This window comes from Sporosarcina pasadenensis (assembly GCF_047228845.1).
In the GTDB taxonomy this organism is placed as follows: Bacteria; Bacillota; Bacilli; order Bacillales_A; family Planococcaceae; genus Sporosarcina.
Window position 1 is genome coordinate 57,672 of record NZ_JBFEGM010000008.1, and the last position, 57,671, is coordinate 115,342.

The following is a 57,671-nucleotide window of genomic DNA, read 5'->3' on the forward strand; positions in this document are numbered from 1 at the left end:
TCTGATGTTTACAATTATGAAAATCGTAAAGAGTCATTTGAATTTGTCGACAAGGATCTATCTGTGTATGAAGCTGAAGATTATTTCAAGCGGGCGATTTCAAGAGGTGTACGTTTGGAAGCATTGCTCATTACAGATAACGGTCATGCTGATGGAGAATTAATTGGGATCATTAGACCTTTTGATGTGTTGAAAATAAAATGATGACACGGGAAATTATGAAGTATCAACACCACCCATCGACAAAAAAGTCGATCAAGGGTCGGTGTTTTTTTGTGGGAGGGAAGTTACAAGCGCTTCATGGAGTATGCCAGTAACTTGATTCAAAAGAAATGTTTGTTACTATTTAGTAGTAAGAAAAGTGATCATGTTTAAAATTGATTATAAAAAGAGGTCTAACAAAGGGTGGAAGCCAAATAGAACCAGCAACGACTTGCTGCAGGGTGGGGGGATGATTTCATGGATCAGAAAAAATGGAGAGAACAGTTGAGAAACAATAAAGAGTTATTTATTGGTGAAGCGACTGCTTACCGTTCAGCCGTTTTAATTCCACTTGTCGAGGTGGAAGGGGAATGGTGTGTGCTGTTCGAGGTCCGTTCGTCCACAATGAGGAGCCAGCCTGGAGATATTTGCTTTCCTGGTGGCCGAATAGATCCTACCGATGAATCGCCTCTTTTCGCGGCTTTACGGGAAACGCATGAAGAGCTTGGGGTGAGACCTGATACTGTAGACGTGCTAGGCCAGTTAAGTCCGTATATTGCGTCACCGTCATTTGTTGTCTATCCGTTTGCTGGAATCGTGGACTATAAGGAAATCATTCGGTCTTATAATAAAAATGAGGTTGAAGAAGTGTTCACCGTGCCGCTTCAATATCTTCTTGGGCACGAACCGTATATGCATCCAGTTATGGTGAATCTCTCGCCTGATTCGAGTTTTCCTTACGACAAAATCCGGAATGGTGTGAACTATAAATGGAGGGGGCGTACGATGGAAGAATGGTTCTTCGAGTACGGACCTTACACGATTTGGGGACTGACGGCGAGGATTTTGAAGCATTTTATTGATCTTGTCCGGAAGGAATAGCAATTTCAGGTGCCTGTGCAAGACACTATTCAGCCAATTCACTACAATTGCATAAATATAAAATGAGAAGCCGGGAAAACCAGCTTCTCATTTATAATTATTCAAATTGGTTGAATTAACATGAATGTTTCTTACACAGGCACCGACAAAATTCTGACAATATTATTTCGGTGCTAATAGGTTAATGGTCGTGATGATGATCGGTGCGCTGAAGACGACGTCCATCAGAAATGCGCCGACGATCGGAACGACGAGGAACGCGGTGCGTGAAGGACCGAACTTATTCACAGTCGCGCCCATATTGGCCATTGCGTTTGGTGTGGCACCGAGTCCGTGGCCAAGGAAACCGGCAATCATGACCGCTGCATCATAATCCTTGCCGAGCGCGCGGAACATGATAAACACGGCAAATCCGACAATGAAGACCACTTGAACGAGGACAATGCCGACGAGTGGAAGCGCGAGTCCCGCGAGTTCCCATAGTTTGATGCTCATGAGTGCCATGGACAGGAAGATGGCGAGAGACACGTCTCCGATCAGATTGATTTCCTTCATGTTGATAGCTCCCGGCAAGAAACGATCCATGATGTTGCGGATGAGCACCGCGAAGAACATCGCGCCTATGTAGCCAGGCAAGACGAAGCCGGTTGCGTTGGTGAACAGGTCGCCGAGGATTGTACCGCCTGCCATCGATAACGTGATCAGAGTCACTTGAATCATGAACGAATGTTGGCCGATCGGCTTTTCATCCTCATCTACAAACTCTTTCACGACGCCTTCTTTCGGCTTCAGATTATACTTGCCAATCAAATGACGAGCAATCGGACCGCCGGACAGGCTTCCGCAAATCAATCCGAGTGTTGCTGCTGCCATACCTATCGTCACGGCGGATGCGACGCCAAGACCTTCGATCGTCGTACCGTATGCAGCCGCTCCTCCGTGCCCGCCGCTCATCGTTACAGCGCCGCTCATGACGCCAAGCAGCGGATCGATATTGAACACTTTCGCAAGGGAGACGCCAATGAAGTTCTGCATGAAAACGGTTACGCCGCACAGCAGCAAATAGATGATTAAGAGCTTGCCGCCAAGCTTGATCAGTTTGAAACTTGCACCGAGTCCAACTGTCGTGAAAAAGGCGACCATGAACAAGGATTGCAAAGATGTATCTAATGAAACTTCCACAATGCCGGACGATTTCAAGATGAGTGCGATTATCGCGAACAGCAGACCGCCGATGACCGGTGCGGGAATGAGGAATCGGTCCAGGATGCCGATCCGGTTGACAAGCGCAGTGCCGAGCAAGTACAGTGCTGCCGCTAGAAACAATGTTGATATCTGGTTAAGTTCAATCATGCAATATCACCTTTCCTTTACGTCGAGAGGACGAGACCTCTCCATTATACTGGCCACAGTATCTTGGTTTTGTACAACCCCAATGGGCCTTATCTGTGTACGATACCCGTTTCGGAAATAAACACGCATGGCCTATCGTTAAAATGTAACAAATCCATAGGCAACTTGGAACAGTATAGTAATATAAAGTTATCTTAGCAATAGTCTTGAAAAATAGATAAATTGAGCAAGTGCTGCACGACCATGTAGTTGCACATTGAATAAATGAACAGAGAACGTCTTTTATTAATTTTTAAATCTTTTTGAAACTTTTCCTGAAATCTCTCGTCTGTACGTTATCAAAAATAGAATTATAGAAGACAGGAAGGATAGGGAAAAATGAAGAAAAAACTATTTACGGTATTTTTCGCACTGGTGCTGACGTTCAGTTTACCGCTGACCGGCACCGCGGAAGGCAAACAGCCATTCTCTGACGTACCATCGGAAAAGCATTTTGCAGAAGCAGTGAATGAACTCGCTGAGCGCAATATCATCGGCGGGTACCCGGACGGCACATTCAAGCCAGGCAACCCGATTACGCGAGGTCAGGCAGCGGCCATCATCGTAAAGTTGATCGGGTTAGATACAGAGAAAGTGAAGGATCCGGGTTTTAAGGATGTGACGCCTGCAAACGGCTATTACAAGGCGATTGCTGCGCTGGCGGAGAAGGAAATCATCGGTGGCTACGCGGACGGCCGTTACGGTCCGAATGATCCAATCACGCGGGGGCAGATGGCGTCGATTCTCGTGAAAGCATTCGATTTGCCGCGCTATGACATCCCGGAATACGAAAGTCCGTTCAAGGATGTGAAACCGTTCGTTTCGCACACGCCGAACATTTTGATTATCCATCGTCTCGGTATCACGGCGGGAACGTCTCCGACAACCTTCAGCCCGAATGCCTCCATTACGAGGGGACAGGCGGCCAAACTGATGAGGGCAACCGAAGAAGCGAAACCGCAGATGAAGACACTCCAGGGAAGCGACTTCGGCTGGAAAAAGATCGAGTGGTTCAACGACAGTGAAAAAAATCCGGGCGTCTTCAAGGCGGCATTGGCGAGGGGCAGGGACACGCCAGCAGGCTACACGGGCGACCGCCTGCAACTCGTCCCGCTGAAGGAAGGTACCGGAACGCTCAGCTTTGGTGAGGGGAGTGTCTATTTTCCGAATGAAGTGAAACACAAAAAATATTATGTGCATGTCAAGAAAACGGATGGCGCATGGGAGTTGACGCTGGAAGAGACGGACGAACTGTTCCCGACAGCCGCTGCGCTTGAAATGACGCTCGAGCAGACGAAGCAGGTGGAACGGGTCGCACTTTCCACGATGGAGGGGGAGAAGCTGACGGATGACGCAACGTTCAACTACTGTAAACCAGGCGTGCGCGACAATATTTGTATCAATATTGACAAACCGGGCTTATACATTGCCACAGTCCGCTACAAGGACGGCGAGGAAAATCGATACGGCATAGAGGCACAGCAAAATACAGCCCACTTCTATTACGAAATCCGTACGTTGCAGGAAAGAACGACGCACTCGGTTGATTTGAGTAATGATGAGTACTACTCCGTAAAGCCCGGGCACAAAATCGGTGCGTTTAACATCCCGGAAGGTTCCGAACAGATCGCTGTTGTTACGAGGGAGAAAGGCACCAATATTTTCCGTGCGGAAGCAAAGAAAGCCGGCACATTTGAAGTGATATTCCCAGATGACCGCGTTCACGTCTACCCTGACAGCGCTGTCTATTTTGAAGGCGTCAAAATCGAAGTTCGGCAGCTGGGAACCATTTTACACGTAACGGTATGGCCCTATCTTAATGATTACTGGATGTGACGAGGAATATCGATCATTTCCGGCGTGTTATCGTTCATTTCCCAGAAGTTATCAATCAATTCACGGGAGATATCGTTCATTTCCCAAGAGTTATCGATCATTTCCCGAGTTATATGGTCATTTTGTGACTTTCGACCTACCGAAAACACACCTTATTTGATAGAAAAAACGTGCTGGTAAAATGAAATATTGAAGTTCCAACACCACCTTTTGGTTTCGATCAAGAGGAGGTGTTTTTTCTTTGTACCAGAAGTACTGTTATAAAACAGCTATTATACTACTTTCATTACAGAACAGAGAAGCCTGAAAAGGAAATAAGCTAGCGGAATGGTTAAATATAATTAAAAAATTAATAATGTCTGAATAGCCTTGCACCTCATTTGTGAGTCCTGTATAGTGGTGAAATCAAAAGAGTCAAACAATCATGTTGTTATATAGCAAACTCGTTTGGGTGTCGAACCCTACTTAAAATAACAATTTCAAAATGGGAGGAATCGTACAATGCTAGAAAAAATGTTCACTAGGTTGGATGAAGTTTATCCTGAGCTAGTAGAGTTCAGAAGGGACCTTCATATGTATCCGGAGCTCTCACACACAGAAGTCAACACACCAAGGAAGATTGCGGAGTTTTTAGAGTCTCTCGGAATCGATGTGAAGACAGGTGTTGGGGGCCGCGGTGTCGTTGGGACATTAAAAGGAGACAAGCCTGGAAAGACGGTGGCGCTACGAGCAGATTTTGATGCGCTTCCAATCCAAGAAGAGAATGATCTTGACTATAAATCTCGAATTCCAGGTGTCATGCATGCTTGCGGCCATGATTTACATACCGCTGCCTTACTTGGCGTTGCTAAAGTACTGAGTGAACACAAAGACAAACTTGCTGGTTCGGTCGTCTTTATTCATCAGTTTGCCGAGGAAGTGATCCCCGGGGGAGCAAAGCCAATGATTGAAGACGGCTGTCTAGATGGGGTGGATGTCGTATATGGTGCACACGTCAGTTCAATGGATCCGCTCGGTGTTATTGGTCTTAGAGAAGGAGAAGCAATGGCGGCAGGGGACACGTTTGAAATTGAAATTTACGGCAAAGGTGGCCATGCAGCTACGCCTCACTTGACCGTTGATCCGCTTATTACAGGGGCACAGGTTCTCTTAAACATACAACAGATCGTCAGTCGACAAGTAAATCCTATCAAACCAGCTGTCGTAACAGTGGCAACATTTGAAGGCGGTGACAGTTTTAACGTCATCCCGGATTCGGCAAGGATCAGAGGAACTGTCCGCACGTTTGATGATGACGTTCGTGACAAGATTGAAGCATCCCTTGAAAAGATTGTCGTGTCAACCTGTGAAGCTGTTGGTGCAAAAGCCGATTTTAGATATGTTCGTGGTTATCCTGCTGTCATCAATGACCCGTTTGAAACAAACCGCGTTGAAAGAGTTGCGCGAGACCTGTTTGATCATGAATTAATTAAACATATACCAGCTCAAATGGGGATGGAAGACTTCGCTTACTATTTAAAGGAAGTGCCCGGAACGTTTTTTTGGGTGGGCGGTGCGCTGGAAAACGATGTCTATCCACATCACCATCCTAAGTTTAATGTTGACGAAAGAGCAATGATCTCGATCGGAAGGCTTTTCATCGCATCAGTATTTAGTTATCTGTCGGAATAAAATTTTGGTCGCATCGTAGTCGAAAATAATTAGAAAACCTTGGAAGGAGAATTGTAAATGCCGGAAAATGTAATAAGTTTTGCTAACGGTACTGTCGTGTGGATTGTTGCTTTTTTCGTTATGGGTGTCGTCATTTTTCAAGCACTAAAGTTTATGAGCATTGCTAAACAAGCCGCTCCTGATGCAGGATTAACACCTGCAGAAGTGTCAAGAGCGATCAGGACAGGCTTTATTAGCTCACTAGGACCTTCATTCGGGATTGCGATTGTTATCGTTTCATTAATAGCACTCCTTGGTCCGCCTATCACAATGATGCGAATCGGAATTATCGGCTCTGCCGCAACAGAAACAGCGGCAGCTCATATTGGCGCAAAAGCTTTCGGCGTTGAGCTAGGGGGCGCTGGATTTAATGAAAAAGCGTTTGCGACAGTCGTTTGGACGATGTGTTTAGGTGGAATGGGCTGGCTTCTCGTCACGTTCCTTTTCACAAAATCTCTTGGAAAAGCAGAGAAGGCAATCCGTAGGAAAAACCCTAAAGCGGTTGCAAGTATTTCCTTGGCAGCCATGCTTGGCGCATTCGGATATTTAGCAAGCGAACAAATGCTCAAAGGGTTGGGCTTTTTCTTCGCAGGAATCGCTTCACTCGGAATCATGATTGTTTGTATGACAATTGCCGACAAAAAAAATATAAGTTGGCTACGGGAATGGTCACTTGGGATTTCAATGGTTTGTGGAATGATTGTCGGAACGATGGTCGTTGCTCTTACTTAAAATTTTTATAGTTAAGGAGGAATGAAAATGAGCATGAGTCAAGAGGTTGTACGAGCAGCTTCCAAAGCAAAAACTGAGTCTGCTAGTAGTTCAATGACGAGGTTTCATGAACAGTCCCACTTCTGGGGTCGCTTAACGATTTTATTAGTAATGATCGCTTCAGTAGGATTGCCGATGTACTTGTCGTTCGTACTTGGTGCCCATCCGGGATGGGGGGCGATTTTTGCCGGACTGCTAGGTTATGCAGCGTTTATTGGAGTGTTATGGATTGTTGAACCTGTAACGTACTTCCCGATTCTCGGGGTCGGCGGAACGTATATCGCCTTTTTGTCCGGAAATATTGCGAATCTATGCGTCCCTTGTTCATCGGCTGCCCAAAAAGCTGTCGGAGCAGAACTTGGAACGCAAAAAGCTGAAATAGCTGGGGTACTCGGTATTGCCCTCGCTTCTTTAACGAATACGATTATCATTATTTTAACTGTTTTGGGCGGAACATTTATCGTCAACCTAATCCCTGAATCGATCCAAGCGTCATTTGTATTCGTCCTTCCTGCTATTTTTGGTGCAGTGTTAGGTCAATTTGCCTTTAGCAAGCCTAAATACGGTGTCATGGCGGTACTCATCGGTATAGGGGTATTCTTCTCACCAATCCCGTCATTAATAAAAATTGCTTCTTGTGTTGCGATTTCAATCGCTATCATTTATAACGTGGAAAAAGCGAAAGATAGGAAAGCGAACGCTTAATAGGGGGAAATGATACGTGGTAAACAGGAGTCTAGAAAAATTAACAATCAACCAAAAACGGTTGCAAGAATATATTGATCAGCTCGCTGAAATCGGCAAGTTTGGTGAAACTGGCGTATGCCGATTGGCTTTGTCAAAGGAATATAAAGATGGAGTCGAACTTGTGAAGCGGTGGATGGAAGAAGCCGGCTTACAAACGAGAGTCGATAACTTCGGGAATTTAGTTGGACGACTGGAAGGGAAAAATCCAGATGCACCTATTTTGATGCTAGGCTCACACATTGACTCCCAGCCATCCGGTGGACGATTCGACGGTCCGATCGGTGTGCTGGGCGGATTAGAAGTTGTCCAAACGATGCAAGAACAAAATATTCAGCCTGAAATGCCAATTGAAATTATGGCGTTTTGCGATGAAGAAGGCTTCCGGTTTAACAAAGGGTTATTCGGATCGAGGGGGATTACCGGCCAATTAGAGAAAGGTGAACTTGACCGTCCGGATAAAGACGGGATAACAAGGCGGGAAGCGTTACTTGAATTTGGGGCTAACCCTGACGAGCTCCCTGCTTCCGAATATCCAAAAGGTTCGATTGATACGTATCTTGAATTGCATATTGAACAAGGTCCTGTTATAGAGGAAGCAAATGCTCCTGTAGGAATTGTTACAGGGATTTCCGGGCCACTCTGGCTAACCGTAGAACTGACTGGGTCTGCTGGCCATGCCGGTACCGTTCCAATGAAGTTGCGAAAAGACGCATTAGTTGGTGCTGCTGAAATCATTTCTGGATTGAAGGACATCGTAACACAAGATCAAGATGCTCCGACTGTCGGCACAGTTGGGAACTTGACAATCTATCCAAACGCAAGAGCAATTGTTCCAGAAAGGGTTATCTTTACGATCGACTTACGAGATATTAACTTGGACAGACGCAATCGATATGAAGCACAACTACGTGATTTGATTGAAAAAACCGCCCAAGAAAATGGTCTGCAGTTTACGATTTACGAAGATACGAATATCTCTCCAGAGCCATGCAGTGAGGGAGTTTTAGACGTCATGCGTGAAGAGAGTAAGGCGATGGGGCTGGGAATCGTTCCGGAACTAACGAGCGGGGCGTTCCACGATGCACTCTCCATGGCGCAGGATTGTAAAATTGCAATGATTTTCGTGCGATCTAAAGACGGCATCAGTCATGACCCGGCGGAATTTTCGACCTACGAAGATATTGCTGCCGGGACTGAGTTATTGTATAGAACAGCTGTCAAAATAGCGACTGCATAGAAGAGGATATTGTAAACTGGCACATTATTTCGGCTACCTGTTTTTAGATTGACTCAGGGGAAAGTACGAAGTAGTGTGCTTTTTTGATCAGTTTTATTCAGATTTGATAATTTCATCAATCATATTTGTAACCGTTGATAGTAATGAGGAGGAGAACCCCATGACTATTCACAAATGAAAAGTGTCCTAAATGCGGATTGGAAAGCACAGGTTTTAATATTATTAGTTGAAATTTTTTTGCTGATTAGTAGTATAAGAGAGGGTATATCTAATAATGTTTAGAGGAGATTGGATATGAAACGATTACTAGTATTAACAGGGGCAATGTTGTTAAGTTTGAGCCTTATGGCTGCTTGCAATTCGGATTCAGGTAAACAAGGGGACGAAGACTCTATCGAAAAAAGTAATGATAATCAAAAAAACAATCCTATTGATGCTGAACAATCTAGTGGAGGTTTCAAAGACCAGACCGACCTTAAGATTGGAGATTCGGGAGAAACAGAGAGCACAATTGGAAAATACAAAATTACAGTCAATTCGGTGAAAAAAGTCGATGAAATCGATGGGAAAACCCCTAGTCTTGACTATTATTTTATTGCTGAAATGACTGTAGAAAATATTGGCGATGAACCATATGATGTCTTGGATATCATAGATAATTTAAACTTTACGAAGAGCCTGGATTCAGGTGGATCAGGAGATTTCTCAAAATTACATGAAAGCGTAAATCATTTTGAAGGAACAATAAATCCAGGTGAAAGTGTAACTGGAGAAGCTGCTTTTCAAGGACAAGATTCTGAAGTTTATTATATTAAAACGATAGATGGATTAATCGCTTCCGGAGCTGTTAAAAACCAAACGATTTGGTCTTTTGGTATTAGAGAAACGGAGTAATAATTTTGGTATAATCACCTGTTCGTAAACTTAATCTTCTCGTGCTTGTTATTGAGAGAGAATTTATTGGAAGTTCATGAAAGCTCTTCTCAATTAGTCCCATGGTAATTTCGCATTTTCAAAAGAGGGTATACATATCAATCTGCTTGAACTCAGAGAGAACATTCGAGTCTTCAATTATGGACAGCCAATCATGAGTCTTTGAATGGCTGTCCATTGTACCTCTCGCGTTATTCATACTTCCCCTTCAACGGGACAAACCATCCATTCCAAACTGGATGACGGCAGCACAGGTTGGGGAGAACAGGCTCCTTATGACCGGATTATGGTGACGGCCGCCGCTACCCAAGTGCCACGCGAGCTCATTAGAGAATTAAGTTAACGGTACTATAATCCGATTAATGGTATAGGGCTGACAGTATGGGTGGAAAAGCTAAGTGGAAGGGGGATGTCTAACCTCACATATTGTTTTGGTTTATTAAAAAAAGGAACGCATATATGAGTGCAATGCGATCCTCAGTTATTTGTTCTATTCACTACGTCTCCTTATTCTAAGTTTGCTTTTTCCATCCAATCCTTTCCTTCCAACTGTCTAGTTACAATCATACTTGCGACTGTGTCTCCGGTTGCGTTCACCATTGTTGCAGGCGGGTCAACAACGACACCGATTGCTGAAATCATCGGCAATGCCTGAATCGGCAGCCCGTAAAGTGTAACAATGACCATTTCACCGATAAATCCGCCGCCAGGAATTCCGCTCATCACTATACCTGACAGTAAGGAAACCGCAATTGCTGTTACGAAAGTGCCCACTCCTGTGAAATCCATATTGAACACGCCGAAGACGAACGCGATTTTGAGAATGGCAGAAAGACAAGATCCATCCATATGAATGGTCGCGCCAAGCGGCAAAACGGTTTCGCGTATATCCTTTGGTACTCCGATTTGTTTCGCTGCTTGTAAGTTGATAGGGAGGGTTGCAAAACTACTTCCGGTGCCAAGCGCAGTTGCCGCTGGGGCAAGGATGTTTTTCCAAAAACGGGCAACTCCTTTTTTCCCGCCGGCAATGAATGCGTAAAGTGTGAATCCAACAAGAAAGTATAGAAATGCAACAGGGTAATAAAGGATAAAAGCTTGCGCATAATCACCAATCAGTTCTCCGCCAAAAGCGCCGATAAGCGCTGCGAAATAGGCGCCCAAGCCGATCGGAGCATAGTACATCACGAGTTGAATCACTTTCATGAAGATTTCGGAGCCGCTTTCTAAAAAGCGGGCGAATGGCTTTCCAACTTCGCCAGTCAACCCAGTCGCGATTCCTAGTAATACCGAGAATACAATTAAAGCAAGCATATGTTTACGTGAAAATAAATTTACGAAGTCCGGTACTGTGAAGGTGTTTACGAGTTGATCGGACAGCGACAGCATCTCCGTGTCTTCTATGACCTCCATAGGAATATTCACCCCGGATCCGACCGGGAAAATAAGAACGGCTACTAACATCGTGAGGGATGCAATAATTCCTGTAATGATAAATACCGATAACATGGAGCCCATGATCTTTCCAAGACGCTTCATACTATCCATATTCGCGACAGCTGATGAAATCGAAAAGAACACAAGTGGAACAACAATCATGAACAGTAAATTTAAGAATAAATCCCCAAACGGTTTAATGACGCTGGCCTTTTCTCCAAATATGAGCCCAATAATGGATCCGATAATAATGGAAGCTAGAAGAATAAGTGGAAAACGATACGCTTTCAATTTCGCCATGCAATTGACCCCCCTTAAAAATAAGTTGATTAATATAGAATCTCTGTATCTGTGAAGCTCAGCGATTCCAGTGGAAAACTCCTTGAATCGTAGTCTCCGCTGGTCCGGTCATCCAAACATGATCATCGTCCGCCCATTTAATGCATAAATCTCCACCACTTAAATGGACGGTGACATCTATCCCTTTCTCGATAAAGCCGTTTAAAACCGCGGCGACTACAGCTGCGCTTGCTCCCGTTCCGCAAGCTTCTGTTACACCGGAACCTCGTTCCCATACTCGATAGTTCATTTCTTTTCGAGAGATTATTTCAACAAACCCCACATTCACTCGATCTGGAAAACGCGGATCTTCAGTAACGATAGCCCCCAACTCATGTAGAGGAGCTTCCTCAATCGAATCTACAAAAAACACCGCATTTGGATTGCCCAAAAATAACGCGGTCACTTGCAATGAATGTGACGCAACCTGAAACTCCTCTGCAATCACTCGGTTATCGTCGGGACCTAGCATAGGGATGTTGCCCCGATTTAATAAGGGAGGGCCCAGGTCAACTGTCACTTCGTCTATACACTCTCTGTCGCCATAGACTTCGACTGTGACAATTGCCGCCTTTGTTTCAATTTGAAAGACGGTGCTGGAAACAAGATGATTTTCGTAAGCATATTTTGCAGTGCACCGTAATCCGTTGCCACAACTTTGTCCTTCCGATCCATCTTTATTGAAAATCCGCATACCAACATCAGCCACGTCACTCGGGTGTATTACAATGAGACCATCTGACCCTATGCCTGTATTGACATTTGAGATGTCAATCGCTAGTTGCTGGAATGTTGAAGCATCAAATTCACATGTATTCGTATCGATATAAATATAACTATTTCCAATTCCATGCATCTTCGTAAAAGGTATTTTCATAGGCTGAACCTCACTTCCGATAAAGCTTTATAGAGCAAAAAAATCCTCATTGAATAGGGTAGGGTTTGCATACAATGACGGGGATCCGCCCGTATGAATAAACAAAACGTTGTCTTCTTTCTTGAATGCTCCCTTGCGAATCAAGTCGATAAGTCCCGCCATCACTTTTCCTGTGTAAACGGAATCGAGTAGGATGCCTTCCGTTCTCGCTACCATTTGTACCGCTTCAATCATCCCTTGTGTCGGAATGGTGTAGCCTTCGCCAACATAGCTGTCGTAGCAATGAACACGATCAGCGAAGTGAAAGTCTGCTAAGTTTAGGTAACCAGCTGTTTGCTGCACCAAATCCGTGATTAAGGGAATTTGTGCTTCGTTTGGTCTGGAAACATTGATGCCATGCACCTTAATGGGTGCGCTACTTGCATTAAAACCGACAATTAACCCTGCCTGTGTTCCGCCACTACCACTTGCAACGACTACATCGTCAATAACAAGCCCAGTTTCAAAAGTTTGTTGGAGGATCTCTTGGGCGCATGCCACATATCCGGCCGATCCCAATTCATTAGACCCACCCAAAGGAATTAAATAAGGTTTCCTGCCCGCCATGACTAATTCCTCGCCCAATGTGTGCATGTCCGCGATTATATCTGAACCATACGGCACAACCTTAATAGATTCCGCGCCTAATAATTTAAATGGCAGGTTATTTCCGTTTGCATCCGGATTATAAGGAGTAGCAACACCTTCCTCCAAAACTAGCTGGCATTTTAAACCTTCCTTTATGGCAGCGGCTAACGTGAGTCGGCAATGGTTTGATTGGAGAGCGCCACAAGTGACGATCGTGTCGGCCCCTTTGTGAATCGCATCTGCAATTAAGAATTCCAATTTTCTCGTCTTATTTCCGCCACCGGCAAGTCCAAGTAAATCGTCCCGTTTTACAAAGATTGAAGGGCCATTCAATAGCTCGGTTAGATGAGTTAACTTTTCTATTGGTGTTTTTGCGTGCGTATAACTTCTTCTAGGGTACTTTGCAAGTAACAATTGGGCATCTCCACCTTCGAAATTACTTGTGAAACTAGTGAACTAAATTTTCATCTCCTTTTAATTTAGTTACATCAAAGTATTGACTAGGTGCACTTTTCTGTCAACGGAGGATGTATAAGTTCCGACATTTTTCTACATGTGTTTGACGTGGTGAAGTACCCTACCCACCAATTTAAAAATCATGGCCGTAGTCCAGTATATTTAAGGAATTATTTAATATGCTTGTCTTGTTGCAATGGGGTCGGCTTTGCTGATTATTTAGTGGAAATGTAGAAAGAACTGAGGGCGAGGCATCGTATGATGGACGGTGGGCTTGCTAGGTGGATGATTGATGTCGGTGGAAGGATGGGGGCGTCGGTTTATTGTGAAGAGACAGGGGTGTCGCTGTCGGACTGGGAGTTGAAGCGGCAAGTCGTGGATTTTCCGTATTTTGTGGGGGAGATTTAGCGAGAGCTGATTTAGATATTTGTTGTGCGGAATGTTCATATTAATCTAACTATGGTAAAATAAAACAATCATTAACTAAAGTGAGGTAGCAGATATTATGAAAGAAAATGAAATACCATTCTTTTCCCATAAACAAATAGCAGCAACTTGTTTTAATCAAGTGTGGGATTTCCTTGAGAAGGAAAGCATTACTCCCGATGAACAAGAACGAATGATTCACCTTTGTCATAGTTCTTTCTGGCATTGGACACAAGCAGAAGAATGTACTGAAAAGAATCTCTCTATCGGATATTGGCAGCTTTCACGTGTATATGCAGTGGCAGATCAAGGAGAAAATGCCTTGAATTATGCCAAACGCTGTATTTCTGTGAGTGTAGAGGCAGGTCTTGCTCCGTTTTATATTGGATACGGATATGAGGCTGCGGCAAGAGCTTGCATCGTTTTGGGGCAATTCGATGAAAGCCGGAGATATAAAGATGCGGCCTTTGAATGTGCAGAGAAAATGACTGATGCAGAAAGTAAAAAGCTGTTAGTGAGTGATTTAGAAAGTTTGAAGTAATGTTTGAAAGAGGGGGGAGAAGACAAAATAAGGAGAGGATGTACTATTGCTTATGGAGAAAATGAGTAATAAACAACGAATTACATATTTTGTTATCTCTGCTTTCTTGCTGCTGTTAAGTGTTGGGTATATTGTTTACAACTATTTTCATGGCTACCCTCTTGGAATATGGGTGTTCAACGCGATAATTGCGTTGATTTGCATGCCGATGCTGCTATTTAAAAAGTAACAGGTTTCATAGAGACGTAACCAGGGGCAACATGGGACGTCTTTTTATTTATTCTATATTTCTTTGAAACTTTTCCTGGATTCTCTCGTCTGTACGTTGCTAACAAAATAGATACATATGAAACAGAGAGGGTAGAAACAATTGAAGAAAAAACTACTTACAGCATTTGGTGCACTGGTGCTCGCAATCAGTATACCTTTAACCGGCAACGCAGAAAGCAAACAGCAATTCTCTGACGTAGCGGCAACACAATATTTTGCAGAGGCGGTGAATGAACTTGCTGATCGCAATATCATCGGAGGGTACCCGGACGGCACATTCAAGCCGGGCAATCCGATCACGCGAGGCCAGGCAGCCGCAATCATTGCGAAATTAACAGAAATGGATCTCACGAACGTCAAAAACCCGAATTTCAAGGATGTCTCGGAAGCGAACGGATACTACAAAGCAATTGCCGCACTGGCCGAGGCGAAAATTATCAATGGCTACGGGGACGGCCGATATGGTCCGAATGATCCGATTAAACGCGGACAGCTCGCCTCGATACTCGTTAAAGCGTTCGATCTGCCGCGCTATAGTTTCTCCTACGTCAACAATCCGTTCAAGGACGTCGTCTCGTACGAGTCGCACAGTACCAACGTTCTTATTCTCTATCGACTTGGAATTGCGGGCGGAACATCCTCCGACCGTTTCAGCATCAACGCGCCTGTGACGAGAGGCCAGGCGGCGAGTATGATGGTAGCAACGGAAAATAAGAAACCGGCGATGGTATCGCTCGAAGCGAAGGAATTAGGGATGGATGGGCTCTCCAACATTATGTGGAAAACGGGTCAGGACATATATGAACCGATTGTTGTGCACGGTATAGCGGGCTATTCAACAGACAGGTTGCAGCTTGTTCCGCTGAAGGAAGGAACAGCTATGCTTAACTTGAGCGGGCATATGGGGAAACCACCTATTACGCAGGATAGATATGTCTTTAAGAAGTTTTACGTGCATGTCGAAAAAGTGAACGGTGAATTGAAGCTTACTTTGGAAGAAACAGATGACTATTTGCCGACAGAAGCGAGGCTTGAAGTGTCTGCCGGTGAAAAGGTCGAGAGCATCAGTCTTTCCACAGTAGATGGGACGATGATAAATGGAAATGCAGCGTTCGAGAAATGCGAGTCTCCACAATTCGTCTGCTTGGATATTGATGAACCGGGCAACTATATTGCTAAGGTGCGTTTCGTAGGAGGCGAAGAAGCTCGCTACGCCATCAAAGCGAAAGAACCGGAACATGCTCGCTTCCACTATGACATCAAGACATTGAGGGAGCAGACGTCCTTCGTATTCGATATGAAAACACTGTTCCATCACAACGATTACTATGACGAGGAAGCCGCAGAAAACATTGGGAAGCATACAATTGTAACGAAAAATGCTGATGAGATTGCAGAGATTACAAGAGATCCCGGGACCAATGTCTTCCGTGTCACTGCGAAGAAACTTGGGACGGTCGAAGTGGAATTTGAGAAAAAAGTTTATTGGATGAATGGACAGACTGGGGACGCAGTATCAGGCATGACAAGCGGCATGAAGATTACCGTGCAGGAAATGAATGGGCTTATCAATATTTCTGCATCACAAATCTTTAAAATTAATCCGGATATGTAAACGAATAAACAATGCTAGTTGAAGTGTGAAGGGAGCCAATCGTGTTGAATTGGCTCCCTAGGGCACTGATAAGGGCATGATTAACGAGATTACTTTTAATCTATTTAACCTTACTAAAAAAATTCCTCCTAAAGCAATTCGGATGACGTCATGAGACTCATTGATTTGTAGTTATTGTAAAAGATATGGTAGAATACTATTATAAAAGTCTTGGTTTCAACTATTGAATGTTTATCCGAGAAATAGAGACTAAACTAAATGCCAAGAAGGAGTTACAGAATAAATTTAATAAAAAATAATAGATCCAAAAGTAACAGATTCACTTGTAGACGTTCAGGCAACCAATTAACGTATTGGGGTATGTAATATTTTAACACCATGACAAATCAGCTTATTAGTTATCTATGGATAACTAGATAGGATAGGAGAAAATAATGAATAATTTATTCTTTTTATTGTTAACTATATCTTTTTTAGCATTAATAATCGGTTTCATTAAACCAAATGTAGTATTGAGGTGGGGCCCAGCAGAAAAAAGAAAAAGGAAGAACGTGGCTGTATATTTCGGGATTTCAACAATCTTATTCTTCGTGCTTTTTGGAATAACATCCCCTCCTGCAAGTGAGAGCGCTAATAAGAGCGAACTAATAGAGCCAGAGAAAGAAGAAGCAGAAGAGGAAGCGAAGGCAGAAGCAGAAGCTAAGGAAAAAGAAGAAGAGCAAGCCAAGATAGAGGAAGAAGCCAAGAAGAAGGAAGAGGCAAAGGCTAAGGCAGATGCTGAAGCAAAGAAGAAGGAAGAAGAGCAAGCCAAAATAGAAGCAGAAGCCAAGAAGAAGGAAGAAGAAAAAGCTAAGGCAGATGCTGAAGCAAAGAAGAGAGAAGAGCAAGCCAAAATAGAAGCAGAAGCTAAGAAAAAGGAAGAAGAGAAAGCTAAGGCAGAAGCCGCACAAACGATTGCACAACGGCAAGCTTTGCAAATGGCTGAAAACTACCTGAACTACACTGCGTTTTCAAAAAGTGGCTTAATAGACCAGTTAATCTATGAAGGTTTTAGTAAAGCTGATGCAACCTATGCAGCAGAAAAAATCAATGTAGATTGGAATGAACAAGCCGTAAAAATGGCTCAAAACTATCTTGATTACACTTCATTTTCAAAAAGCGGCTTGATAGACCAGTTAAAATATGAAGGTTTCAGTCATGAGGTTGCTACCAATGCTGTTAACGTTGTTTATAAATAAGCCTGTTTCGATAACTATCTTCATAGAATCTATGTTTCAATAAAAAACGCTCATTATGGGCGTTTTTTTATTTATGCTTATCCAACCTGTGATCATACTATCTTACACTGCACATCATCATTAACTATAAGACGTATTCACAAACAACATGGCTACCTAGCTAGTTATTCATACTTCCCCTTCAACGGAACAAACCTCACTTCCTCCAACACAGCCGTTTGAATATCTCCGTCTTCATCTTTTTCCAAAAGCAAGAGTTCCTGTAGAAGGGGAGTCCCTACTGGGATGATCATTTTTCCTCCGGTCGCTAGTTGGTCCATGAGCTCGCACGGCACTTGCGCAGCGGCGGCCGTGACCATAACCCGGTCATAAGGAGCGTGTTCTTCCCACCCGGTGCTGCCGTCATCCAGTTTGAAATGGATGTTAGAGAAGCCTGCTTTTTTCAACCTTTCTTTTGCTCGTTCATGCAAGGCGGCAATTCGTTCAATTGTATAAACGGAATCGGAGAAGGCGGCGAGGAGGGCGGTCTGGTAGCCGGATCCCGTTCCGATTTCCAGCACTTTTGAGTTGGGCTGCAAATCGAGTGCCAATGTCATTTCGAGAACGAGGGAAGGCTGGGAAATGGTTTGTTCATGCCCGATCGGGATGGCCTCGTCCATATATGCGAATTCTTTCAGTTCATCCATGAAAAAGCTGCGATCAAGTTTTTGAAAATACGTAATGATGTCTAGGTTTTGATTGGCCATTGTTCATACCCCTTTATTAGAATTGCTTACACTGCATACTAACCATTTCCTGTATCGTGTATTTGTAAACAACCTAAGCTCTTCTACAGAGTGCAATAAGTTTGTCGGAAAATGAGGGCTTTTTTTATAATTGGGAAGGATATCATTCTTTTCTGTCGAAGTAGTAAATATGAATAAGAATGGAGTGAGATCTATGACGCTCGTATACAAACAAATAATTGTCGCAATAGATGGATCTGATGAGTCGCAATGGGCTTTCAAAAAGGCGGCGTCAATTGCCGACCGTAACGATGCCACATTGAATTTAGTTACCATCGTCGATACACGATCGTATTCTTCTGTTGAGGCTTATGACCGTTCCATCGCGGAAAGCGCCTATAAATCTGCAGAGGAAATGCTGAACAAATACAAAGCGGAAGCCGTGCAAGCTGGTGTGCAAAACGTCAATGTACTTGTCGAATATGGCTCACCAAAAGCATTGATTGCAAAAGAGCTCCCGAACAGGCTGAGTGCAGATCTAATTGTTTGTGGTGCGACGGGTCTGAATAAAGTCGAACGTTTCGTCATGGGGAGCGTCTCTGAAAACATTGTACGCTCTGCAAAATGTGATGTGCTCGTCATCCGAAGGCCTGAAAACTAAGTTTGGGGACTAAGCAAACTTAATTAAGAAATATGCCATCTATTCTACGATGTGATCAGTGAAACAATCAGTTCCTTACGTGCGCATAATAAAATAGAGGAAAACTGGAAGGAACGGATTGAAGCAGATTTTCGTATGCGTGAGTGATTGAAACAGGTTACGACAGAAAACTCCATTCCCCGGGAAATACCGACATTTTCAGTCGTATGTATTTGTCGAGTAGAACCTTTCCGTGTAGGAATTTTTATATCTAAATCAAAAAAAGATTCCCGCCTCATTAAAGTAGAGTGGGGAATCTTTTTTAGGTTAATTACCTGCCATAGCTTCGGTTAGCGTATCTTCATAGTCCTCATCATCATAGACAATGTTATAAATTTTCCAAGAACCGTCTTCTGTCTTCTTTAAATATGCAGTTCCTGAAACATCAATTGTCATTTCAAACTTCATACCTTGTTCACTAATGGAAACATGAATCTTTAGATTGTCAATCTTAACTTCCGCAAGACGTTTATTTAAGGAGACAATTTTGCTTGTATGCTCTCCCACTTGTTCCATCTTAATGGAGCCGATCGAATATTCGGGGTCGTCTAGTAGGCTCTGGCTATCAAGTGAATAAGCAAGCTGGTAACCCATTGTCGTTTCGCGATAAAGAGCTTCCAACGCTTCGCTATTTTGTTCATCAGAGGATAGTGACAACTCTTCTGAGACGTTACGATTTACAGTTTGAATTACTGAAAGTTCGTCTTCAGCTGTTCCGGATTCTAAATGTAATGCACGGTCGATCATTAATACCGCATGGGAACGTTTAGCGAAATTATTCGGTTTGAACTCGTTTCCATAACCATTTACGATGCCTACACCTGCTGTTTTTACAACTGCTTCATAAGCATAGTTTTTTTCAGTAACATCTTTAAAAGTTTTTCCTGTTTTTGAAAAGTCCACCGTCCCATTAAATGCACGATATATCATAGCAGCCATTTGAGCACGAGTAATCTTATCGTTTGGTTTAAACGTTCCATCTTCTTTTCCAGTAATAATTCCCCTGCTACTAGCAATTTGGACAAAGTTATAATACCAAGCTGAAGATTTAACGTCAGGGAACGTTTTGTTGATGTCACCACTTGTTAAATTCATAGCATTAACTAATATTTTTGTAAATTGTGCACGGGTAATACTATTTTCCGGTTTTAATAGGATGGACGTATATTCATATTCTTCTCCATCTTCTTCATAAACTTCTGTTTCTTCATATCCATCTATGATATCTGCATACAAGAACCGTTCTAATTGTTCGTATGCACCATGCCCGTAATCTACATCAGATATGTAATATTGATCGATGGTTTTTTCTGCTGCAAAAGTATGTGGTACAGAAAAACTAAAAGTAACAAGTAAAACTAATAAAATACGAACCGCCTTCAAAGGCTTGACCCCATTCCTTAATAAATTTCTAACACGTGAATATTTTATTCTATCTAATCTTAAAAGAATACATGAATTATATGGGAATAACGTTAAAAGAACGCGGAAAATCTAAAATAGAGTCAAACTTTGCCTAATCAAGTAAATTGATAAGGCTGTTGTGCAACTGAATATTGTTAGGGTGGTTGGTTGTCTATCTTCTTTCCGTTAAGGGAAGGAGGTGATAATCATGGAAACATTTCTTGAACTTCTCCGAGAAATTCTGAAGGGGATGGTGCGTGCAGTAAGTGCATATCTCTTTCGGATACACGTGCTAGAAAACAAGAAAACCACCCTCGGCCGTCGCAAGCTAAAGGGTGGTTCTCGCGAAAAATAACATACTATGACAACCACCACCCTGACGGTAGAGGTTGCGAGGAGAAGCAGCTTGCACTTCTCCTTTTTATTATATTCTTATTATACATAAAATAAACCACAATATGAAGTCAAATGGTCATCAAACGATGTAATACAAAAGAAAAGAGATGAAAAGTCACATGCCGACTTTAATTAGCTATCTAGGATGCTGTTTTGACGGTGGTTTCCCAAAGTTAGGAGAAGTATAAGATGAAATTATTAACGGATATTTTATTTTTATTACTCTTAGGCTATCTCTGTTTCCGGTTCATTCGGTTATTCATTAATCTGAAACAACTTGCTGTTTTCCCTATATCAGAGGAAGACTTGAAAGCGATTCGAACACAGCCGCAAAAAGTGGTCAATTGGCCGGTCATTTCCCATCAAAAATCCGGTCTTTTTGTAATGGGGCTGACTCTTCTCTCTTTACTTATCCTACTCGTTTTTAAGTTTCTTGATAGTACGATTCAAATTACTTATTATATCATCCCTCTCTTTGCTTTGTTCAATTTCAATCAAGCTTGGAACCTGTTTGCGATTGTGGAAGATGGGGTGTTATGCGGTGGTCGGTTTTTGCCATGGAAGAGCATTCGGTCATATCAATTCGAGCAGATTGATACAAACCACCGCTTTTATGGCTATTCCCCCGAAGTGAATAGCGGATATGAGCTGGAGATGAAGACGCAGTATTCTACTGTCAGCTGCATTGTTACGTCGGAAGCGGTTAAAGAGAAGCTAACTGGTATTTTGGATGCTCGTTTATCGTGACCAAATCATTATTTTTATACCTGAGCTGCCCCCTTTAAGGGAACCTGCTATTACAGGCCGCCTAATGTTTAGGTGGTCTTTTTATCCATGGATATTGTTACAGCAGTAATTATATTAATGTTTTATTTTTAGATTACTAGGGAAGAACATAGATGTAACGATAATACAAGAGGAGGAATTACTAATGGCTAAAAATGATGAAAACAAACGTAATCGATCAGATGAAGGTAAAATGACAGTTGAAGAGGCAGGACGTAAAGGCGGAGAAGCTACTTCTGAAAAGCATGGCAGAGAGTTTTACGAAGAAATCGGTAAAAAAGGCGGAGAAGCTACTGCTGAAACGCATGGCAGAGAGTTCTATGAAGAGATCGGCAAAAAAGGTGGAGAGGCTACCGCTGAAAACCACGATAGGGACTTTTACGAAGAAATCGGTCGAAAAGGCGGAGAAGCTACCTCTGAAAATCATGACAGGGATTTCTACGAAGAAATTGGTAAAAAGGGTGGAGAAGCCCGCGCAAGACAACGTGATGACGATGATAATGACAATGACGGAAAGATGAGCAAGGAAGAGGCGGGTCGAAAAGGCGGAGAGGCTCGCGCAAAGCAACGTGATGACAATGATGATGATGATGACAACGACGGCAAAATGAGCAAGGAAGAGGCAGGCCGAAAAGGCGGAGAAGCCCGCGCTAGGAAACAAGATAAGTAAAAAAAATTCCGGTGACATAGTTTCAAACCTATAGACTTGTGGAACCTCGTATAGTGGTTGTTATCAATAGCAGCCTATACGAGGTTTTCTTGTGTGTGGAGCGGAGCTGAAATTATATCGATCATTTCCTGCGGGTTATCGGTCATTTTCCGGAAGTTATCGATCAATTCAAGAAGGATATCGTTCATTTCCCAATAGATATCGATCATTTCCCAAGTTATATTGTCATTTTGTGACTTTAGGGCTAAATTATATTGACTTTGCAGAATTCACTTTTCGATATTAATAAATCTCTTGAGCGAAAATTTGGTTATATTATAGTCGATCCACTTTTTCATCTCTCTTTCGACCGCCCTGTTTTGCCATTCAAACCAAATCTCTACACATTCACTACAATGACTTTCTACTCCAATGTTATTATGTAGATCTCTGTGGGTAAAAATAGTGATCTTGCGACAGATATAGCAAAATACTTTTTTGTCTTCATAATATCTATTGACCACGAGTATCAACTCCTCATGTTTTTTTACTCATTATTTCCAATTCAAATGAAATTAATTCAAAAAAGTAATGGTCTTGTCCGCTTTGTAGCTTGTTTCCTTTGGAATTCGTAAATCTTTCTAAAAAACTTTGAAACTTTTTCTGAAAACCTCCGTCTGTACGGTGCTTGATTGACAGTGGAGGTAAAGGTATGAGGAAGATTTCAAATAAAATGCCGGTCGTAGTGGGCTTAATTGTATTGATCATAAGTGTTGGTGCGATATGGGTTTTGATTAAAACAGAAGGAAGAGTGTTTGCGCAAGACACGGATCGGTTTGTTATGAAGAAGGAATTTGAGCGGGTGCTGACATTGGATGAACGTCAGCCGATATATATGAAGGGGGCGGCGTTGACTCGGATTGGCGAGTTGCAGGCGGATCAGCCTGTTGCTGTCACAGGCGAGGATGAGGTGTATTATGAGCTTCGCCTCGGAAATATGTCTGTCTTTGTCCGTAAGGGGGAGGGGACGGTCGAAAGAAAGAAGCTTACGACAGTTGTGCAGACGGAGCGGTTCGCAGCTGTTCATGCATTGCAAAAGACCGCGGTTTACGAAGGAGCGGATTTAGAGAGCAGTGTTATTATGGAGATGGAAGAAGGCTATCGCTATCCGGTCGTGCGGGAGGAAGGGGATTGGTTTATCCTTACAATCGGGGAGCGGCCGGGGTATATTCATAAGCAGTCCGTTGCGTTGGACGAGGGGCTGCCGGTGCTTGTCTACCACCATGTTTTGCCGCGCCAGAAGATGACGACGATGAATAGTACGATTTCGTTGGAATCGTTCGAGCAGCAGATGGGATACTTGGCGGATCATCATTTCGAGACATTAACGGCGCATCAGCTTTATGATTATTTGGAAGGGCGGCTTGTTGTACCGGGCAAAGCGGTACTCATTACGTTCGACGACGGGTTATTATCGACGAAGGAATATGCCTATCCGATTTTAAAGCAATACGGTTTCAGTGCGCTTCAGCACATTATTTCTTCACGCACAGATCGGGCACAGGGAGCGCAGTTGTTTGATGCGGAAGGCCCGCTGCAGTTTTTTACCGCTGCGGATGTAAGTGAGCTTGCGGATGTGTTCCAGTTCGAAGCCCATACATATGAATTGCATTCACTGAATGAGGATTTGGGTGCAGGGGTTGCGTTAGAGAGTTCAAAAGAAGAGATCCTTTTGGATTTGCGCCGGAATATCGAGCAAGTGCCGGCGGCCGTTTCAATCGCGTATCCGTATGGCCATTATAATGATCATTTCATAGCGGCGGCGAAAGAGGCAGGGTTGTTGATCGGCTTTACGACGAACGAAGGATATGCAAATCGAAAGGCATCTAATTATGAAGTATGCCGATACGGCATGACAGAGAAAAGAACATTTGAGCAATTTGTTGCGTATGTGGAGGGGGACATGACGTGGCCTTAGAAGAGGGTGAGGGTTCGTAAATGAGTAGTATTGATCAAGTAATCGATGAGCATTCGCGTTATTTAGTTCGCATCGCTTATCTGTATGTGAAGAATTGGTCGACTGCCGAGGATATTGTGCAAGAAGTATTTGTGACGTATTTTCAAAAGAGTGACCAGTTTCGTAATGAGGCATCATTAAAGACCTATTTAACGAAAATTACTGCGAATCGTGCAAAAGATTATTTGCGCTCGTGGAAGCATAAAAAAGATGTGCTGTTCGATACAATTTTCGCTTCGGAACAAGGTGTTGACGAAGTCGTGTTGGAGCAGGAACGGCTCGCCTCGCTTGAAAAGAATCTTTTCAAGCTTCCGTTGAAATATCGGGAGCCGTTAATTTTATTTTATTACGATGAGCAACCAATCGCAGAAATCGCAAACTATCTGGAGCTGAATGAAAATACCGTGAAAACACGGCTGCGAAGGGCAAGGCAGCAGCTGAAGGAGTTTTTTGATGAAGAGGAGGTGGAGAGCAATTGAGCGATTTCAAACGAAAGCTCGATGAAATGATGGGTGATACATCGCAACGGGAAAGGCGGATCAAGCAGCGGGTGCATGAACGCTTATACAAACCGGCTCGAAAGTTTTCTTGGCAAGTGGTGTTTGTGTCGGCAGCGCTTCCGGTAGTGGCAATGGTTTTATTTCTCGCAATTGACCCTACGAATTATTTTTCTGCAAATAAGGGGCCGGGTGATCCGTATGATCCGCTCGATGATTTGGCGAAAATCTCGGCACTTCAGAAGACGAAGCAACTGTCTGACGTAGATTATGAGGAATTCGCGGCGTTACCGTATTTTGATGAAGTCGACGGTCTGCATTATGTCGATAAGGAAAGGTTTTCGTTGAATGGGAAAACGGACTCTTTCCATACGGTCATTGAACGCCAGGAGAAATTATTCGATGAAGTTGTGTATGAGGCAGGCGACATTGTTCGGACGATGACAAATACGACAAGCCATTTGCCGACTTATAACGATGCCTATTACGAGGTCGTTGCGGTCCCGGGCGATCGTGTCGTGCTGAAAAACGGAGAGTTGAAGATTAACGGCAAACCGTTGCAATCGGAACTTATGGATCGTTATGAAGATAAGGGAGTTTCGATTGTAGGTGGGTACGATACGCTGTTGAATGCGCGGGAGTATTTATTATTGAACCACTTCCCTGCAAGTAAAACGGTGCAAGGGGCAACGATTACGCCTGTGCATAAAATTTACGGCCAAGTTGTAGGCGTCGCGACGGAAGAGCATACCGAATCGATGTACATCGATTATTTAACGGGTCAGCTTACCGGTGATTATACGCCGGAGCAATATTTTGATTTGTATTTGTACGACGATCTGTTAGGGTTCGGCAATTTGCCGGAAACACCGCTGTTCGCACAACTGAGCCGGTTAGGTGAGCTCTTTTTAGAGGCATCTTACCGTACATCGGCTACTGTTTCTGAGGATGAAGTAGAAATCCGCTACCAATATGGGAGAGAAGGGGTAGCGGAGCAAGTGTTTCATATGAAACGTGATCCAGGCTCGGATCTTTGGGTGATCGCAGAATAGTGCAGGAAGGGGGATGGGACCCCCGACACAATTTTGGAAACCAAGTTGGCAGCTGTCCAGAAGTAATAGCCGTCAACCAACCGCTTAATATAGAGGACGCGCTAACCTGGTTTTCATGCACTTATTGTTTAAGACGGTGCCCTTTATACGGTGCCTGTGCAAGACACAATTCAGACTATGCACTACAATTGCATAAATAAGAGAGAGAATCCAGTAATATAAAGGTTCTCTCGTATTTTTATTACTTAAGGTGAATTGTCATAAATGTGCCATGCACAGGCACCGACACAATTCGCAATTCACTAAAACTGGTAACTGGAATAGAAAGGAAGATTGCAAGTGAGAAAGAAACTTCTTATGATACTTGGCGCACTGTTACTCGCATGCAGCCTGCCTTTATCTGGCACGTTCGCAGCAGGTACGGAGCGATTTTCAGACGTACCAGCATCAAAGCATTTCGCAGAAGCGGTAAATGAGCTGGCGGAAAGGAAGATTATCGGAGGCTACCCGGATGGTACATTCAAACCGGGTAATTCCATCACGAGAGGACAGGCAGCTGCAATCATCGCTAAGATGACTAATTTGGACACGACGAACGTGAAAAATCCGGGGTTCAAAGATGTCTCAACAGCGAACGGCTACTATAAAGCGATCGCAGCGATGGCGCAAAAAGGCATCATCAACGGTTATGGAGATGGCCGTTACGGTCCGAACGATCCGATTACGCGGGGGCAGATGGCGTCGATACTCGTCAAAGCGTTTGGCTTGCCGCTCTATAATTTCTCATCGCATACAAACCCTTTCCAAGACGTTAAGAGAGGGACCGGTCATGATCCGGGCATTATGAGCATCTATAGACTAGGTATCACAACAGGAACGAGTTCTGATAGGTTCAGCCCGAATGTCTCCATTACAAGAGGGCAAGCTGCTAAAATGTTGAAAGCAACGGAAGAAGCGAAGTCGCAAATTGTAACGGTCCGCGCAAGCGACTATCAATGGGAACAGTTTAAGATGTTTGATTCCAATCATAATGAGTCTGCTCTGTTCAATGCGGTTGAAGGGAGCGATAAATCATATCGTGGTCCTACGGATAAAATCCACTTAGTTCCGCTTAAAGAAGGAACGGGTAAATTCCAAGTTGCTTTGGTCTATTCAGGGAATCCGGATAAGAAATATTATCGGAAATTTTATGTTCACATCAAAGAAGTGGACGGCAAATTGAAATTGACGCTGGAAAGGACAGAAGATATTTTACCTACACCTGCCGGACTCGATGTGAGGGGTAAAGGCCAAGTGCAAAACATTTCCCTTTCCACGATGGACGGAAAGAAGCTATATGACAACATGGATTTCAGGAAATGTCTCTCTTTTAGTCCTTCCGATTGCCGCGATACAGATCAGACGGATAATGAAGGAAAGTATACTAATGTCAGAATTATGATCGATAAGCCGGGTCAATATATTGCCACTGTCCGTTTTGAGGACGGAGAAGAAGTGCGGTACGGGATTGAGGCGGTAAGTTTAACTCCGCATTTTTCTTATAGTTTGAGGATTTTGGAGGAAAGGCCGACTGCCTCAGTGGACCTTGGAGCAGCATACGACATCGGTCGGCATGTATTGCCAAAAGAGGCCGAACAGATTGCAACAATCACGAGGGACCCGGGAACGAACTTGTTCCATGCCGTAGGAAAAGATAGAGGCTCCTTCTCTATTAAACTGCCGGACCATAACAAGACTGATTTAATTGACATTGGTGTAAGGGTTGAAAAACTGGGCTCAATTATTCACGTATCTATTTATGAAAATATCGACATGCATTTTTAATTGGATATGGTAGGTATTAAATACGTTAAGTAGCTTAATAGAAAGAGGTGTACGATTTGAAAAAGCTTTTAACTTTATTGCTGACACTATTGCTTTTGTTTTCATTGACACCTACGGCCAACGCAGAGACAGAATATCCGCCATACAACGACCCGATTCCATTCAAGGATATGCAGAAGGGGAATGGTGCATCTTGGGACGTCATGTTCCTGTATAAAAAGGGGATTATCGGCGGCTATCCGGATGGAACATTCCGGCCGAATGAACCAATTACCCGTGCACAAGCCTCCTCCATGCTCCTAAAGGCGCTAGAAATTCCACTGCGGGAAAATCCGACTGTCACTTTCAAGGACGTGTCGAAGCAGTCGGCGCATTATCAGACGCTTGCGACCATTAATGAAAAGGGAATCCTACGCGGCGAAAACGGCTACATGCGGCCGGCGGAACAGACGACACGTGCCCAAATGGCAGCGATTCTGCGCCGGGCATTCGACCTCCCGTTGGAGCAGAAGCCGATGTTCAGAGATGTTTCGCCTGCTCACTGGGCATTCGGGGATATTAATAGCGCAGCACTGAATCGGATTGCCGGCGGTTACCGGGACGGTACGTTCAAACCAGGAAATCCAGTGACACGTGCCCAATTCTCCTCGTTCCTTGCACGTGCGATCGATGACAAGATGAAGTTGCCAGGCCCCGTTTCTTTCGTCAGCCAGAAGGGGGTTGTCGTGGAAGAGGACGGGTTCCAGTACACAATCAAAGGCGAAAAGCTTGTGAAAATTAATAAGAAGACGAAAGAGGAAACTGTACTGCTGACAGAAGGAGATTTTCCTGGGCAAGATGGATTGTTCGATGTCCATTTGGAAACAGGTTTTCCGATCATCCTTCAGAATAGCACGATTTACGTCCCCTATTGGGCTGCTGTATCACAAGCGACCGATATGCCTTATCGGTATGGCGTATTCCGGACGAATGCACAAGGCGGAAACAATGGTGCTAACTATTGGGACCTCAATGAGTGGGATGAAAGCCACACAGAGAGCATGCGAAATTTCAGCGTCTATGGATTTGACTACTATTACACTGTCGAGAAGAAGGTGCGGCAGTTTGGCTACAATCCACCCTTCGATGACTCCGTAAATACGGACCAGACGCTCATCCTGTATCATAAATCTCCGGATCACTATGAGCCGATTAAAAAAATCGAATTCGAAGCACGTATCATTTTCGAACGGCTTGAAGGGTCTACCAGGTTCTCAACGTATGTGACGCAAAATAACAAGTCCGTCAAATTCGATCCTAGCACGATGTTTTATTTCAATAAAAAAGGTGTGTTTGCATACGGTTTATTGGATGGAAAAACGAAAAAATTATCCAGTATCCAAGCTAAGGATATGAAGCTGACGGATACAACAGTGGAAATTGTTGACGTGAACGGAAAGAAACATTCATTGAAAAAATGAAATGAACACAAGTAAGCAGGCACCCGAATGTGGGTGTCTGCTTTTTTGCTGGGGAGGACAGGAGTCAAGGTTTCAATTTTTTAAAAAGGGGTATAATTGATTGCCGTATCTTTACTAGCCGTCTATGACGATTTTATAAATCGGATAGGCGGCTCGTTTTATAGTGTATTCCACGAGGTGACGATAAGTGGAAGAAGGAGAGAGGGGAATTTTGTTGCATATTACAAGGGTGTTTTGGTATGCGGTCGTTATTTGTATAGCGATTGTGCTTTGGGGTTCATTTGCCCCGAATAGTTTGAACGGGTTGACAGTATCTGCGACCGAGTTTATTTATGATCACTTTGCATGGTTTTACATATTTGTAATTGTTGCGATGATCAGTTTTTGCTTTTATATTATGTTTTCCCGTTTTGGCAAGGTGAAGTTAGGAAGACAAAATGAGAAGCCTGAATTTAGTCTACTTGCATGGTTTGCCATGCTGTTCAGCGCAGGTATGGGCATTGGACTGATGTTCTTTACAACAGCCGAAACCATTTCACACGCTTTCATCAGTTCGCCGAATGCAACGCCAGGGTCTGATCAGGCGATCATTGAATCACTTCAATACGCGATGTTTCACTGGGGCCTTCATGGCTGGGGGCTGTACAGCATTGTAGCACTTGTACTCGCTTACTTTAAATTTCGGGTCGGCGCCCCTGGGTTGATTAGTGCAACGCTTGAGCCGTTGTTCGGCAAGAAAGTCATGCGGGGCACGGTTGGACATATCGTCGATACGCTTGCGATTTTCGCAACGGTTGTAGGTGTCGCATCCACACTCGGATTCGGGTCAGCGCAAATTAATAGTGGCCTAACGTATCTGTTTAACGCCCCTAAAACGTTTTGGTTTCAATTGATCATTTTACTCATCTCTACTGTCTTATTTATTGTATCCGCATGGTCGGGTATTGGACGAGGAATAAAATACTTGAGTACGATCAATATTGTCGCCGCATTTATCCTATTAGTTCTCTTGTTTATTGTCGGTCCGTCCATGTACATACTCAATTTATTTACAACTTCGATCGGTAAGTATGCAGGGAACTTCATTGAAATGAGTTTTGAACTGAAACCGTTGAATGGAGATCAGCGCGATTGGATTAATGAGTGGACGATCTTTTATTGGGCATGGTGGATTTCTTGGGCACCATTTGTAGGCATGTTTATTGCGCGTGTGTCAAAAGGCCGGACAATACGGGAGTTTGTTGCAGGTGTATTGCTTGCTCCTACACTTGTGACATTCATCTTCTTTGCCGTTTTTGGCGGTTCGGCATTATATTTGGAGCAAAACGGGATTGCCAAGCTATCCACATTAGTGACAGAAACGGTGACATTCGGCATGTATGAGCATTATCCACTTGGAACAGTCCTGTCCTTGATGACCGTGTTTGTCATTGCTATATTTTTCATAACATCTGCGGATTCGGCAACATTTGTACTCGGCATGTTCAGTACGGGAGGACAATTGAATCCTTCCAACGTCGTCAAAATCGTTTGGGGGCTCGCATTAGCTGCAATGGCCGCCATTGTCATGTACTCTGGTGGTATTAAAGGCTTTCAAAATATGCTCATCATTTCGGCGTTGCCTCTCTCCCTTATTATCATATTAATGGTCGTATCCTTTTATAAAATCATACAGCAAAAAGAGTGATCGGAAACTAGAAAAATCATAAGGTGGGGTCGTAGTGAACCTATTAAACGTTAGAAGAGGACAATTTGTTTATTATCAAAACAAGTTGCATAAAGTGTACTCTGTAAACCCATTTTTCAGGAAGTCTGTGCATCTAATTCGACTTGAAGATTTGGAGCAGCGGCTCGTAACTGCGAGAGAAATTACATTGTATAGACCGAAGCATTTGGATAGTTTTACGTTCAATTATCAACGATACACGCTTCATAAAGAAGTGAGAGCAAAAGTCGGGGATTATATTTTAATTATCAATCCTAAACCCGACTCCATTGATCATCACCATCTTCACGCGATTGAAACTGTATCTTCAATAGAAGCGAACGGTGTGATTAGCAATAAATCGAATGGAATCAGACATAGCGAATATTGGGTAATGGTGCCGGGGTTGGAAGAGGGTGCGACAATCATTGATTTGGCAACGCCTGAAGCGCATGAACCAAATTCGCAAGCGAAGGTGCAGGAACACCATACACCTCCAATCCATATACCTAAAATCGGCGATGTTTATCAAAAAAATAATAGTGATCCCGTCGTGCAGGCGATGGTCGTTGCGATTAAAGGTGAGACGGTCTATTTAGGCGGGGATATTGAAGTCCATATTGATAAGTTGACGAAAAGTGGTGTGTGGAGCTTGCAGACACGGGTGCCTTTGTAAGTGATCTATGTGGTTGAATAAAAAGAGGAACGCATGTATGAGTGACATGCGTTCTTTTTTTAAGCATTCGCTTAGGGTTCACTCTGCATTTTTCGTATCTCAACAATTCGTCTCCAAGGTGCTCCATTTTCAATTTTTGCAAATGAGCCGATGCCCGGCGTTGTATTCACTTCAATTAAGACAGGCATTCCGTCTTGATTGACCCCGAAGTCCATTCCATAATCTCTATTAGGTACAACCGAATAGATGACCTTCGCTGCTGCAATTGCAACTTCTTCTAACTTCTTTACCGTATCCTTTTGATCGTTTTTGAATTTTGTAAGTGATAATGCTTCGGAAATGGTCATGATGGTAGCGCCCCTATGGGAATTCACAACCCCGCTTTCCGTCGCCAGTTTGCTTGCGATTGCCCCATACATCCCGCCAATTACCCAATCGTTTTTCAGCTTTTGAACATGAACCCGAATTAACAAAGGCTGTCCATTTTCGGTACAGCTTTGTATAGCTTCTTGAATAATATAAGGACCGCTTACCCTACCAAATTTAATAAATGGATGAAGGAGCTGCTGAATTTCATAAACTCTCCAAACGGTCTTTTGTATGGGTTTTCCTTGAATGGTAAATCCATTGACATAGTAGTGTCCGCCGTTACTTTTGCGAATCTTTAAGATCGCTCTGCCTTGGCCCGTCGTATTATGTTTAACATAGACAGACGGATAGCGGTTCAAGAATTCATCTAAAATGTTCTCATTGTAAATGAGCGTTTCTGGGATATGTTTAGCTACTAATGGATTTTGCTGTAGAAACACACTTTGCTCCCATTTCCCCAATGTTCTTTTCATATTTTCTCATCTCCTTCTCTTAAGTCGCCGCCATTGTTACGAATCTTCTTATCTATTCTATGCATATAGAATCATGGCATCTGGATTTTTTGGAAGGGTTTTATCATCCTTAAATAACAATGAAGTAACAGGAAAAGACTACCTGTCTTTTGGGAACAGGTAGTCTTCTCTTGTTACATAAACATTGCAAACTTAATTATTTTTTACGGTAACAGTAACTTCGGATGTATTATTTGCTTTATCAGTAGCAGTTACAATGAGATCAGTGTTATTTTTTATTTCACTAAAGGAAACACTGAAGCTGCCGTCTGGCTTTACAGTTGTACTTCCTAGCGAACCACCCTTCTTTCCATTACTATTTTTCAAGTAAACTTCAACTACCGCACCTGGCTCGGCGTCCCCTGAAACGGTTGTCGTTTTAATCTGGCCCTGAGTTGTTCTGGCTGTCACATTTGTTAGAGAAGGATTCGTTTTATCAATCGTAAAGGTAACAATTGTTTGGTTCCCGGCTTTGTCTCTTACTACAAGTGTATGTGTTCCTTCAGCAGAAACAACAGTGCCAGAATCGAAAGTGTTTCCGTCCATAGTCGCCATTCCTTCGTTAAAAGTAGGAGTAACATCCACATTGTAATATTGATTGTTTACTACACCACTCACAACTGGAGCTGTTTTATCAATTGTAAAGGAAACAATTGACTCATTTCCTACTGCATCAGTCACCACTAAAGTATAGCTGCCTTCAACAGAAACAGTTGTTCCAGAGGTAAATGCTTCTCCATTCAATAAAGCCGTCCCTTCATTGAAGGTAGGAGCCACATTGGTATTATAAGAGAATCCATTGACAACATTGCTTATAACTGGAGGTGTTTTATCGATATTGGTGATCGTAATGGTTACAACAGTTACATTTCCTGCTTCGTCTGTTGCGACAAAGCTAAATTCACCATTCTCTTCGAAGGTATGAGTAGTTGTATTTAACGTCCCTTCATTTGTCGTTACAGTAACAACCACGTCCTGATTTGTTGGATCTGTATTGTAAGGATTTACCGTAATAACTGGAGGTGTTTTATCGATATTGGTGATCGTAATGGTTACAACAGTTATATTTCCTGCGTCATCCGTTGCAATGAAGTCAAATGAACCATTTTCCGTGAATGTATGACTTGTTGCATTTAGTTTTCCTTCATTAGTTTCAGCGGTTACAATGACATCCTGGTTTGTCGGTGAAGTGTTGTAACTGAGTACTGTGATAACTGGTGCAACTTTATCGATATTCGAGATTACGATTTTTTTCTTTGTTTCATTCCCTGCACGGTCAGTAGCAATGAATTCAAACTCGCCATTTTCCTTGAAAGTATAGCTTTCTGCGTTTAATGTGCCAGGTTCGTTCATGCTCACTTTTACTGTGATATCTTGATTTGTGGGGCTAGTAATATACTCTTCAACGATTATTTCAGGTGCAACTTTATCAATATTTGAAATGGTAACTGGAAGCTCAGTTATATTTCCTGCACGATCTCTCGCAATAAATGTAAATGTGCCATTTTCTGTGAAGGTATGGCTTGTCGTATTTAGTTCGCCTTCTTCATTCATGCTTACTTCAACCGTAATATCTTGATTTGTCCAGTCTGTATTATAAGGTTTCACTGTAATTTCCGGCGCAACTTTATCAATATTGGTAATATGGACAGTATATCGTGTAACATTCCCAGCAAGGTCTGTAGCAATGAATTCAAAACTGCCGTTTTCTTTGAAAGTGTGGCTTTCTTTATTTAGTGATCCCTCATTTGTGCTGGCAGTAACCGTAATATCCTGATTCGTCCATTCTGTTGAATACTCACTAATTGTGATGATAGGGGCAATCTTATCTATATTATCAACATTTACTTGTGCAGTCCCAGTGTTTCCGGCCCTGTCAACAAAGAGAAATTCAAAATTGCCGTTTTCAGTAAAGGTAATACTAGGAGAACCATTGTTGTTAAGGATCGTGACATCTTCACTAGGTTCAATTGTCACTACTACGTCCTGATTTGTTGGCTTATCAGTTGAATAGTGTACCTTGGCAGTTGGAGCAATTTTATCGATATTTGCTACGTTTATTTCCACTTCGCCCGTATTTCCGGCTGCATCTACAAACTCTAAACTAACATTTTTATTTTCTGGAAAAGTAAGCGTGTACGTTTGATCATCCACTTTTGTATACGTAACTGTGTCTGGTAAATCCTCAAGGTTTTTAAATGTAACAGGTTTAGTAAATGTAAGAGTTGCCGTTACATCCTCGTTTGTAGGTTCGGTTTTAGAATATACAAGTGAACCGACAGGAGCAACTTTATCGATATTTTTAACTGTCACATGGACCGACCCTGTATTTCCAGCTCTGTCTTTAAATTTTAACTCAAAACTGCCATTTTCAGTAAACTTAAGAGTGGATGCATTACTGTCAAATTCCATTGTATCCGGTAACTCATCTAGATTGGTGTACGTTACTGGTTCTTTTGCTTTAATAGTTGCAATGACATCCGTATTGATTGGGGAAGTTGTGGAATAGGAAACTTCAGCTTCAGGGGCTTCCTTATCAATATTGTCAATTGTCACTGTCTTCTCAGATGTATTTCCAGCTAAATCCGTAGCGATAAAGGTAAAGCTGCCGTTTTCATTAAAAGTATAGCTGACTGGATTAAGTGTACCCTTTTCATTGATGCTAGCAAAAACAGTGATGCTTTGATTCGTCCAATCTTTATTGTAGTCATTAAAAGTAATGTCAGGTGGAGTTAAATCAACAGTCTGATTAACGGGTTGAGCACTTGTATGGACTGCGCCTGCATTTTTTCCATTTGGATAAACTGTATAGGCTTCAACAGTGATTTGCTCATCCTTCTTTTCAGACAGATTTACTGAGTTTAAAGGGTAGACATATTTGAATGCCCAACGCTTATCAGAAATTTGTGTCGTTTCTGCATTTACAACTTTACCATTTACTTTTAGCTCCAGCTTTGGACCATCAATCACAACAGTACCACTTAGTTGAACTGTACTCGCATTGTCTACACGGGCAGGAATGGGGTTTAACGTAGTAACACCTGTGATTTTGTTTAGCTCTGTTCTGCCAGTAGAAGCCTCTGCTTTACCGGGATTAGGCGCAGCGTAAATTGTCGGTGCAATGGAGCTAAAGACTAAAGAACTTGCTAGAACAACCGCACCGAATTTTTTACTCTGTTGCTTGTTCATTGTACTCCTCCTCATAAATAATGTTACAAAGGTAATTAAGAGGGCCGGTTACACTACTAGCTCCATATAACCCAAGTGTCCAGATAGTGGTCATATTTCAAAGCTTCCCAAAAACCTAGTCTTTATCATTATGCTAATGGTGATTTGTTAATTCATAAATATCTTAAGCTCGAATTAATTTATGTTGGGGCAGAGGAAACAGATGACTAAAACGATGTATTATGATCTGATTCAAGATTATGTATGTAGCTGCATCATACGAGTTGCACGGGACCTTCATATGAAAACTTCTGCATTCTCGGAAGTCGAAAGAATTACAGAATAGAAATGGCGGTGTTTCATTTGATAGAAGTTCCTTCAAGTTTAGCGAAATTGACTAATGGATTCTCGTGGGAACCGATTACGATTGGCCATTCGGAAGCGAAGACCTTCTTATTAAAAAGTTCTCATTCGAATCAATACTTGAAAGTGCAGTCGAGAGATTCTGTTGAACGTCTCTTCGATGAAAAGGAAAAATTGGAGTGGTTGGAAGGGAAGCTGCCTGTGCCACGTGTGCTATTCTACGGGGAGGACGAGGCAAACGAATACTTGTTAATGTCTGAAATAAAAGGTGTCAATGCTTCTGATCAATCACATCGAGAATATTTGCCTACCGTGTTGGAGTCATTAGGATCTGGACTCAAAACAATTCATCGTGTGCCTATCGACAATTGTCCATATGATCAAAGGTTGGATATGAAAATAGAAGAAGCGAAGAATAGAGTGGAACATAAATTAGTCGATGAAGATGATTTTGACGAGGGGCGAAAAGGAAGGAAAGCAACCGAACTTTTTAAAGAGCTCATTACCAACAGGCCATTAAACGAAGATCTCGTTTTCACTCACGGTGACTATTGTTTGCCAAATGTCATTGTGGAAAATAAAAGAGTGAGCGGCTTTATTGACTGGGGAAGAGCTGGGGTTGCAGACAAATATCAAGATTTGGCATTGGCGATACGAAGCATCACCAGTAATTTTGGCAAGGAATACGTACCTTTCTTTCTTGCGGGCTATGGATTTACGGATGTGGATGAATCTAGAGTTGATTACTATCAACTGATGGATGAGTTTTTTTAAAGCGGTGGACTGTATTTTTTGTAATTACTGAAACTTCCAACTTCGAAATTCGTATAAGTAGTATTCAGAAAGGGTTTGGAGGGGACAGTATGCTGACGTTCATTTTTGGATTGATTCTATCTATTCCGTTATATATTCTCTTTATTCTACAATATCAATATCCGGAGGATGCGATTTTGTGGGGGAAACGTTGGATGTATAACGAGGATCCCGACATTTCGGATGGGGCAATCAAATACGCAAAAATCTCTTCAATTATTGGCATTATTTTTATGACATTGTTTTTTCTTGTATGGTTCATCATATTGTAATAGAGAGAATCGGCCAAAACAGCATTTATTGGCGAGGAGGGACAAATGATGAAGAAATATACCTTTTATTTTGTCCTTGGTGTCTTGTCTGGATTATTTATCATGCCGTGGGTCGTTCATTGGCTTGGACTTCCATCGCCCTCACGCGGGATTGCCAATTTGTTATCGGTTGTTTTCGGAGAGCCGGGTGGATTTAGTAGCGTGTTAACAATTCTTGTTTCTGGAGTCTTCATCGTCTTAATGTGGTTAGCGGCAATAAAATTGGCGAAAAAGCTGGAGAAATCGGCATAGTAGTCGTTCCACAATAAAAATAATCCATCCTTGAGTGGGAGCTCATAATGGATTAGTTTAACAAGCTGACCCCTTGAAGGGAACCTCTATCATAGACCGCCTAATGTTCAATGATTGGTTCCATCTTCTTCATTTTGCAATTTACGTATCTCAACAATTCGTCTCCAAATGACTGTGTTTTCAATTTTTGCAAATGAGCGGATGCTTGGTGTTGTATTCACTTCAAATATTATAGGTGTTCCCTCTTGATTGACACCGAAGTCAATTCCATATTCTCTGTTTGGTAAAATGGAATTGATGACCTTCGCTGCTTCGATTGCAACCTCTTCGATCTTCTTTACTGTATCCTCTTGTATATTGTTGAATTTTGTGTACGATAATACTTCGGAAACGGTCATTACTTCACCGCCCCTATGGGGGTTTACAATCCCATTTTCTGTAACTAGACCGGTTTCGGTCGTTCCACATACCCCGTACATCCCGCCAATTACCCAATTGTCTTTCAGTTTTTGAACATGAACCCGAATAGAAAAAGGCTGTCCATTTTGGGTGTAGCTTTGTATATCTTCTTGAATAATATAGAGACCGCTTACTCTGCCTAAGTTAATAAATGGATGGAGGAGCTGCTGAATTTCATCCACTCTCGATACGGATTTTTGTATAGGTGTTCCTTGAATTGTAAATCCATTTAAGTAGTAGCCCCCGTCGTCCCTTTTTCGAATCTTGAAAATTGCTCTACCCTGGCCCGTCGTATCATGTTTGACGTAGACAGACTGATAGCGGCTCAATAAATCATCCAAGTTATTCTCACTGTAAGTTATCGTTTCTGGAATATGTTTTGCGACTAGAGGATGGTGCTGTAATAATATACTTTGCTCCCATTTCCCCATTGTTCTCTTCATGTACCCTTCCTCATTTCATCTTGAATTTTTCCTTTCCGATGGCCCGATAGTCCATTAATCTTTTTCTAAGGCAGTCGTTGTTGCTAATCTCTTTTCTATTCTATGCATACGGAATAGTTGTATCTGGATTATTGGGAAAGGTTGTATGGAAATGAGGAGATGATTATGACCAAATTTATATCTGTTACAAGACTACTGTACAGCTGATAATTTCCAGCAAGCATAACGTATTGTATGAAGAGATTTGGAGGGAACATACATGAAGCCATTATCGGCGAGAACTATCTGCCTATATGTGAATGGACAACTTATTAAAGGCTCTGATAAATTCAGGATTAACGATGTTGTTTACCACCTCCAGAAGATGGGGCCGAATAAATTACTATTTTTAAAACAAAAATGGCAAATCGATTGGGAGAAAATCGCTCAGTCAGTCCCTTGTGTGGTCGTAACAGATACTGTTTTTGCTGAATTAGAGCGTATTGAAGATTGTACGATTATAAAAGTTAACAACATTGAGCATGCCTTTTGGGGGTTCGTTAATTTTTATCGGAACCAATTTTCGATTCCCGTCGTTTCTGTAACCGGAACAAATGGGAAAACGACGACGAAAGATATGATTAAGCATATCCTCGGTTTCGATCATAATGTCACCGGAACTAAGAAATCAGCGAACTCGAGGACCCATCATCTAACCTATTTACTTTCCATTGAAAAGCACACAGATGTTGCTGTGTTTGAATCGGCAGTAGGTGCGCCAGGAGATGTGCTACTCGCTTCTCGTTACTTTAAGCCGACAATCGGGATTATTACAAATATTGGTGTGTATCATCTTGATGGATGTAAAACTCCGGAAGCGTATCTCTTAGCGAAAGCAGAAATGGTTCAAGCTGTAGGATCCAAAGGTACGCTCATCGTCAATGCTGATGACAAGAATACGAAAAAGATAGGACTGAAAAAATTTAAAGGAGACATACATACCTTTGGTGTTACGAACCGTGCTGATTTTCGGGCAACTGATATTACGTACGGCGATAACGGAATGCAATTTGAACTGAACGTTAAAAAAAAGAAAATGTTCTCCTTTAACGCTAAAAAGAAATACTCAGTTTTTGTGCCGGGGTATGGACATCATCAAGTGTTAAATGCGCTCGCTGCTATTGCAGCTGTTCATGAAATGGGCGTTGACATCAATGTTGCCGCTAAACGGTTACGGTCATTCAAGAACTTGCCTGCCCATCTGGAAATTAGCATAGGAAAGTGGGGCTTTACCATTTTGGATGATACATGGAGTTCAACTCCTTCTTCTCTCACAGCGGCATTTCAAACGTTGAATGGGATTTCGCGGGGGAAGAAAAGAATCGCACTCGTTGGCGACATTAAGCGTTTAGGAGATTTTAGCAAAGAATTTCACCGACAAACAGGAGAGATGATAGCAGAAAATGGGGTCGACGTATTGATTACAGTTGGATCGAAGGCTGCCGAAATTGCGAAACAAGCAAAAAGAAAAGGTTTAAAAGGCAAAGTCTATACGTTTCCTACTATCCATGGGGTTGAGGAATTATTGAAAAAAATTTTAGACAAAAATAGTATATTGCTTGTTAAAAGTTCATCAACGAATGATGAAATTATGAAATTAAAGAGCAAATTAAAGCTTCGTGCGGAAAAAAACAAATGACCTCCATTGTTCGGAGGTCATTTGTTTTTTTATTTAGTCTGCAGAATGAAAACCTATACGTTGTAGATACTTTTCCAAAAAGGTTAGGAAGAGCTCAATATCTGCTTTCGTTAGATCACCTATATTGGCGACCCTAAAGGAATTCAAATTGGCAAGCTTTCCAGGATAGATCGTTATGCCGTTTTTGTATAAATAATCATGCATGCTATCAAAATTATATGCCTCGCATGCAGGCTCCACGATTGCGGTAATAATTTTTGAATGGTGCTCGGCGGGGACGAGATGATGTAAGCCAAGTTTTTTGATGCCGGCGATGAGCGTATCCCAACATTGAGAGTAGCGCTCGTATCTTTCTTTTATGCCTTCTTCTTTCACTTCTATGATGGCTTGTTGTAATGCATACAAAGTCTGAACCGGCGGGGTGAACCGCGTCTGCCCTGTTTCTTTGAAATGCTTATATTGTGCGTACAGATTTAAGTAATAGTTCATTGGCTTCGTCGTTCTTTCTTTCTCTAGTTCCTCTTTTTTTGCGACAACAAAAGAGACGCCTGCCATACCTTGTAGGTTTTTATTGGAACTGGCTGCTAAATAACTGATATTCATTTTACTCATTTGAATGGGAATCGCAGCAAACGAACTCATGGCATCTACCATCATTGTCAAATTGTTTTCCTTACAGATTGAGCCAATCTTTTCAATATCATTCAATAAGCCAGTTGTTGTTTCATTGTGCACAACAGCAAGATAGGAAACGGGCCGCGGTTGTTTTTGAATGAATAATTGCAGTTGATCGAGTTGAATCGGTTGATCCACTGGACTTATATACTCAACCCAATCTAGCCCATATGCTTCTGCAATTTCACACATCCGTTTCCCATATGCACCATTATTAATGATGACGATAACTCCGTCAGTCATGACTGAACTCAAGATTGACTCCACTGCAGCGGTACCGGAACCACCGAACAGGACGGTTGTATAATGCTCGGAATCAGCAACGAGGCTCGTAAGTTCGGAAGATACGAATCGCATGATTTCACCGAATTCCTTTTCACGGGGGCAAATATCCGGAACAATTTGAGCGTATTTAACCGTATCTGTTGTAGTGGCGGGACCGGGATTTAATAATATATTCCTCTTCACTTTCCGTATGTCGCTCATCCTTTTTCATTTATAAATCTTTGAAGTCGTATTTTCACTTCACTAGGCGTAACTTCAGGGCGTCCTAGGTTTTGTTTAGATCCTTTTGCAATTTTAATATGAAGAAAAGTGAGTCCTTTTGTCTTTTTCCAATCATATATTTCTTTTTCGAGTTGTTCCAACGTATGAATATAAATCGATTTCTCGTACCCGCAAGCGGCAGCAACATCGACAAAGTTTACATTATGAGAAACAGTACGTTGCCCTCCGGTTGAATCGTGGGTTTGATTGTCTAGCAGGATGTGCAGCATATTTTCAGGTTGATAGTAACCGTTCGTTGCTAAACTTCCCATTCGCATGAGTAAGGAACCATCTCCATCGATGACAACTACATTCAGGTCTTTTTTTGTTAGAGCTAATCCTAACCCAAGGGAACTGACACACCCCATGGAACCAACCATGTACAGGTTGTTCGAGCAATCGTCCACTTCATAAAGTTCTCTGCCTGTTTTACCTGTTGTTGCAAGCTGCACGATCTTATCATCTTTGCATCGATTGATTACGTGTAACGTTTCCAATCGACTTGGTACTTCATCCGAGGAGGTTTTTTCGATTTTTTTCTTATTACTATGAATGGCTCGTTCCTTTAGTTTCAAGTTTTCCTTATCAAAGGTGTCTTTTTTTACGACAAAGAAAAATGGTTGATTTTTTTCAACAAACTCATTAGCTGTTGCAAGCTGTAACTTTGCAACGTTAAAATCGCTTGATAAATACTGCCATTTTATTTGCATAAGGTCTAACAATTGAGTTGTGATTTGTCCCATTAATTCATGCTGCGGTTCATCCTTTAAACCGGGTTCTCCTCGCAGACTGACAAATCCAAGCACGGGCAGTTGAAACGGGTAAGTTAAGGATGTAAGAGGAGAAACAGCATTCGTTAGGCCAGAATTTTGCATGAAGACAACTGATTTCCTTCCTCCTAAATAAGCCCCCGAAGCGATTGCGACTGCATCGCCTTCATTAGCCGCAGCAACATAGTTACACTCATTGATCGAGTAGTTAATAAGGTTTTTTAAAAAAGAACACGGGACACCACTGTAAAAGTCAAAACCAAGTCTTTTAAGTTCATTTCCAAATTCACTTGTGTTCAACAAAAAAATCACTCCGTCTCCGGTTGTGATGGGGTAGTAGCTGTTGGTAAATACTTCTTCTCCGCTCTTTGAAGTTCCTCTGCATTTTGGAGTCTAAAAACTTCTTCAACATTTACAATTGAATTCTCAACTTGCATAAGACTCGCTTCTTTATGGATTTGCTTTGAAATGTCCTGCATAGCCGTAATCGATGCTCGTAAGTTATGGTTCGCCCAAATGACAGTATTCACTCCTGATTTTACGAATTCAGAAGTTGGCGTTGAGTAATATTTTGTAGGAACGATCACAACTGGATGTCTATTCTTCCACTCTTTCATAAAAGCAGCAATTTGGTCGAAATCGGAATTTTTACTGTGAATGAGTATCGCGTCGGCACCAGCTTGCCTGTAAGCCTCCGCCCGAGCAAGGGCTTCTTCTAATCCCCATCCTGCAATAAAAGCTTCAACCCTCGCTGCCACAATAAAATCATCATCCATTTGAGTATCTTTCATCGCCTTTATTTTCCCGCAAAACTCTTCAATCGGTGCAAGAGGCTGGGCTCTTCCATTAATAAAAGAGTTTGTTTTTGGAAAGAGTTTATCTTCAATGCATACGCCGGCTATATCGATTTGTTCTAGTTTTTTAACTAACCTTCGAGCATTATTGAAATTTCCATATCCCGTATCCCCATCTACTAGAATCGGGATTGTCGTAGCATCGCTCATAAACTCAAGAATATCTACTACTTGTGTCCAGGAAGCTTCATTATTATCACGAACACCCATGGATGCCGCTATCGAAAGTCCACTAGCCCAGATTCCTTTAAAACCAGCTTCCTCTACAATTTTTGCAGATAAACCGTTATGGGCTTCCATTAAAAATTCAAGTTGCTGTGAATGCAGTAGATTTTTTAACTTAGTTGTTTTCTTCAAGACTATCCCTACTTTGCATCTACTTTATTTCTTTTTCTTACATAAGTACCTTTAGTAACATACGTTAGTATTTTGAGAATTGACAGGGCAGATAGTTTTGACAAGCAACTGTATGGTTGCTTATACTTGATATATGTGGGACAAAGACGCTATATTCAAAGCACTCGGCGACTCGACTCGGCGGCTCATTTTAGACGAACTATCTGAACGCAACGAGATGACGTTGTATGAACTTACGGCACGTCTCATTATGGAGCACAACCTTACCATTTCGCGACAGGGGATAGCTAAACATCTAACTGTATTGGAAGATGCAGGGCTCGTCACATCAATACGAAAGGGGAAATATCGAGTACTTTTATTCAACAACGAACCACTTAAAGGCTTGCTGAAAGGGTGGATAGAGTAATTTTTTATTCCGCAGATGTAGGTAAGAAACAAGAGTAGTCGAAGTCATTGAGTTTGTTTTGAATCATTCAGTACAAAATAACATGAAACACAACAATCAAAGGAGACAACAGTATGAAAATCATTGTTACGAGCATATTCGTAGAAGATCAAGACAAGGCACTGGAGTTTTATACAGAAACGTTGGGCTTTGTGAAAAAGCACGACGTTCCCGCAGGGGCATATCGATGGATAACAGTTGTTTCCTCAGATGCTCAAGACGGTACCGAACTTTTACTTGAACCGAATAACCATCCGGCCGCGCAGGAGTATCAAAAGAAACTATTTGCCGATGGCATCCCAGTAACAATGTTTGGCGTTACGGATATTCAAAAAGAGTACGAACGGTTAGTGGAACGAGGCGTGGAGTTTACGATGAAGCCGACAAAAGCGGGCGAAGTGACAATAGCCGTCTTCGACGATACGTGCGGTAACTTGATTCAGATTATAGAGCAGTAATTATATTTCGATGAAATGTTAAATGGTAACCCGGTCTGTTTTTGGACTGGGTTATACATGTATCAGAAAATATTGTTGTCATTCTATCATGGTTTGAAAGGGTGTCATTGATGTTTACTAGATTAAAACCCGGAGATACAATAGGCATTTTCACTCCATCCTCTCCAGCGACCGTGACTGCTAAACAACGCTATGAACGAGGAAAACGCTATTTACTGGAGAAAGGCTTTCAGATTAAAGAAGGAAGTTTAACGGGCAAGAAGGATTTCTATCGATCCGGATCGCCTCGAGAAAGAGCGGAAGAGCTGAATATGTTGCTGCGCGATCCGGAAGTAAAAATGGTAATGTCGACAATCGGAGGAACGAATTCAAATAGTCTATTGCCTTATATTGACTATGAAGCATTCAAAAGGAATCCAAAGATTGTTGTCGGCTATTCTGATGCCACTGCAGTGTTACTGGCGTTGTATGCTAAAACAGGCATTCCGGTATTTTACGGACCCGCTTTAATCCCGTCCTTTGGGGAGTTTCCTCCTTTGGTCGATGATACATACGAATACTTTTCGAATTTATTCATTACTGAACCGTCTTTGCCTTATTCCGTGCCGGTACCGGAAAAGTGGTCTGATGAAGCTTCCAACTGGTTAGAAAAAACGAAAGAGAAAACGTTATACGATAATCAATGGATTTCCGTGTCTGGCGGGGTTGCGGAAGGGCGTTTAATAGGCGGGAACGTCAATGCTATGTATGGCTTTATTGGCACGGAGTACTTTCCGTACATTCAAGAAGGTGACATTCTGCTAATTGAGGATTGTGCGAAAACTACTTCAATCGTTGAAAAGAACTTCGCTATGTTGAAGTTACACGGCGTCTTCGACAAAGTGGGTGCCATCTTGTTAGGGAAGCATGAACAGTACGATGACATGGGAACAGGCAGGCTCCCGTATGAAGTGCTGTTAGAACAATTGGATGGGCTTACAATTCCGATCATCGCCGATTTCGATTGTACACATACACACCCAATGCATGCCATGCCAATTGGGCGGAAGGTACGGGTGGATGCTGATAATCTGGACGTTTCTTTGATTGAGAGATGGATTTAAAATTGAAATTGTTTCGGTGCCAATTGTTTCGGTGCCTGTGCATCACACTATTCAGACAATACACTACAATTGTATAAATGAAAAATGGGAAGGCAATCATATCGAGCTTTGATTGCCTTCCCATTTAATTATTATTCATTTCAATGAATTGTCATAAATGTGCCTTACACAGGCACCCACACAATTGGCACCCACACAATTCAAACTCTTTTCCGTATCGTAAAATTGTCCTCAAGCAGCAGCCAGTTTTGCGGGAAAGGATAGCCGAGCACCCAGTAACTGATGCCGCGAAGTTTATAATCTTTCACCATGTTGAACTTTGCTTGTGCACTGCGGGCATCTTCGAACCACACTTCATGGGTGCGCCCTTGTTCATCGGCGTAACGGAAGAACGGAGATTGAGCCTTCGTATCGTATTGAATGGCGACTTGATGTTGAATCGCTCGGCGGACCGCTTCTTGCTGGCTGAATGTTTCAGCTTCCGAACCCCGAACGAAAGGAAGCGTCCAGTCACGTGCGTAAATTTGAAAGCCGAAAAAAATCTTGTCTCTTGGAATGACCGTGACAGCATAGTCGAGCACCTCTTTTATCTTATTAATGGGTGAAATCGCTTGAGCAGGTCCTTTTCGATAACCCCATTCATAGGTCATCAAGACGACAAAATCGACGATTCTACCGTGCGCTTCATAATCATGTGCTTCAACTAGCAACCCTTTTTGCTCACTACTCGTTTTAGGTGCAAGAGCGGATGATACGGAATATCCTTGTGGATGTAACCGATCGACCGCAAGCTGCAAAAATTGGTTGTAATTCTCCCGATCGGAAGGATATACATTTTCAAAATCGATGTTTAACCCTTGATAACCTTTCTCTTTCATCACACCGAGTACATTCGCGATGACCTTTTCTTGAAGCTCACGACTTGAAAGAATGGTATGGGCAAGTACAGAACCCGGTTCTGTCGCACTGAAATTTGTAATGGCAATGATGGGTACGATTCGTTCGGCCGCAGCGGATTTAAGCATTTCCGTGTCATCGAGAGTCGTTAAACTCCCATCTTCTTTCACGCTATATACAAATGGCATCCAATACGTTAAGTAACGGCCGACTTCTTGAATTTCCCTGGCGCCTGTTTCTCCTGTATTCAGTGTATAGGCATTAACATCAATGACCGGCTTTGGAGCGGTTGATCGGGAGACGGTCGGAATGACGAGAGCCTGACCAATTACTAATGCATTCGGGTCTTCCAACTGGTTTGCTGAGACAATCGCATCAATTGTCACACCATATCCACGGGCAATTTTCCACAAGGAATCTCCCTGTCTAACGACATGAATTTGCAATCTATTCTCTCCTTATTGCTCATCTCCTTTATCGTATTCTAATGGAACTGGGAATGTCATCACTTCCAGGGAAATACAACCTTCAAGTAAATAAAACAGTCTAATGAGTGAAATGATGTTATAGTTAGAAAGTATATTTTTAAAAGTGAGAAGGTGAGCAATATCATTGAAGTGAAAACATCTGTCATTAGTGATGGAGAATTCAATAGAGGAGTATTCGCAACGTGTGATATTACTAAAGGGACGATGGTACATGAAGCGCCCGTCATTGCATATCCAAACGACCAACACCCGCATATCGAGAAGACATTACTCTCTGACTACGCTTTTGAATACGGCATCAATCATACCGCAATCCTACTTGGGTACGGGATGTTATTCAATCATTCCTATGAGCCGAATGCAACGTATGAGATCAGTTTCGAAAAGCATACGTTTGACTTCTATGCGCATAAAGATATAAAAGCAGGGGAAGAAATTCTCATAAATTATAACGGCGACGTGGATGACAAAGAGTTGCTGTGGTTTGATCAGTAGTAAAAGCATATCAATACGTAGGAAACGCAGGAATGAAAGTGATTCTTGCGTTTTTTTATTTCACTAAAAGCTCGTTTGTGATTGCACCGTATACTTATCCAGTTAGGGAAGAGACTAATCATATCTTCTTACATCATAGATGAGGTGCGAATATGACGATTGTGCGAATGGGATATGTGGCGATGAGCATGGAACTGAAAAATGCGTCCCCATCTAAAACGATGACGTTTGCGCAGTTTCAAAAAACTGAGGACCGTGAAGCCGCCATCCGTAAATTGGAACGAATTGCATTGGAGAACTTGGAAAATACACATAGGCTGCTTAAAAATAATCTCTTTAATGAAATTCATTTTTATCGCTTTAGCTCCAAACTAATCCCTTTAGCCACCCATGAAGAAACTTCCGATTGGGATTATATGCGACCGTTGAAAGGGAAGTTAGCGGAAATCGGGAGCTTTGTAAAAGAGCATGATATGCGAGTGGATTTTCATCCTGACCATTTTGTCGTCTTGAATTCCCCGAATAGAGATGTGTTAATCAATTCGGTAAAAAACTTAAAGATGCATTATTTGATTGTAAAAGGAATGAAATTAGATCCGACTCATCGCTGTGTCCTCCATATCGGCGGCAACTACAAAGACACTGAGAAATCGCTGGAGCGCTTTGTCGAGAACTGGAGCGATGTTCCGTCGTCCATTCAGCAGATGATCATGCTGGAAAACGACGATACGTCCTTCACACTTGATGACACGCTTTATCTATCCGAGAAGTTGGGCATCCCGCTTGTATTTGATTATCATCACCATCTCGCTTTCCATCGTGATGAAAATTGGGAAGATAAATGGGGTCGTGTAGTGGACACATGGACGGTATCCCCTCTGCCGATTAAAATGCACATTTCCAGTCCGAAAAGCGAGGACAAATTCCGTCACCATGCGGATTATGTGGATGTAGACATGTTTTTCAGGTTTTTAAATGAAATCAAAGGTTCCGTTCCGCAAATCGATTGCATGATTGAGGCGAAACAGAAGGACAAAGCCCTTTTTACGTTGATTGAGCAAATTAAAGCGAGAGACGACGTTGAAATGATTGATGGCTCGTCGTTTTATTTACGGTAAACAGCTTCGTCCCAGGCAACTTTGCGTGATATCGATCATTTCCTGAGATTTATCGATCAATTCAGGGACGTTATCAATCATTTCCCGAAAGATATCGATCATTTCCCACACTTTATTGTCATTTTGTGACCTTAGGCCTACGCGTGGTTCTCTATAAAACGTAAACAAGGAGCCGGTAAACTTGACCGGCTCCTTGTTTTCAAATCAATCCTACCCGCTCGTCACTTGATTCCGGCCGTTGCGTTTGGATTCATACAACGCATCATCCGCTCTCGTGAATAGGATGTTAGATGTGTCGCCATCTTGAAGATGGGCGATTCCGACAGAAATTGTAATGGCGATGCTTTCCCACTCGGATTCTGCTATGAATTTGCGCAGCTGTTCAGCTTTTTTGACGGCTTCATGCGCGTCCGTTTCATGAAGGATGACTGCGAATTCTTCGCCGCCGATTCTAGCGACTAAATCGGGCGGTTGAATAATGCTCTCCATTTTTCTCGCAAGCTCCATCAGTACGCTATCCCCGAGGGCATGGCCGTATAGATCGTTCACTTTCTTGAAGTAGTCGATATCGAAAATGATCAATGAAATAGACGGCCCACCGTTTTCGCGTGCTTCCTCGATCGCATACGCCAAGTCCTTCCGGAACGTCCTTCGGTTAAACAAGCCGGTCAATTCATCACGAGCGGCAAGCACTTGGAGTTCTTCGTTCATTTCTTTCAGCTGCTTCTGCTTCTTTTCTACGTCCTGCAAGAGGGCGAGCAGTTTCTCGTTGGCAATATCCGTTTCCTTTTGAATGCGCTCGGCGTTCTTTTTCGCCATCATCAACTGGTTTTCGTATTCATCGCGCGTCCTCATTTGGACAATGATCCCCTCATAGAGGCCATTCCGCTCGTTGACATTGATAAGGACGGGGAATGTTTGTTTATTCAGCTTGAAGTTCAAATACATTTCCCGCACCTTTTTATGGATCGAAATGGCGGGGATGAAATACGTTTCAAAGTAGATGCGGGAAGGGACCGTCAGCAGCTCCTGCATATAAGTTGGCATTTTTTCAAGACCTAACGCATCTTTCAATGTTTGATTCATCTCAATAATTTCCCACTCGGCATTCAGGACAAAGTATCCGCAAGGTGCATAGTTCAATTGTTCATCCATTGCTTTACACTCCTGTCCCGTCGATGAAACGCCGGATTTCTTGAACGGTTTCCTCAGGGTGGCTAATATGCGGATTATGCCCTTTCGCGGTCTTCATCGTCACTAACTCACTACCCGGAATCCGTTCTTGAAGAAACTGGCCGACTTCTGGAGGGGCGATGGCGTCCGTACTTGTTTGTAAAATAAGTGTGCGGATCGGAATTTTCGGCAAGTCTTCACGATGGTCGGAATAGAACGTCACCTCGGCAAATTGGCGGGCTATGGCCGGGTCATTTGCTTTCAAACGAGCTTCAAAATCTTCGGCAAGCTCATCGTTTTGCGTCGCAATGGGAGCCAAATACTTGGCCCACTCCAAATAATTCGTTTCCATCATATCCAATAATTCATGGATGTCTTCTTCCTCGAACCCACCATAGTAATCCGGCTCGTTCAAATAATGCGGGGAAGAGCCGAGCATGATCAGTTTATCAATCAAATCAGGGCGTTTAATCGACACTAAAGTGCCGATCATTCCACTGACTGAATGGCCGACATAGATAATGCTTTCCAGCTCCAATGCGTCACACACGTCTATAACGTCTTGGGCATAGCCATATAAAGAGTCGTATCGATCACGGGAATATGCAGATTTATCGCTTCTTCCCGACCCGACATAATCAATCAGCACAACCTGGTAATCCGATTCAAAAGCCGGCACGATTTTTTTCTTCCATACTGTCTGATCACAGCCGAAGCCGTGAGCAAACATAATTGTCCGATCACCAGATCCGCTTACATGTACATAATTTCTGTCAAGGATATTCGTCTCCATAACTACCATCCTTCCTTTGCTCACATTCTACCAATCCTCATAAAAAAAGGTTCTATGTTCACTGTATCAAAAGACTATCCGGAAGTGGATGATTTATTTAAAAGGATTAAAAGAATAAAATAGGATGATAAAAATAAAGCGACGGAAGAGTTCCCCTCCAACTTCCTCGTATACGATGTTACTATTAATGTATAAGATGACGTTGCATAAACTGAAGAGACTTTTTTAAAATGAGGTGATCCATATGAAAAAGCAAGAACACGAGCGTGCGAAGAGATTGGGGAAAAATCAAATCCGAGTGTTGCTCATTGTTATCGGCATTGTTTTATTCAAAACCTTCGTTTGGGATGAGTACATCGTAAATTCGACAGCCTTTGCTGCGTTGGACGGTGTAGAAGGCGAACCTGGTGTAATGCATGTGATTAGCCAAAAACAGGAATTCGCCATCCGACCTTATGAAGAAGGATTTAAGATATATGCTGTTTCCAAAGGATTTTGGGGCTGGTCCGTGACAGACAAGATGTTTATTGGGAATGAAACGAAAAAATCTTTCGAACCGACATTACAATTTAAGCCGGATGAAAAATTATATTTGAGTTTGGTAGTGGATAGAGAGCAATCCCTTAAGGTAGTGGCGGCTTACTCCACAAACGTCGGATCGATCAACTTTAATAAAATTGCCGGTGACAATGCCGAACTTTATTATCATTTTAGCGATGAACCATTGGGGGATGTTACATATGAAGGGACGCACCGGAATGGGAAAACGGAGATTTTGAAATAGCATATTACGAGCAGGGTAATCAAAAACTGGAACTTTTTGAGAATTCAGTGTGCGTACGTGGTACAATGGAAGAAAGGGAAGAGGGAGTGAACAGGTTGGATAAAATTCGAAAACGAACTGTTTACGCTTCGATTGTAGCGCTTGCATTCTTCTTCGTATTGTCTGTCGTGACGCGCCATTGGGGATTCTTTTTATGGAGTTTATTGCCTGTTTTTATCGTCTTGATGACTACGTTTTCCGCCAGACCTGACAAGCGGAGGAATGGGGAATAGAAAAGGGGACTGGCATTTGAAAGTAATCATTCACAATGTTTCTGTAATCATAGGCCTCGTAGTAGCAACTCTTTTAGGTATCTATGGTCAAGGCATATCATATTATTTACATGAACATTTCCCGTCAATTAAGTTGACGACAGCTATAACTAGCGTGACTTTCATTAGTATTGGGTTATATATACTCATTCCTATTTTATTATTTATTTTCAAGAAGCCGAATAACATATACCTTGGTGCGTGTCTCCTCATTGGGATTCCAATTTCCCTATGGTCATTTTTTGTTTTCGCGATGTGGATGGGGTAATAACGCTTCCTAAAAAACAAGACCTTTCCACATCATTTGGATGCGGAAGGGTCTTTATCATTTCACCATCCCAACGCCATTCGCAACGTGCAACAGCTGTTTTGGGCATCGTTGTTCGAGAAATCAATCCGGATGCCGGAGGGGGTGTATGATAGATTGTATTTGATAGTTACACCTGTCGAGCGGACGAGCCGCTCTACCTCCTTTTGGTCAGACCGTTGCGCGGCGTCCATGAGCCTGCGGGCGAAATCATCTGAAGCGGTCAGTGTTCCGATGAATCGATTCGCTTGATTCATCACTTCTTTGAACCGTATCGCCGAAGCATTGAATTTCCGCGTGTCCACTGGAGGAAAGGGGCTCCTTCCGTTTTGCGGTATAGGAGCGGGCATCGCTATATACCCCGGGTGAACCGGTATGAAAGCTTGCTGCCGGGAATTGAAGCCATATGGAAAAGAAGAATAATACATAGGCAACCTCCGTATTCCTTCGATGCCTCAGTATATGCCCATTGCGGAAGACGCGTGTACTCAGGACACCGGTTGACGCATATAGTGTAGGCGAAGCACGAAGTACGTCAATGGAGGGATCACATGCCGAAAAAGTTGTATTTCTTATTGTTGCTCGCGTTAGTCTTATTAGCGGCTTGTTCGTACGATAGTGAAAAAGCGGTGAAAAACGGGGATGTTATCAACATGAATGGACCCGTATTCAATTTTGACCGATTTGAACAATTTTTGGACAGCGTTGAAGCGGATGATGCAGCATCCGTCCGGATTACTAATTATACGCACGAAGGAAATCCGACGTTGTACAATGTAACGTTTGATGGATCGGTATTCAGTTTGGAAATCGATCGGTCGAAAAATAAGGAGCGGGGAGACAAGCCTGCCAAGGAGGACATGTCTTGCACAGAGCTTGTGGCAGAGGAGGGGCAGCAATTGTTCATCTATAAGCTGGAAGGGTGCGAGCAACACGAGTCCTCTATCGATAGTTTTCTTCTTATAAACATCTTGAAAGTGCAAATAGAAGACGATGCGCATTAATGAAACCTTACATGTAGAATGAAGGTCATTACAAAAGAGGGATATGCAAAGGGGGAATAAATGATGATTGGTTTGCTTAATGTAGGGAGTCTTGTGTTCGGTCTCATTGCTTGGATACTACCGGTAGTGAATCTCATGGGAATTAATAAACACTGGGCTGCCTTATCTATTATGAGTTTGAGCGCTTGTGCAATTTCGCTCTTTTTCCAGATTTATTATAACTATCACCTCGTACAGATTGAGGATTGGACTGCACTGATGGACACGATGGGGGCAGTCGTGTATGCCGCTACAGTTCTTCTTGTCGTCACGCTTTTATTGAATGTATTTACGCTTATCGTCTATCGTCGCAGAATAAAATGCACATAAAGAGTAGGAACTGGGGGAGTTCACATGCGACTTGAGAGGCCATCCTTGAAATGGGAAAAGGAACATATTGCGTATATGAAGGAATGGGATGGGGATCGCCTGTCTCCGAGCAGTTTTCGTTTGAAAGAGGACGTTCCTTACGAAGTGTATTTGGAGGAACTCGCAGTACAGGATGAGGGGCAGGACAATCGGGTGCCAAGCACGAATTACTTCCTTGTCGATGACAACGAGCGGATCATAGGGATGGTCAATATACGGTACTACTTGAATGACTATTTGCGTCAAGTCGATGGCCATATTGGTGCTAGCATCCGTCCGTCAGAGCGGCGGAAAGGGTATGCGACATACTTGCTTTCTAAAGCATTGAACATAACAGATCAGTTGGGCATTCGTTCTGTGCTAGTCACTTGCAATGAAGACAATATCGCTTCGGCTGCTGTCATTCTAAACAACGGCGGCGTGGAGGATGAAAGTTTTACCGAACCGCATGGAAACATCGTTCGGAGATTTTGGATTGAAAGGTAGTTTTTTGCACAACTAATCCATTTAAATGGTAGAATGAAACAAAGCGATAGGGGGAAACGTGATGACTACTACACAAACGATGTCGATTCACCGTGCGCTGTCTGAGTTGAAAACTTTGAATGACCGTATTCCGAAAGCGATTCAGGAGGCGGATTTTATTGCTACCGACCGGAAATCTGCACAGAAAATCAATGGTCTTTCCATTGAAGACTATGAAAAGACGATTCAAGCCGGATTCGACAAGGCGGTATCGTTAATTGAACGACGCAATCGACTGAAAGATGCGGTTGTCCAATCGAATGCTGTCACTGAGGTAGTGGTGGCTGGAGAGACGATGACGGTCGCCAAAGCGATTGAGCGAAAGTCCTCCATTGTGAATGAAGAAAAACTGCTTGCCGCGATGGTTGCAAAACGCAGAATGGCCATCAATAGATTGACGATGGAAAACGAATCGTTGCCATCACGGCTCGAAGACTATCTAACAGCAATTTTAGGCAATAAAGAGCATGCGAAAAAAGAAGAGGTAGAGTTACATACGAAGTCATTTAAAGAGCGGAACGAGTATATCCTTATCGATCCGTTGCACCTCGATAAGCGGATTGAGGAATGGGAAGAGCGCATCTCCAGCTTTAAAGCTGAAGTGGATGCCGTCCTGTCAGAATCCAATGCCATTACGAAAATAACCATATAAGTTAAATTGCATGAGTAATCGAAAATGACATCCACAAGACCCTTCTTTCCGGATTTTCTTTGGGTGAAATAGAAAACCGGCTTACTCAAATCTACTAATGACTAATAGAGCAGAGAAAAAGCTTAAAACTTAGCGTTCAAAGCTGTAAACCTTACAACTTAAAGTTCTTTAGAATTTAAAGCTTAACGTTAAAAGATCAAGGCTCTTTCAAATCTTGGGGAACCAGTTATGGGATTCTTGTGTTGGCCCGTCGTTTGCTGCCAAGCTGATTATGTCGTGCAATTTATAAACCGTCGCAGGATGTTTCCTGGGACGGTTTTTGTTATCTTTGGATACTCTTTTATTGGTTAACGTTAATTGGTTCGCCACTTAACAAACTTCTTATTAACTTTTTGTCACCGAGGTACGAAATTTTCGCGATTTTGTCGTCCCGCATAATGGCAACACCTGTTAGCTTGATCGGTGTTTCCTCACCATCTTTATTCACATAATCCAAATCGACGGTGAAGTTGTAATTTGTCGGCGTCACTTCGTTTTGCTCCACGTCAACATTTTTCACTTTCAGTTGATAATCAAACCTGTCAGCCGAATGATGGAACGTAACAAGTTCATTCGTCATAATATATCGCTCGAATGTACTTTCCGTGAAATAAGGTTTATACGTTTCCTCCAAATACTTCATGTATGCATCAAATCCTTCATTCACTTCTTGCTCATCAAGCGTATCCGGTAAATAATATTTTAACAGAGCCTTCTCATCGGGCGTATTCATTTGAAGTTCAACAACAGTTTTTATGGCTTCCTTGATCGGATCATGATCATCATCAGGCTGCGAGCAACCTGTAACTGCAAAGATGATTATTAACATAAATGCGGCTAACCCAAACTTCCATCGAAATTTCCTTTTCATCATCCCGCCTCCTTGACACAAACTATTCTTTCAACTGTTTATACGGCAAATAGGTAGTAAAAGTTTCGTATTTCAGACTACTAACTTTGCACTTCATAGATTCTTGTTTACAATTGTAGGAAGAGCTATCAGACCAATTAAATAAGAAGGTGACGAGAGTGAAAAAGCAATGGAGCCATAAGGGGATTGTCGAGAAGTTTGAAATGTGCCGGAATGTCGAGCAAGCAGAGCCGATGAAAGCATACATGAAACACCACTTTCCGTTTCTCGGCATTAAAAGCCCGCTGCGGAAAGAGTTGTTGCGTGAGCAATTTCGGGAATACGCATTACCGGAAGTAGATGAGGTTTTTGACGAGGCATGGACATTATATGAATTACCGGAGCGGGAATATCAGTATGCTGCAATTGCTTTGCTCGATAAAATGAAGAAACATTTAAAGACTGACGATTATCCGAAGCTTTTGAAATTCATTGAAGCGAAATCGTGGTGGGATAGTGTCGATGCAATCGCACCGAACCTTGTCGGGCATGTCGTCAAATTGGACCGAGCGTACGGGAAACAAGTGATGCTGGACTGGTCCCGATCGGATAATATGTGGACAAACCGCTCCGCTATTTTGCATCAATTAAAGTTCAAGGGAGAAACGGATACCGAGCTGTTATTCGAAATCATCTTGCAGCACGTGGAATCAAATGAGTTTTTCATTCAAAAAGCGATCGGTTGGGTATTGAGGGAGTACGCGAAAACGGACTCGGCCATTGTGAAGCAGTTTGTCGAAGAACATACGCTTAAGCCGTTAAGCAGGCGAGAGGCTTTGAAGCATATATACGGTAAGTGATATCTACATGGTTATTAGTAAGACGAACCAATTCCCGTATGAATAGAGTTGGGAAGGAACGGCTTTATAAGAGGGTGTTATTTTCAAAGAACAGATTGTTGTAAAGGTGCAGAGGTAGTACAGGTGACAGCAATCAAAAAATCCGAGTTGTTCGCGTGCTGTCACCTTACTCTATTATCCCACTTTTGTAAGGAAGCGTTTCGTCCGTTCTTCTTTGGGCCGATTAAATATTTCTTCGGAAGTTCCCTGCTCTACAATTAAGCCCCCATCCATAAAGACCACACGATCGGCCACTTCTTTCGCAAAGTTCATTTCATGCGTTACGATGACCATCGTCATTCCTTCCTCTGCCAGGTCTTTGATAACCATAAGCACTTCGCGGACGAGTTCGGGATCAAGTGCGGACGTTGGTTCATCATACAGCATGACTGTGGGGTTCATTGATAGAGACCTGGCTATTGCCACCCGTTGTTGCTGGCCGCCCGATAATTGGGAGGGGTAGTGATCCATCCTATCTCCAAGACCGACTTTGGTTAGAAGTTCTAAAGCTAATTCACGGGACTCAGTATTGCTCTTCCCTTGTATTATCATAGGTCCCTCCATCACGTTTTCTAGCGCTGTTTTATGCGGGAATAGATTAAAGGATTGAAATACAAAACCAGTAGATTTTCGCAATTCACGAATTGTTTTTTTGTGTTTACGATCTCGCCTTGCTCTTGCATCAATTTCGTGATTTCCCAGTCTGATAACCCCTTCGCAAGGCTCTTCTAAGAATGTTAGACAACGTAAAAACGTTGACTTTCCAGAACCGCTTGGGCCCATGATGACGACCACTTCACTTTTGTTCACAGTTAAATCTATTCCGCAAAGAACATCATTCTGTCCGAACCGCTTTTTTAAATTGTTTACCTTGATAACTCCCATTTCGGTTCTCGCCTCCTGACCTATTATTTAGCGTACTAGATGTTTTGAACTTCTAACCTCCAACTTATCTAATAGAGTAGTGAAGAAAGTTATGATAACCCAATATATAGCTGCTGCTATCAGATAGATGGTAAGAGGTTCAAACGTTTTGGCAATGACTAGGCTTGACATTTGAAGCAGTTCCGTGACTGTGATGACAGACACAAGCGAGGTGTCTTTAATCAACACAATAAATGAGTTGGATAACGTCGGTATTGCAATTCGGAGACTCTGGGGCAATATGATTCTTCTTAGGGCTTGCCAGTATGTCATTCCCATAGACAAGGAGGCTTCCATCTGACCTTTATCGACGGCAAGTATGGATGCCCGGAAAGATTCCGACAAATATGCCCCTGCATTTAAACTTAATGCCAAGATTCCAGAAGATATTGGATCTAATGAAATTCCTATTTGAGGTAGGCCGTAGTAGATAACGAATATCTGGACCAGTAAAGGTGTTCCTCGGATGATGGAGACATAGGCACTTGCAATTTGATACAACACCTTGATTTTGACTATTCTAATCAAAGCTGTTAAAAAGCCGATGATTAAGGCAAACAGAATTGAAAGGACAGCAAGAAAAATTGTCATAAGAGCTGCTTTTAAAAGGGCCGGCAATGAATCGATTATGATTGTGGCATCCATTGGCTCACCTCCAATCAGTTATTAAGCGGGAGACTCTACAACTGCATTGTATTTTATTTGAATACCTAACTCATTTAGTTCATCTACAAATGGTTGAAAACGTTCATTAATGATCAAGTTTTCCAGTGGCATTATGCCAGTTTCATTAATTTTCCCTTGAAGAATCCATTTCGCGGCTACGGTTGCAGGCAATGCGGTTGTCTTGGCCATTGATGTTATTCCTCTTCCGTGATCATAAAAATCAACTAGTTCCCAAGAATGCTTTGTCGGAACACCCTTTTTAATTCCTTTCACTTCAACACGGACGACTGTGATGTCTTCAATGGAGGGGCCAATTAATTTTGGAGATAGCACAGA

General features: G+C 42.5%; 60 protein-coding genes and 1 riboswitch (2 of these 61 cut by a window edge). Of the genes, 40 read left to right on the forward strand and 20 right to left on the reverse strand.

The genetic code is table 11. The features are described 5' to 3' along the window. A protein-coding gene (locus AB1K89_RS12125) for a CBS domain-containing protein (protein ID WP_413054975.1) crosses the window boundary here: on the forward strand, positions 1 to 204 show its final stretch. It extends 501 nt beyond the left edge of the window; 204 of the gene's 705 nt are visible here — the last part of the coding sequence; its start codon lies beyond the left edge, outside the window; the stop codon is at positions 202 to 204. Between the two features lie 255 nt (positions 205 to 459). Next, complete coding sequence (locus tag AB1K89_RS12130) at positions 460 to 1,083, forward strand: NUDIX hydrolase (RefSeq protein ID WP_413054976.1); 624 nt, start codon at positions 460 to 462, stop codon at positions 1,081 to 1,083. A 162-nt stretch (positions 1,084 to 1,245) separates the two neighbouring features. Here AB1K89_RS12130 and gltS read toward each other — a convergent pair whose 3' ends face one another. After that, a complete protein-coding gene (gltS, locus tag AB1K89_RS12135; protein ID WP_413054977.1) occupies positions 1,246 to 2,436 on the reverse strand; it encodes a sodium/glutamate symporter in 1,191 nt (396 codons plus the stop codon). A 378-nt stretch (positions 2,437 to 2,814) separates the two neighbouring features. Here gltS and AB1K89_RS12140 point away from each other — a divergent pair, with 378 nt between their 5' ends. The 7 genes from AB1K89_RS12140 to AB1K89_RS12170 all read left to right on the forward strand — a co-directional run bounded on the left by AB1K89_RS12140 (position 2,815) and on the right by AB1K89_RS12170 (position 10,052). Continuing rightward, positions 2,815 to 4,311 carry an S-layer homology domain-containing protein gene (locus tag AB1K89_RS12140; protein ID WP_413054978.1) on the forward strand — a complete coding sequence of 499 codons (1,497 nt, stop codon included), beginning with the start codon at positions 2,815 to 2,817 and terminating at the stop codon, positions 4,309 to 4,311. A 501-nt stretch (positions 4,312 to 4,812) separates the two neighbouring features. Beyond that, positions 4,813 to 5,982 carry a M20 family metallopeptidase gene (locus tag AB1K89_RS12145; protein ID WP_413054979.1) on the forward strand — a complete coding sequence of 390 codons (1,170 nt, stop codon included), beginning with the start codon at positions 4,813 to 4,815 and terminating at the stop codon, positions 5,980 to 5,982. Positions 5,983 to 6,039: 57 nt separating this feature from the next. After that, positions 6,040 to 6,753 (forward strand): DUF5058 family protein, encoded by a 714-nt coding sequence (locus tag AB1K89_RS12150; protein WP_413054980.1) that lies wholly within the window; start codon positions 6,040 to 6,042, stop codon positions 6,751 to 6,753. A gap of 27 nt (positions 6,754 to 6,780) precedes the next feature. After that, positions 6,781 to 7,497 (forward strand): small-conductance mechanosensitive channel, encoded by a 717-nt coding sequence (locus tag AB1K89_RS12155; protein ID WP_413054981.1) that lies wholly within the window; start codon positions 6,781 to 6,783, stop codon positions 7,495 to 7,497. Positions 7,498 to 7,513: 16 nt separating this feature from the next. After that, complete coding sequence (locus tag AB1K89_RS12160) at positions 7,514 to 8,776, forward strand: M20 family metallo-hydrolase (protein WP_413054982.1); 1,263 nt, start codon at positions 7,514 to 7,516, stop codon at positions 8,774 to 8,776. A gap of 294 nt (positions 8,777 to 9,070) precedes the next feature. Further along, the gene (locus AB1K89_RS12165; RefSeq protein ID WP_413054983.1) at positions 9,071 to 9,670 is read left to right on the forward strand and encodes a DUF4352 domain-containing protein; all 600 of its coding nucleotides are present in this window, start codon (positions 9,071 to 9,073) and stop codon (positions 9,668 to 9,670) included. Positions 9,671 to 9,875: 205 nt separating this feature from the next. Then, positions 9,876 to 10,052 carry a hypothetical protein gene (locus AB1K89_RS12170; protein WP_413054984.1) on the forward strand — a complete coding sequence of 59 codons (177 nt, stop codon included), beginning with the start codon at positions 9,876 to 9,878 and terminating at the stop codon, positions 10,050 to 10,052. A gap of 164 nt (positions 10,053 to 10,216) precedes the next feature. On the opposite strand, the gene AB1K89_RS12175 is transcribed toward AB1K89_RS12170, so the two are convergent. From AB1K89_RS12175 to cuyA, 3 genes are read right to left on the reverse strand one after another with little or no spacing between them, the layout of a single operon-like run. Then, positions 10,217 to 11,443, reverse strand: a complete 1,227-nt coding sequence (locus AB1K89_RS12175; protein WP_413054985.1) for a dicarboxylate/amino acid:cation symporter — start codon at positions 11,441 to 11,443, stop codon at positions 10,217 to 10,219. 58 nt (positions 11,444 to 11,501) lie between these two features. Beyond that, complete coding sequence (dapF, locus tag AB1K89_RS12180) at positions 11,502 to 12,359, reverse strand: diaminopimelate epimerase (RefSeq protein WP_413054986.1); 858 nt, start codon at positions 12,357 to 12,359, stop codon at positions 11,502 to 11,504. A 27-nt stretch (positions 12,360 to 12,386) separates the two neighbouring features. Continuing rightward, on the reverse strand, positions 12,387 to 13,400 hold the full coding sequence (cuyA, locus tag AB1K89_RS12185) for a D-cysteate sulfo-lyase (RefSeq protein WP_413054987.1): 1,014 nt from the start codon (positions 13,398 to 13,400) through the stop codon (positions 12,387 to 12,389). Between the two features lie 300 nt (positions 13,401 to 13,700). Between cuyA and AB1K89_RS12190 the strand changes: the two genes are divergently transcribed. From AB1K89_RS12190 to AB1K89_RS12205, 4 genes are all read left to right on the forward strand, one after another. Next, a complete protein-coding gene (locus AB1K89_RS12190; protein WP_413054988.1) occupies positions 13,701 to 13,850 on the forward strand; it encodes a hypothetical protein in 150 nt (49 codons plus the stop codon). Between the two features lie 97 nt (positions 13,851 to 13,947). After that, on the forward strand, positions 13,948 to 14,409 hold the full coding sequence (locus AB1K89_RS12195) for a hypothetical protein (RefSeq protein WP_413054989.1): 462 nt from the start codon (positions 13,948 to 13,950) through the stop codon (positions 14,407 to 14,409). Positions 14,410 to 14,779: 370 nt separating this feature from the next. After that, a complete protein-coding gene (locus AB1K89_RS12200) occupies positions 14,780 to 16,294 on the forward strand; it encodes an S-layer homology domain-containing protein (RefSeq protein WP_413054990.1) in 1,515 nt (504 codons plus the stop codon). Between the two features lie 434 nt (positions 16,295 to 16,728). Further along, positions 16,729 to 17,532 carry an Ltp family lipoprotein gene (locus AB1K89_RS12205; RefSeq protein ID WP_413054991.1) on the forward strand — a complete coding sequence of 268 codons (804 nt, stop codon included), beginning with the start codon at positions 16,729 to 16,731 and terminating at the stop codon, positions 17,530 to 17,532. A 164-nt stretch (positions 17,533 to 17,696) separates the two neighbouring features. Here the strand turns inward: AB1K89_RS12205 and AB1K89_RS12210 are convergent, their stop codons facing one another. Beyond that, positions 17,697 to 18,278 carry a protein-L-isoaspartate(D-aspartate) O-methyltransferase gene (locus AB1K89_RS12210; RefSeq protein WP_413054992.1) on the reverse strand — a complete coding sequence of 194 codons (582 nt, stop codon included), beginning with the start codon at positions 18,276 to 18,278 and terminating at the stop codon, positions 17,697 to 17,699. A 193-nt stretch (positions 18,279 to 18,471) separates the two neighbouring features. Here AB1K89_RS12210 and AB1K89_RS12215 point away from each other — a divergent pair, with 193 nt between their 5' ends. Further along, the gene (locus AB1K89_RS12215; RefSeq protein ID WP_413054993.1) at positions 18,472 to 18,918 is read left to right on the forward strand and encodes a universal stress protein; all 447 of its coding nucleotides are present in this window, start codon (positions 18,472 to 18,474) and stop codon (positions 18,916 to 18,918) included. 306 nt (positions 18,919 to 19,224) lie between these two features. Here AB1K89_RS12215 and AB1K89_RS12220 read toward each other — a convergent pair whose 3' ends face one another. Further along, entirely contained in the window at positions 19,225 to 20,340 is a 1,116-nt protein-coding gene (locus AB1K89_RS12220) for an S-layer homology domain-containing protein (RefSeq protein WP_413054994.1), read from the reverse strand. Between the two features lie 229 nt (positions 20,341 to 20,569). On the opposite strand from AB1K89_RS12220, the gene AB1K89_RS12225 reads away from it, so the two are divergent. The 10 genes from AB1K89_RS12225 (at position 20,570) to AB1K89_RS12270 (ending at position 31,423) form a co-directional block, all read left to right on the forward strand. Further along, positions 20,570 to 20,716: a hypothetical protein gene (locus AB1K89_RS12225; protein ID WP_413054995.1), complete on the forward strand. Its 147-nt coding sequence runs from the start codon at positions 20,570 to 20,572 to the stop codon at positions 20,714 to 20,716. A 230-nt stretch (positions 20,717 to 20,946) separates the two neighbouring features. After that, positions 20,947 to 21,504 (forward strand): hypothetical protein, encoded by a 558-nt coding sequence (locus AB1K89_RS12230; protein WP_413054996.1) that lies wholly within the window; start codon positions 20,947 to 20,949, stop codon positions 21,502 to 21,504. Positions 21,505 to 21,688: 184 nt separating this feature from the next. Beyond that, entirely contained in the window at positions 21,689 to 22,213 is a 525-nt protein-coding gene (locus AB1K89_RS12235; RefSeq protein ID WP_413054997.1) for a KGG domain-containing protein, read from the forward strand. 691 nt (positions 22,214 to 22,904) lie between these two features. After that, a complete protein-coding gene (locus tag AB1K89_RS12240; protein ID WP_413054998.1) occupies positions 22,905 to 24,170 on the forward strand; it encodes a polysaccharide deacetylase family protein in 1,266 nt (421 codons plus the stop codon). A gap of 20 nt (positions 24,171 to 24,190) precedes the next feature. Next, a complete protein-coding gene (locus tag AB1K89_RS12245) occupies positions 24,191 to 24,688 on the forward strand; it encodes a sigma-70 family RNA polymerase sigma factor (RefSeq protein WP_413054999.1) in 498 nt (165 codons plus the stop codon). Next, complete coding sequence (locus AB1K89_RS12250) at positions 24,685 to 25,758, forward strand: S26 family signal peptidase (RefSeq protein ID WP_413055000.1); 1,074 nt, start codon at positions 24,685 to 24,687, stop codon at positions 25,756 to 25,758. Before AB1K89_RS12245 ends, AB1K89_RS12250 begins: the two co-directional genes overlap by 4 nt. A gap of 339 nt (positions 25,759 to 26,097) precedes the next feature. Beyond that, positions 26,098 to 27,582, forward strand: coding sequence for an S-layer homology domain-containing protein (locus AB1K89_RS12255; RefSeq protein WP_413055001.1), 1,485 nt, complete (start codon positions 26,098 to 26,100; stop codon positions 27,580 to 27,582). Between the two features lie 56 nt (positions 27,583 to 27,638). Continuing rightward, entirely contained in the window at positions 27,639 to 29,042 is a 1,404-nt protein-coding gene (locus tag AB1K89_RS12260; protein ID WP_413055002.1) for an S-layer homology domain-containing protein, read from the forward strand. 211 nt (positions 29,043 to 29,253) lie between these two features. Further along, positions 29,254 to 30,729: a BCCT family transporter gene (locus AB1K89_RS12265; RefSeq protein ID WP_413055105.1), complete on the forward strand. Its 1,476-nt coding sequence runs from the start codon at positions 29,254 to 29,256 to the stop codon at positions 30,727 to 30,729. A 34-nt stretch (positions 30,730 to 30,763) separates the two neighbouring features. Further along, positions 30,764 to 31,423: a hypothetical protein gene (locus tag AB1K89_RS12270; RefSeq protein ID WP_413055003.1), complete on the forward strand. Its 660-nt coding sequence runs from the start codon at positions 30,764 to 30,766 to the stop codon at positions 31,421 to 31,423. A 71-nt stretch (positions 31,424 to 31,494) separates the two neighbouring features. On the opposite strand, the gene AB1K89_RS12275 is transcribed toward AB1K89_RS12270, so the two are convergent. Then, on the reverse strand, positions 31,495 to 32,265 hold the full coding sequence (locus tag AB1K89_RS12275; protein WP_413055004.1) for a YheC/YheD family protein: 771 nt from the start codon (positions 32,263 to 32,265) through the stop codon (positions 31,495 to 31,497). Between the two features lie 192 nt (positions 32,266 to 32,457). Continuing rightward, positions 32,458 to 35,493 carry an Ig-like domain-containing protein gene (locus AB1K89_RS12280; RefSeq protein WP_413055005.1) on the reverse strand — a complete coding sequence of 1,012 codons (3,036 nt, stop codon included), beginning with the start codon at positions 35,491 to 35,493 and terminating at the stop codon, positions 32,458 to 32,460. A gap of 33 nt (positions 35,494 to 35,526) precedes the next feature. Next, positions 35,527 to 35,610, reverse strand: a riboswitch (cyclic di-GMP riboswitch). A 225-nt stretch (positions 35,611 to 35,835) separates the two neighbouring features. Between AB1K89_RS12280 and AB1K89_RS12285 the strand changes: the two genes are divergently transcribed. From AB1K89_RS12285 to AB1K89_RS12295, 3 genes are all read left to right on the forward strand, one after another. Further along, positions 35,836 to 36,609, forward strand: a complete 774-nt coding sequence (locus AB1K89_RS12285; RefSeq protein WP_413055006.1) for an APH(3') family aminoglycoside O-phosphotransferase — start codon at positions 35,836 to 35,838, stop codon at positions 36,607 to 36,609. 89 nt (positions 36,610 to 36,698) lie between these two features. Next, the gene (locus AB1K89_RS12290) at positions 36,699 to 36,920 is read left to right on the forward strand and encodes a hypothetical protein (protein WP_413055007.1); all 222 of its coding nucleotides are present in this window, start codon (positions 36,699 to 36,701) and stop codon (positions 36,918 to 36,920) included. A gap of 48 nt (positions 36,921 to 36,968) precedes the next feature. Further along, entirely contained in the window at positions 36,969 to 37,211 is a 243-nt protein-coding gene (locus AB1K89_RS12295; protein WP_413055008.1) for a hypothetical protein, read from the forward strand. Positions 37,212 to 37,318: 107 nt separating this feature from the next. Here the strand turns inward: AB1K89_RS12295 and AB1K89_RS12300 are convergent, their stop codons facing one another. Then, positions 37,319 to 38,113: a YheC/YheD family protein gene (locus AB1K89_RS12300; protein ID WP_413055009.1), complete on the reverse strand. Its 795-nt coding sequence runs from the start codon at positions 38,111 to 38,113 to the stop codon at positions 37,319 to 37,321. Positions 38,114 to 38,372: 259 nt separating this feature from the next. On the opposite strand from AB1K89_RS12300, the gene AB1K89_RS12305 reads away from it, so the two are divergent. Then, entirely contained in the window at positions 38,373 to 39,791 is a 1,419-nt protein-coding gene (locus AB1K89_RS12305) for a Mur ligase family protein (protein ID WP_413055010.1), read from the forward strand. A 33-nt stretch (positions 39,792 to 39,824) separates the two neighbouring features. On the opposite strand, the gene AB1K89_RS12310 is transcribed toward AB1K89_RS12305, so the two are convergent. The 3 genes from AB1K89_RS12310 to aepX are packed head-to-tail and all read right to left on the reverse strand — an operon-like array spanning position 39,825 to position 42,993. Continuing rightward, a complete protein-coding gene (locus AB1K89_RS12310; RefSeq protein WP_413055011.1) occupies positions 39,825 to 40,952 on the reverse strand; it encodes a 2-aminoethylphosphonate aminotransferase in 1,128 nt (375 codons plus the stop codon). Then, positions 40,949 to 42,085, reverse strand: a complete 1,137-nt coding sequence (aepY, locus tag AB1K89_RS12315) for a phosphonopyruvate decarboxylase (RefSeq protein WP_413055012.1) — start codon at positions 42,083 to 42,085, stop codon at positions 40,949 to 40,951. The genes AB1K89_RS12310 and aepY overlap by 4 nt, the downstream gene beginning before the upstream one ends. Before the next feature lie 5 nt (positions 42,086 to 42,090). Next, complete coding sequence (gene aepX, locus AB1K89_RS12320) at positions 42,091 to 42,993, reverse strand: phosphoenolpyruvate mutase (protein ID WP_413055013.1); 903 nt, start codon at positions 42,991 to 42,993, stop codon at positions 42,091 to 42,093. Between the two features lie 133 nt (positions 42,994 to 43,126). On the opposite strand from aepX, the gene AB1K89_RS12325 reads away from it, so the two are divergent. From AB1K89_RS12325 to AB1K89_RS12335, 3 genes are all read left to right on the forward strand, one after another. Then, positions 43,127 to 43,402: an ArsR/SmtB family transcription factor gene (locus tag AB1K89_RS12325; RefSeq protein WP_413055014.1), complete on the forward strand. Its 276-nt coding sequence runs from the start codon at positions 43,127 to 43,129 to the stop codon at positions 43,400 to 43,402. Between the two features lie 113 nt (positions 43,403 to 43,515). Further along, positions 43,516 to 43,899 (forward strand): VOC family protein, encoded by a 384-nt coding sequence (locus AB1K89_RS12330; protein WP_413055015.1) that lies wholly within the window; start codon positions 43,516 to 43,518, stop codon positions 43,897 to 43,899. 110 nt (positions 43,900 to 44,009) lie between these two features. Then, the gene (locus tag AB1K89_RS12335) at positions 44,010 to 45,002 is read left to right on the forward strand and encodes a S66 family peptidase (RefSeq protein ID WP_413055016.1); all 993 of its coding nucleotides are present in this window, start codon (positions 44,010 to 44,012) and stop codon (positions 45,000 to 45,002) included. Between the two features lie 200 nt (positions 45,003 to 45,202). Here AB1K89_RS12335 and AB1K89_RS12340 read toward each other — a convergent pair whose 3' ends face one another. Further along, positions 45,203 to 46,345 carry a glycoside hydrolase family 18 protein gene (locus tag AB1K89_RS12340; protein WP_413055017.1) on the reverse strand — a complete coding sequence of 381 codons (1,143 nt, stop codon included), beginning with the start codon at positions 46,343 to 46,345 and terminating at the stop codon, positions 45,203 to 45,205. A gap of 153 nt (positions 46,346 to 46,498) precedes the next feature. Here AB1K89_RS12340 and AB1K89_RS12345 point away from each other — a divergent pair, with 153 nt between their 5' ends. Next, on the forward strand, positions 46,499 to 46,882 hold the full coding sequence (locus tag AB1K89_RS12345) for an SET domain-containing protein (RefSeq protein ID WP_413055018.1): 384 nt from the start codon (positions 46,499 to 46,501) through the stop codon (positions 46,880 to 46,882). 152 nt (positions 46,883 to 47,034) lie between these two features. Then, a complete protein-coding gene (gene uvsE / locus AB1K89_RS12350; protein WP_413055019.1) occupies positions 47,035 to 48,000 on the forward strand; it encodes a UV DNA damage repair endonuclease UvsE in 966 nt (321 codons plus the stop codon). A gap of 210 nt (positions 48,001 to 48,210) precedes the next feature. Here the strand turns inward: uvsE and AB1K89_RS12355 are convergent, their stop codons facing one another. Then, a complete protein-coding gene (locus tag AB1K89_RS12355; protein ID WP_413055020.1) occupies positions 48,211 to 49,155 on the reverse strand; it encodes a diguanylate cyclase in 945 nt (314 codons plus the stop codon). A 4-nt stretch (positions 49,156 to 49,159) separates the two neighbouring features. After that, entirely contained in the window at positions 49,160 to 49,966 is an 807-nt protein-coding gene (locus AB1K89_RS12360; RefSeq protein WP_413055021.1) for an alpha/beta fold hydrolase, read from the reverse strand. Positions 49,967 to 50,210: 244 nt separating this feature from the next. Between AB1K89_RS12360 and AB1K89_RS12365 the strand changes: the two genes are divergently transcribed. Together AB1K89_RS12365 and AB1K89_RS12370 are read left to right on the forward strand one after the other, a co-directional pair. Continuing rightward, positions 50,211 to 50,750: a hypothetical protein gene (locus AB1K89_RS12365; RefSeq protein WP_413055022.1), complete on the forward strand. Its 540-nt coding sequence runs from the start codon at positions 50,211 to 50,213 to the stop codon at positions 50,748 to 50,750. A gap of 95 nt (positions 50,751 to 50,845) precedes the next feature. Continuing rightward, entirely contained in the window at positions 50,846 to 51,022 is a 177-nt protein-coding gene (locus AB1K89_RS12370; protein ID WP_413055023.1) for a hypothetical protein, read from the forward strand. 369 nt (positions 51,023 to 51,391) lie between these two features. Here the strand turns inward: AB1K89_RS12370 and AB1K89_RS12375 are convergent, their stop codons facing one another. Next, positions 51,392 to 51,796, reverse strand: a complete 405-nt coding sequence (locus AB1K89_RS12375; protein WP_413055024.1) for a YuzC family spore coat inner layer protein — start codon at positions 51,794 to 51,796, stop codon at positions 51,392 to 51,394. 123 nt (positions 51,797 to 51,919) lie between these two features. Between AB1K89_RS12375 and AB1K89_RS12380 the strand changes: the two genes are divergently transcribed. The 4 genes from AB1K89_RS12380 to AB1K89_RS12395 all read left to right on the forward strand — a co-directional run bounded on the left by AB1K89_RS12380 (position 51,920) and on the right by AB1K89_RS12395 (position 53,957). Continuing rightward, positions 51,920 to 52,372: a DUF4362 domain-containing protein gene (locus tag AB1K89_RS12380; protein WP_413055025.1), complete on the forward strand. Its 453-nt coding sequence runs from the start codon at positions 51,920 to 51,922 to the stop codon at positions 52,370 to 52,372. Positions 52,373 to 52,435: 63 nt separating this feature from the next. Then, positions 52,436 to 52,741 carry a hypothetical protein gene (locus tag AB1K89_RS12385; RefSeq protein ID WP_413055026.1) on the forward strand — a complete coding sequence of 102 codons (306 nt, stop codon included), beginning with the start codon at positions 52,436 to 52,438 and terminating at the stop codon, positions 52,739 to 52,741. A 24-nt stretch (positions 52,742 to 52,765) separates the two neighbouring features. Next, entirely contained in the window at positions 52,766 to 53,266 is a 501-nt protein-coding gene (locus tag AB1K89_RS12390) for a GNAT family N-acetyltransferase (RefSeq protein WP_413055027.1), read from the forward strand. A gap of 61 nt (positions 53,267 to 53,327) precedes the next feature. Next, positions 53,328 to 53,957: a hypothetical protein gene (locus AB1K89_RS12395; RefSeq protein WP_413055028.1), complete on the forward strand. Its 630-nt coding sequence runs from the start codon at positions 53,328 to 53,330 to the stop codon at positions 53,955 to 53,957. A 340-nt stretch (positions 53,958 to 54,297) separates the two neighbouring features. Here the strand turns inward: AB1K89_RS12395 and AB1K89_RS12400 are convergent, their stop codons facing one another. Continuing rightward, positions 54,298 to 54,867 carry a hypothetical protein gene (locus AB1K89_RS12400; protein WP_413055029.1) on the reverse strand — a complete coding sequence of 190 codons (570 nt, stop codon included), beginning with the start codon at positions 54,865 to 54,867 and terminating at the stop codon, positions 54,298 to 54,300. A gap of 158 nt (positions 54,868 to 55,025) precedes the next feature. Here AB1K89_RS12400 and AB1K89_RS12405 point away from each other — a divergent pair, with 158 nt between their 5' ends. Then, positions 55,026 to 55,706 (forward strand): DNA alkylation repair protein, encoded by a 681-nt coding sequence (locus AB1K89_RS12405; protein ID WP_413055030.1) that lies wholly within the window; start codon positions 55,026 to 55,028, stop codon positions 55,704 to 55,706. 174 nt (positions 55,707 to 55,880) lie between these two features. Here the strand turns inward: AB1K89_RS12405 and AB1K89_RS12410 are convergent, their stop codons facing one another. The 3 genes in view from AB1K89_RS12410 to AB1K89_RS12420 are tightly spaced (at most 27 nt apart) and all read right to left on the reverse strand, a layout consistent with a single transcriptional unit that may run on beyond the window. Further along, positions 55,881 to 56,630, reverse strand: coding sequence for an amino acid ABC transporter ATP-binding protein (locus AB1K89_RS12410; RefSeq protein ID WP_413055031.1), 750 nt, complete (start codon positions 56,628 to 56,630; stop codon positions 55,881 to 55,883). A gap of 27 nt (positions 56,631 to 56,657) precedes the next feature. After that, complete coding sequence (locus tag AB1K89_RS12415) at positions 56,658 to 57,314, reverse strand: amino acid ABC transporter permease (RefSeq protein WP_252504341.1); 657 nt, start codon at positions 57,312 to 57,314, stop codon at positions 56,658 to 56,660. Between the two features lie 21 nt (positions 57,315 to 57,335). Further along, positions 57,336 to 57,671 carry the final stretch of a saccharopine dehydrogenase family protein gene (locus AB1K89_RS12420; protein WP_413055032.1) on the reverse strand. 825 nt of this gene lie beyond the right edge of the window, so 336 of the gene's 1,161 nt are visible here — the last part of the coding sequence; its start codon lies off the right edge, out of view — the gene reads right to left on this strand; its stop codon occupies positions 57,336 to 57,338.

Bases quoted from the DNA above. Each gene is read 5' to 3' on its own strand.
- AB1K89_RS12305 (WP_413055010.1), top strand. From the start codon at position 38,373: ATGAAGCCATTATCGGCGAGAACTATCTGCCTATATGTGAATGGACAA.
- AB1K89_RS12295 (WP_413055008.1), top strand. From the start codon at position 36,969: ATGAAGAAATATACCTTTTATTTTGTCCTTGGTGTCTTGTCTGGATTA.
- AB1K89_RS12415 (WP_252504341.1), bottom strand. From the start codon at position 57,314: ATGGATGCCACAATCATAATCGATTCATTGCCGGCCCTTTTAAAAGCA.
- AB1K89_RS12300 (WP_413055009.1), bottom strand. From the start codon at position 38,113: ATGAAGAGAACAATGGGGAAATGGGAGCAAAGTATATTATTACAGCAC.
- AB1K89_RS12360 (WP_413055021.1), bottom strand. From the start codon at position 49,966: ATGGAGACGAATATCCTTGACAGAAATTATGTACATGTAAGCGGATCT.
- AB1K89_RS12170 (WP_413054984.1), top strand. From the start codon at position 9,876: ATGGCTGTCCATTGTACCTCTCGCGTTATTCATACTTCCCCTTCAACG.
- gltS (WP_413054977.1), bottom strand. From the start codon at position 2,436: ATGATTGAACTTAACCAGATATCAACATTGTTTCTAGCGGCAGCACTG.
- AB1K89_RS12355 (WP_413055020.1), bottom strand. From the start codon at position 49,155: ATGGATGAACAATTGAACTATGCACCTTGCGGATACTTTGTCCTGAAT.
- AB1K89_RS12390 (WP_413055027.1), top strand. From the start codon at position 52,766: ATGCGACTTGAGAGGCCATCCTTGAAATGGGAAAAGGAACATATTGCG.
- AB1K89_RS12175 (WP_413054985.1), bottom strand. From the start codon at position 11,443: ATGGCGAAATTGAAAGCGTATCGTTTTCCACTTATTCTTCTAGCTTCC.
- AB1K89_RS12190 (WP_413054988.1), top strand. From the start codon at position 13,701: ATGATGGACGGTGGGCTTGCTAGGTGGATGATTGATGTCGGTGGAAGG.
- AB1K89_RS12385 (WP_413055026.1), top strand. From the start codon at position 52,436: ATGATTGGTTTGCTTAATGTAGGGAGTCTTGTGTTCGGTCTCATTGCT.
- AB1K89_RS12365 (WP_413055022.1), top strand. From the start codon at position 50,211: ATGAAAAAGCAAGAACACGAGCGTGCGAAGAGATTGGGGAAAAATCAA.
- AB1K89_RS12140 (WP_413054978.1), top strand. From the start codon at position 2,815: ATGAAGAAAAAACTATTTACGGTATTTTTCGCACTGGTGCTGACGTTC.
- AB1K89_RS12235 (WP_413054997.1), top strand. From the start codon at position 21,689: ATGGCTAAAAATGATGAAAACAAACGTAATCGATCAGATGAAGGTAAA.
- AB1K89_RS12400 (WP_413055029.1), bottom strand. From the start codon at position 54,867: ATGAAAAGGAAATTTCGATGGAAGTTTGGGTTAGCCGCATTTATGTTA.
- AB1K89_RS12150 (WP_413054980.1), top strand. From the start codon at position 6,040: ATGCCGGAAAATGTAATAAGTTTTGCTAACGGTACTGTCGTGTGGATT.
- AB1K89_RS12310 (WP_413055011.1), bottom strand. From the start codon at position 40,952: ATGAGCGACATACGGAAAGTGAAGAGGAATATATTATTAAATCCCGGT.
- AB1K89_RS12280 (WP_413055005.1), bottom strand. From the start codon at position 35,493: ATGAACAAGCAACAGAGTAAAAAATTCGGTGCGGTTGTTCTAGCAAGT.
- AB1K89_RS12380 (WP_413055025.1), top strand. From the start codon at position 51,920: ATGCCGAAAAAGTTGTATTTCTTATTGTTGCTCGCGTTAGTCTTATTA.
- AB1K89_RS12205 (WP_413054991.1), top strand. From the start codon at position 16,729: ATGAATAATTTATTCTTTTTATTGTTAACTATATCTTTTTTAGCATTA.
- AB1K89_RS12225 (WP_413054995.1), top strand. From the start codon at position 20,570: ATGGAAACATTTCTTGAACTTCTCCGAGAAATTCTGAAGGGGATGGTG.
- AB1K89_RS12410 (WP_413055031.1), bottom strand. From the start codon at position 56,630: ATGGGAGTTATCAAGGTAAACAATTTAAAAAAGCGGTTCGGACAGAAT.
- AB1K89_RS12330 (WP_413055015.1), top strand. From the start codon at position 43,516: ATGAAAATCATTGTTACGAGCATATTCGTAGAAGATCAAGACAAGGCA.
- AB1K89_RS12245 (WP_413054999.1), top strand. From the start codon at position 24,191: ATGAGTAGTATTGATCAAGTAATCGATGAGCATTCGCGTTATTTAGTT.
- AB1K89_RS12210 (WP_413054992.1), bottom strand. From the start codon at position 18,278: ATGGCCAATCAAAACCTAGACATCATTACGTATTTTCAAAAACTTGAT.
- AB1K89_RS12145 (WP_413054979.1), top strand. From the start codon at position 4,813: ATGCTAGAAAAAATGTTCACTAGGTTGGATGAAGTTTATCCTGAGCTA.
- uvsE (WP_413055019.1), top strand. From the start codon at position 47,035: ATGACGATTGTGCGAATGGGATATGTGGCGATGAGCATGGAACTGAAA.
- AB1K89_RS12165 (WP_413054983.1), top strand. From the start codon at position 9,071: ATGAAACGATTACTAGTATTAACAGGGGCAATGTTGTTAAGTTTGAGC.
- AB1K89_RS12335 (WP_413055016.1), top strand. From the start codon at position 44,010: ATGTTTACTAGATTAAAACCCGGAGATACAATAGGCATTTTCACTCCA.
- AB1K89_RS12240 (WP_413054998.1), top strand. From the start codon at position 22,905: ATGAGGAAGATTTCAAATAAAATGCCGGTCGTAGTGGGCTTAATTGTA.
- AB1K89_RS12375 (WP_413055024.1), bottom strand. From the start codon at position 51,796: ATGTATTATTCTTCTTTTCCATATGGCTTCAATTCCCGGCAGCAAGCT.
- AB1K89_RS12275 (WP_413055004.1), bottom strand. From the start codon at position 32,265: ATGAAAAGAACATTGGGGAAATGGGAGCAAAGTGTGTTTCTACAGCAA.
- dapF (WP_413054986.1), bottom strand. From the start codon at position 12,359: ATGAAAATACCTTTTACGAAGATGCATGGAATTGGAAATAGTTATATT.
- AB1K89_RS12130 (WP_413054976.1), top strand. From the start codon at position 460: ATGGATCAGAAAAAATGGAGAGAACAGTTGAGAAACAATAAAGAGTTA.
- AB1K89_RS12215 (WP_413054993.1), top strand. From the start codon at position 18,472: ATGACGCTCGTATACAAACAAATAATTGTCGCAATAGATGGATCTGAT.
- AB1K89_RS12290 (WP_413055007.1), top strand. From the start codon at position 36,699: ATGCTGACGTTCATTTTTGGATTGATTCTATCTATTCCGTTATATATT.
- AB1K89_RS12155 (WP_413054981.1), top strand. From the start codon at position 6,781: ATGAGCATGAGTCAAGAGGTTGTACGAGCAGCTTCCAAAGCAAAAACT.
- AB1K89_RS12195 (WP_413054989.1), top strand. From the start codon at position 13,948: ATGAAAGAAAATGAAATACCATTCTTTTCCCATAAACAAATAGCAGCA.
- AB1K89_RS12230 (WP_413054996.1), top strand. From the start codon at position 20,947: ATGAAATTATTAACGGATATTTTATTTTTATTACTCTTAGGCTATCTC.
- AB1K89_RS12325 (WP_413055014.1), top strand. From the start codon at position 43,127: ATGTGGGACAAAGACGCTATATTCAAAGCACTCGGCGACTCGACTCGG.
- AB1K89_RS12395 (WP_413055028.1), top strand. From the start codon at position 53,328: ATGACTACTACACAAACGATGTCGATTCACCGTGCGCTGTCTGAGTTG.